This window comes from Sphaerotilus sulfidivorans (genome assembly GCF_013426975.1).
GTDB lineage: Bacteria > Pseudomonadota > Gammaproteobacteria > Burkholderiales > Burkholderiaceae_C > Sphaerotilus > Sphaerotilus sulfidivorans.
This window is the reverse complement of the sequence record NZ_JACCPY010000030.1, coordinates 1-45,337: the sequence shown is the minus strand read 5'-3', so window position 1 is coordinate 45,337 and position 45,337 is coordinate 1. Positions and strand designations below refer to the sequence as shown.

At 64.4% G+C, this 45,337-nt stretch carries 40 protein-coding genes and 2 pseudogenes; 25 read left to right on the top strand and 17 right to left on the bottom strand.

Annotated features, from left to right (window positions below):
• A pseudogene (locus HZU84_RS21150) lies at positions 1-125 on the bottom strand (Tn3 family transposase); the annotation flags it as partial.
• A gap of 60 nt (positions 126-185) precedes the next feature.
• Here HZU84_RS21150 and HZU84_RS15715 point away from each other — a divergent pair.
• The 5 genes and pseudogenes from HZU84_RS15715 to HZU84_RS15695 all read left to right on the top strand — a co-directional run bounded on the left by HZU84_RS15715 (position 186) and on the right by HZU84_RS15695 (position 6,129).
• A protein-coding gene (locus HZU84_RS15715) for an IS3 family transposase (protein WP_149505441.1) occupies positions 186-1,363 on the top strand; the annotation gives its coding sequence in 2 pieces (ribosomal slippage) (positions 186-453 and positions 453-1,363; 1,179 coding nt in all).
• A gap of 32 nt (positions 1,364-1,395) precedes the next feature.
• Positions 1,396-1,587: pseudogene (locus tag HZU84_RS15710) on the top strand (transposase domain-containing protein); the annotation flags it as partial.
• 347 nt (positions 1,588-1,934) lie between these two features.
• Entirely contained in the window at positions 1,935-3,518 is a 1,584-nt protein-coding gene (locus HZU84_RS15705) for an ATP-binding protein (protein WP_149505440.1), read from the top strand.
• Positions 3,515-5,830, top strand: a complete 2,316-nt coding sequence (locus tag HZU84_RS15700; RefSeq protein ID WP_149505439.1) for a phage integrase family protein — start codon at positions 3,515-3,517, stop codon at positions 5,828-5,830. Before HZU84_RS15705 ends, HZU84_RS15700 begins: the two co-directional genes overlap by 4 nt.
• 14 nt (positions 5,831-5,844) lie before the next feature.
• Positions 5,845-6,129, top strand: a complete 285-nt coding sequence (locus HZU84_RS15695) for a helix-turn-helix domain-containing protein (protein WP_149505438.1) — start codon at positions 5,845-5,847, stop codon at positions 6,127-6,129.
• Positions 6,130-6,355: 226 nt separating this feature from the next.
• On the opposite strand, the gene HZU84_RS15690 is transcribed toward HZU84_RS15695, so the two are convergent.
• Positions 6,356-6,523: a hypothetical protein gene (locus HZU84_RS15690; RefSeq protein ID WP_180692997.1), complete on the bottom strand. Its 168-nt coding sequence runs from the start codon at positions 6,521-6,523 to the stop codon at positions 6,356-6,358.
• Positions 6,524-6,749: 226 nt separating this feature from the next.
• Between HZU84_RS15690 and HZU84_RS15685 the strand changes: the two genes are divergently transcribed.
• From HZU84_RS15685 to tnpC, 3 genes are all read left to right on the top strand, one after another.
• Positions 6,750-7,163, top strand: a complete 414-nt coding sequence (locus HZU84_RS15685) for a transposase (RefSeq protein WP_149505486.1) — start codon at positions 6,750-6,752, stop codon at positions 7,161-7,163.
• A complete protein-coding gene (gene tnpB, locus HZU84_RS15680) occupies positions 7,160-7,498 on the top strand; it encodes an IS66 family insertion sequence element accessory protein TnpB (RefSeq protein WP_180692996.1) in 339 nt (112 codons plus the stop codon). Before HZU84_RS15685 ends, tnpB begins: the two co-directional genes overlap by 4 nt.
• A 70-nt stretch (positions 7,499-7,568) precedes the next feature.
• Positions 7,569-9,221 (top strand): IS66 family transposase, encoded by a 1,653-nt coding sequence (tnpC, locus tag HZU84_RS15675; protein WP_149505436.1) that lies wholly within the window; start codon positions 7,569-7,571, stop codon positions 9,219-9,221.
• Between the two features lie 92 nt (positions 9,222-9,313).
• Here the strand turns inward: tnpC and HZU84_RS15670 are convergent, their stop codons facing one another.
• The 3 genes from HZU84_RS15670 to HZU84_RS15660 are packed head-to-tail and all read right to left on the bottom strand — an operon-like array spanning position 9,314 to position 13,802.
• The gene (locus HZU84_RS15670; protein ID WP_149505435.1) at positions 9,314-10,387 is read right to left on the bottom strand and encodes a patatin-like phospholipase family protein; all 1,074 of its coding nucleotides are present in this window, start codon (positions 10,385-10,387) and stop codon (positions 9,314-9,316) included.
• Complete coding sequence (locus tag HZU84_RS15665; protein WP_244954564.1) at positions 10,384-12,651, bottom strand: ThiF family adenylyltransferase; 2,268 nt, start codon at positions 12,649-12,651, stop codon at positions 10,384-10,386. Before HZU84_RS15665 ends, HZU84_RS15670 begins: the two co-directional genes overlap by 4 nt.
• The gene (locus HZU84_RS15660; protein ID WP_149505434.1) at positions 12,648-13,802 is read right to left on the bottom strand and encodes a ComEC/Rec2 family competence protein; all 1,155 of its coding nucleotides are present in this window, start codon (positions 13,800-13,802) and stop codon (positions 12,648-12,650) included. The genes HZU84_RS15665 and HZU84_RS15660 overlap by 4 nt, the downstream gene beginning before the upstream one ends.
• A 102-nt stretch (positions 13,803-13,904) precedes the next feature.
• Here HZU84_RS15660 and HZU84_RS15655 point away from each other — a divergent pair, with 102 nt between their 5' ends.
• The 7 genes from HZU84_RS15655 to HZU84_RS15625 all read left to right on the top strand — a co-directional run bounded on the left by HZU84_RS15655 (position 13,905) and on the right by HZU84_RS15625 (position 22,790).
• A complete protein-coding gene (locus HZU84_RS15655) occupies positions 13,905-14,513 on the top strand; it encodes a restriction endonuclease subunit S (RefSeq protein ID WP_149505433.1) in 609 nt (202 codons plus the stop codon).
• Complete coding sequence (locus HZU84_RS15650) at positions 14,510-16,036, top strand: type I restriction-modification system subunit M (protein WP_149505432.1); 1,527 nt, start codon at positions 14,510-14,512, stop codon at positions 16,034-16,036. Before HZU84_RS15655 ends, HZU84_RS15650 begins: the two co-directional genes overlap by 4 nt.
• Positions 16,037-16,103: 67 nt before the next feature.
• Positions 16,104-16,337, top strand: a complete 234-nt coding sequence (locus tag HZU84_RS20315) for a hypothetical protein (protein WP_219340970.1) — start codon at positions 16,104-16,106, stop codon at positions 16,335-16,337.
• Positions 16,327-17,619: a restriction endonuclease subunit S gene (locus tag HZU84_RS15640; RefSeq protein WP_149505431.1), complete on the top strand. Its 1,293-nt coding sequence runs from the start codon at positions 16,327-16,329 to the stop codon at positions 17,617-17,619. Before HZU84_RS20315 ends, HZU84_RS15640 begins: the two co-directional genes overlap by 11 nt.
• Positions 17,616-18,707, top strand: coding sequence for a PDDEXK nuclease domain-containing protein (locus tag HZU84_RS15635; protein ID WP_149505430.1), 1,092 nt, complete (start codon positions 17,616-17,618; stop codon positions 18,705-18,707). Before HZU84_RS15640 ends, HZU84_RS15635 begins: the two co-directional genes overlap by 4 nt.
• 4 nt (positions 18,708-18,711) lie before the next feature.
• On the top strand, positions 18,712-22,017 hold the full coding sequence (locus tag HZU84_RS15630; RefSeq protein ID WP_149505429.1) for a type I restriction endonuclease subunit R: 3,306 nt from the start codon (positions 18,712-18,714) through the stop codon (positions 22,015-22,017).
• Positions 22,014-22,790 (top strand): M48 family metallopeptidase, encoded by a 777-nt coding sequence (locus HZU84_RS15625; protein WP_149505428.1) that lies wholly within the window; start codon positions 22,014-22,016, stop codon positions 22,788-22,790. Before HZU84_RS15630 ends, HZU84_RS15625 begins: the two co-directional genes overlap by 4 nt.
• Before the next feature lie 193 nt (positions 22,791-22,983).
• Here HZU84_RS15625 and HZU84_RS21215 read toward each other — a convergent pair whose 3' ends face one another.
• The 5 genes from HZU84_RS21215 to HZU84_RS15605 all read right to left on the bottom strand — a co-directional run bounded on the left by HZU84_RS21215 (position 22,984) and on the right by HZU84_RS15605 (position 27,050).
• On the bottom strand, positions 22,984-23,484 hold the full coding sequence (locus tag HZU84_RS21215) for a PDDEXK nuclease domain-containing protein (RefSeq protein WP_219340969.1): 501 nt from the start codon (positions 23,482-23,484) through the stop codon (positions 22,984-22,986).
• A gap of 234 nt (positions 23,485-23,718) precedes the next feature.
• Positions 23,719-24,081, bottom strand: coding sequence for a DUF1016 N-terminal domain-containing protein (locus HZU84_RS20305; RefSeq protein WP_219340968.1), 363 nt, complete (start codon positions 24,079-24,081; stop codon positions 23,719-23,721).
• Positions 24,082-24,111: 30 nt separating this feature from the next.
• Positions 24,112-24,321: a hypothetical protein gene (locus HZU84_RS15615; protein WP_149505427.1), complete on the bottom strand. Its 210-nt coding sequence runs from the start codon at positions 24,319-24,321 to the stop codon at positions 24,112-24,114.
• Between the two features lie 305 nt (positions 24,322-24,626).
• Positions 24,627-25,706 (bottom strand): ParB/RepB/Spo0J family partition protein, encoded by a 1,080-nt coding sequence (locus HZU84_RS15610; protein ID WP_257644623.1) that lies wholly within the window; start codon positions 25,704-25,706, stop codon positions 24,627-24,629.
• 87 nt (positions 25,707-25,793) lie between these two features.
• On the bottom strand, positions 25,794-27,050 hold the full coding sequence (locus tag HZU84_RS15605) for an AAA family ATPase (protein ID WP_219340967.1): 1,257 nt from the start codon (positions 27,048-27,050) through the stop codon (positions 25,794-25,796).
• A gap of 622 nt (positions 27,051-27,672) precedes the next feature.
• Here HZU84_RS15605 and HZU84_RS15600 point away from each other — a divergent pair.
• Positions 27,673-29,052: a replication initiation protein gene (locus tag HZU84_RS15600; protein WP_244954561.1), complete on the top strand. Its 1,380-nt coding sequence runs from the start codon at positions 27,673-27,675 to the stop codon at positions 29,050-29,052.
• Positions 29,053-29,259: 207 nt separating this feature from the next.
• Here HZU84_RS15600 and HZU84_RS15595 read toward each other — a convergent pair whose 3' ends face one another.
• The 4 genes from HZU84_RS15595 to HZU84_RS20695 all read right to left on the bottom strand — a co-directional run bounded on the left by HZU84_RS15595 (position 29,260) and on the right by HZU84_RS20695 (position 33,337).
• A complete protein-coding gene (locus HZU84_RS15595; protein ID WP_180692995.1) occupies positions 29,260-30,075 on the bottom strand; it encodes a metallophosphoesterase family protein in 816 nt (271 codons plus the stop codon).
• A 10-nt stretch (positions 30,076-30,085) separates the two neighbouring features.
• Positions 30,086-30,973, bottom strand: coding sequence for a metallophosphoesterase (locus HZU84_RS15590; protein WP_149505482.1), 888 nt, complete (start codon positions 30,971-30,973; stop codon positions 30,086-30,088).
• 18 nt (positions 30,974-30,991) lie between these two features.
• Positions 30,992-32,893 carry an AAA family ATPase gene (locus HZU84_RS15585; protein WP_149505481.1) on the bottom strand — a complete coding sequence of 634 codons (1,902 nt, stop codon included), beginning with the start codon at positions 32,891-32,893 and terminating at the stop codon, positions 30,992-30,994.
• Between the two features lie 156 nt (positions 32,894-33,049).
• Entirely contained in the window at positions 33,050-33,337 is a 288-nt protein-coding gene (locus HZU84_RS20695) for a helix-turn-helix domain-containing protein (protein ID WP_310734047.1), read from the bottom strand.
• Positions 33,338-33,820: 483 nt separating this feature from the next.
• On the opposite strand from HZU84_RS20695, the gene HZU84_RS15575 reads away from it, so the two are divergent.
• The 8 genes from HZU84_RS15575 to HZU84_RS15540 all read left to right on the top strand — a co-directional run bounded on the left by HZU84_RS15575 (position 33,821) and on the right by HZU84_RS15540 (position 40,251).
• Positions 33,821-34,126, top strand: a complete 306-nt coding sequence (locus tag HZU84_RS15575) for a hypothetical protein (RefSeq protein WP_180692994.1) — start codon at positions 33,821-33,823, stop codon at positions 34,124-34,126.
• Positions 34,127-34,287: 161 nt separating this feature from the next.
• The gene (locus HZU84_RS15570; protein WP_149505478.1) at positions 34,288-34,980 is read left to right on the top strand and encodes a hypothetical protein; all 693 of its coding nucleotides are present in this window, start codon (positions 34,288-34,290) and stop codon (positions 34,978-34,980) included.
• 17 nt (positions 34,981-34,997) lie between these two features.
• Positions 34,998-35,681 carry a hypothetical protein gene (locus HZU84_RS15565; protein WP_180692993.1) on the top strand — a complete coding sequence of 228 codons (684 nt, stop codon included), beginning with the start codon at positions 34,998-35,000 and terminating at the stop codon, positions 35,679-35,681.
• Between the two features lie 271 nt (positions 35,682-35,952).
• A complete protein-coding gene (locus HZU84_RS15560; RefSeq protein WP_149505476.1) occupies positions 35,953-36,318 on the top strand; it encodes a hypothetical protein in 366 nt (121 codons plus the stop codon).
• Positions 36,315-38,183: a hypothetical protein gene (locus tag HZU84_RS15555; RefSeq protein WP_149505475.1), complete on the top strand. Its 1,869-nt coding sequence runs from the start codon at positions 36,315-36,317 to the stop codon at positions 38,181-38,183. The genes HZU84_RS15560 and HZU84_RS15555 overlap by 4 nt, the downstream gene beginning before the upstream one ends.
• A gap of 100 nt (positions 38,184-38,283) precedes the next feature.
• Positions 38,284-38,751, top strand: a complete 468-nt coding sequence (locus HZU84_RS15550) for a hypothetical protein (protein WP_149505474.1) — start codon at positions 38,284-38,286, stop codon at positions 38,749-38,751.
• Between the two features lie 722 nt (positions 38,752-39,473).
• Positions 39,474-39,824 carry an H-NS histone family protein gene (locus HZU84_RS15545; protein WP_149505473.1) on the top strand — a complete coding sequence of 117 codons (351 nt, stop codon included), beginning with the start codon at positions 39,474-39,476 and terminating at the stop codon, positions 39,822-39,824.
• A 28-nt stretch (positions 39,825-39,852) separates the two neighbouring features.
• Positions 39,853-40,251, top strand: coding sequence for a hypothetical protein (locus HZU84_RS15540; RefSeq protein ID WP_244954560.1), 399 nt, complete (start codon positions 39,853-39,855; stop codon positions 40,249-40,251).
• Here HZU84_RS15540 and HZU84_RS15535 read toward each other — a convergent pair.
• The 3 genes from HZU84_RS15535 to HZU84_RS15525 form a co-directional block, all read right to left on the bottom strand.
• Complete coding sequence (locus tag HZU84_RS15535; protein WP_149505472.1) at positions 40,209-41,573, bottom strand: Y-family DNA polymerase; 1,365 nt, start codon at positions 41,571-41,573, stop codon at positions 40,209-40,211. The genes HZU84_RS15540 and HZU84_RS15535 overlap by 43 nt on opposite strands.
• A 13-nt stretch (positions 41,574-41,586) precedes the next feature.
• Positions 41,587-42,036, bottom strand: a complete 450-nt coding sequence (locus HZU84_RS15530; protein WP_149505471.1) for a LexA family protein — start codon at positions 42,034-42,036, stop codon at positions 41,587-41,589.
• A 438-nt stretch (positions 42,037-42,474) separates the two neighbouring features.
• Positions 42,475-43,044 (bottom strand): recombinase family protein, encoded by a 570-nt coding sequence (locus HZU84_RS15525; RefSeq protein ID WP_149505470.1) that lies wholly within the window; start codon positions 43,042-43,044, stop codon positions 42,475-42,477.
• Positions 43,045-43,196: 152 nt separating this feature from the next.
• Here HZU84_RS15525 and HZU84_RS15520 point away from each other — a divergent pair.
• Positions 43,197-45,337, top strand: a 2,141-nt coding sequence (locus HZU84_RS15520) for a Tn3 family transposase (RefSeq protein WP_257644624.1), incomplete at its 3' end; no start/stop codon positions are given.

Genomic DNA, 45,337 nt, shown 5'->3' with positions numbered 1-45,337 from the left:
TCGGAGAGGTGGGTGTAGAACATCCGACCCGGCTCGGTGCCGTACTTCAGGTTGACGTGGCCGGTGCGCTCGGCCTGGCCGCCGGCGCGGAAGCGCTGCCCGTCCGATGACGAAGTCGAGCCGTCGCTGAGGTAGCCTGACTTCCGTGGACACTCACTTGACCCAGTGACACGACGGAAAAGAAGATGAAGAAGAACCAAAGCTACACAGCAGAGTTCAAGGCGGAAGCGGTAAAGCTGGTGCTGGAACAGAAGCTGTCACACCAGGAAGCGGCTCAGAGAGTGGGCGTACCGAAGGGCTCGCTGAGCAACTGGGTGGCGAGCAGCCAGCGTCGAGGTCAGCAGGCGCTGAAGGCGGCCGAGCCGTCGGTGGCGGAGCTGAAGGCCGAGGTCAGCCGGCTGCGCAGGGAACTGGCGCGGGTGGAGATGGAGCGCGAAATCGTAAAAAAAGCGGCCGCGTACTTTGCGAAGGAGTCGCTGCAAGGTACGCGGTCATGAAGGAGCTGCAGGCTCGACACGACTATCCGGTGGCGGTGCTGTGCTCGGCGCTGGGGGTCTCGCGCAGTGGGTACTACGCCTGGTGCGAGCGGCCGGCCTCGGCCCGTCGGCGCGACGACGAGCGGCTGAAGGTGGCCATCCGAGGGGTGCATGCGGCCAGTCGCCAGACCTATGGCACGCGCCGGGTGCTGGTGGAGCTGCGGGCGCAGGGCTTCGAGGCCGGGCGCGACCGGGTGGATCGATTACGCCGCACGATGGCGCTGCGTTGCCGGCAAAAGCGCTGCTTTCGCGTCACCACGGACTCCGAGCACACGCTGCCCGTGGCCGACAACCTCCTGCAGCAGCACTTCGCCGCCAGCGCACCCGACCAAGTCTGGCTCACCGATCTCACCTATATCCGCACCGACGAGGGCTGGCTCTATCTGGCCGGGCTCAAGGACATGTGTACCCGCGAGATCGTCGGCTACGCGATGGACGAGCGCATGACTCAGCAACTCTGCTTGCGCGCGCTCGGCCACGCCCATGCCCGGCGCAGACCCCCGCCCGGGCTGATCCACCACTCCGACCGGGGCAGCCAGTATTGCGCTCGCGACTACCGTCACGCGCTCGATGCACTGGGCATGCGGGCGTCAATGTCACGTCGCGGCAACTGCTACGACAACGCCCCGATGGAGAGCTTCTGGGGCAGTCTGAAGAACGAACTCGTCCACCATCGGCGCTTCGCCACCCGCGCTCAGGCCATTACCGAGATCACCGAGTGGATCGAGGTCTTCTACAACCGCCAGCGTCGCCACAGCGCCATCGGCTACCTCCCTCCTGCCGTCTTCGCTCGGCAGTTCTATCAACCACGGCGCTCTGCGCATTAACTTCGACTGTCCACTGTTGACAGGACACCTCATTGTTCTGTGGCAGCGAACTCGCCGGCCAGCGTGCAGCCGTGGTCATGAGCCTGGTGCAGTCGGCCAAGCTCAACGGGCTCGAACCCTGGGCCTACCTGCGCGATGTGCTCGCTCGGCTGCCCACCCACCTCAACAGCCGCATCGACGACTTGTTACCCCATCGCTGGCAGCCTCTGCAAATCCCGGACTGATCAGGGGCGCCTGACGGGGGACCGCTGGCCGCTCACGGTGGTTCGGTCGGTACCCGAACGCATAGGACACAACTTCGCTTGAAACTTAAACACAACTTCTCTTGTGTGAGCGATCGGCCGGCACAGCCGCATTTTTCTTGACCAAATAACGCCCTGATAATCCCCCTTCTCAGGGTGTCAGAAAAATGGGTTCATCGCGCACCTGCCGGATTGACAGAGGTGCTTTTAGAGCCTCACAGAGGCGGCACGGCCCCAACAGGCAGACGTGGCCGGCCGTAAGTACGCTTGGCGCGACTTCCCGGCTTGGGCGGTGTCTCGCCAGCGGCCTGCCCTACTACACTTGCCCCATGCCCCCCGCCGCCCCCGCACTGCCCCGCAAGAAGCTGCCCGTCGGCATACAGACCCTGGCCAAGTTGCGCGACCAGGACTGCTACTACGTGGACAAGTCGGGCTTGGCCATCGACCTGATCGAGTCGGGTTCGTACTTCTTCCTGAGCCGTCCCCGCCGCTTCGGCAAGAGCCTGCTGGTGGACACGTTCAAGGAACTGTTCGAGGGCAACGGCGCGCTGTTCGAGGGGCTGGCCGCCGAGACCCGCTGGGACTGGTCCCGGCGCCATCCGGTCATCCGCATCAGCTTCGCCGATGGCATGCTCAAGAGCCGGGCTGAGCTGGACCGGCGCATCCAGAGCAACCTGCGCCGCAATCGCGCCGCCCTGGGCCTGCCCCGACCGACCGATATCGACCCTGACGACACGGCCGATGACCTGGCTGACCTGATCGAGCAGGCCCACCTGACGCAGGGTGCGCCGGCGGTGGTGCTGGTCGACGAGTACGACAAGCCCATTCTGGACAACCTCACCGATCCGGCCAGGGCGGCTGAGATGCGCGACGGGCTGCGCAACCTGTACTCGGTGCTCAAGGGGGCCGATCCGCACCTGAAGTTCGTCTTCCTGACGGGGGTGTCCAAGTTCAGCAAGGTCAGCCTCTTCTCGGGTCTGAACCAACTGGTCGACATCACGCTGGACCCGCGCTGGAGCGCGCTGTGCGGCTACACCGATGAGGACATCGACACCGTCTTCGCGCCAGAACTGCCAGGGCTGGACCGCGAGGAGATCCGGCGCTGGTACAACGGCTACAACTGGCGCGGCACCAGTGTCTACAACCCCTTCGATGTGCTGCGGCTGTTCGACCGGCGTGAGTTCCACCCCTACTGGTTCGAGACGGGCACGCCCACCTTCCTGGTCAACCTGCTGGCCGAGCGCCGGATCTTCACCCCGGACCTGGGTCGCATCGTGGCCAGCGAGGCCTTGCTGTCCACCTTCGACGTGGACACGATGCAGCCCGAGGCGCTGCTGTTCCAGGCCGGCTACCTGACCATCGGCCAGGTGCGTGCCATTCCGGGGCGCATGGAGTTCACGCTCAAGTACCCGAACCTGGAGGTGGAGGCCAGCCTCAACGACAGCCTGCTCAAGCGCTACATGGGCGACGCCGCCGCCTCCGAGGCGCAGATCAGCCGATTGTGGCGCGTGCTGCAGGCCGGTGACGTGGCGGCCTTGCGCGAGCTGTTCCACGCCTTCTTCGCCAGCATCCCGAGCGACTGGTACCGCAACAGTCCGATTGCCCAGTTCGAAGGCTACTGGGCCAGCGTGTTCTACAGCCACTTCGCCGCGCTCGGGCTCGATATCCGGGTCGAGGACTCGACGAACAAGGGCCGCATCGACATGACGGTGCTGGCGGCCGGGGCGGTGTGGGTGTTCGAGTTCAAGGTGGTGGAACTCGTGCCCCAGGGCAAGGCCCTCGCGCAGATCCGCGACCGGGGCTATGCGGACAAGTACCGCGGCCGGGGTGAGCCCGTTCACCTGATCGGCGTGGAGTTCAGCCGAGTCGACCGCAACATCGTGGGTTTCGAGGTCGAGACCCTCGCCGGGTGACCGTGACGCCAGACCGCCCACGCGGCCGTCCACGCGGCACGCAGACCCGGCTGCTGCACGAACACGCGGGCCACCTCGGGCGCCACCACTTCGCGTTCCTGCGCGCGCTGCTCGACGGCGTCGAACTGGAGCAGGCCTGGACGCGCTACCTGGCGTTCTCGGGAGGCCAGAGCGACCGGCGGCACTTTGTCAGCCGCCTGCGCCAGGTGGTCGAGGCGATCGAACACGCGGGGGCACGGCAGGCGTGCGCGGCCGAGCTGGCGGTGGCGCTGCCGGCGCTGCGCGCGCTGCCGGACTTCGTGCCGGCCCGGGGTGCACGGCGGTACACCTTGCCGCCAACAGCCACTGCCTCCACTGCCGCCGCGCCCTCCCTGGACGACTGGCGGTTCGCGCATTGCGGCGCCTCGGGCATCGAGGAAGACTTTTATACGCAGGCCGAGTGGATCGACCTCTATAAGGAGGCGTTCGGCCACGCACCGCCAGCGTCGACGTCGGGATCAATGCCCGCCATCTCCTCTGAGCCCGCCCCCGTCCTCTCGGCCACGGTACATGCCAGCTTGGCCGAGACCGCTCACTCCGAGGTGAATCCGCGCCTGAACCCGGCACAGCGCCGCGCCGTGATCGACGCGCTGGCCACCCTGGAGCGTGTGCTGGCCCGCGAAGCGCGGCTGGACGACGAGACCGGGTTCTGGCTGGGCGCGGGCCTGCCGCGCGAACTGGCCAGGGTGGGGGTGCAGTCGCTGGGCGACCTGGTGCGCTACATCAACCTGCAGGGGTTTCGCTGGCACCGCACGGTGTCAAGGCTGGGCGCGGTGCGCGCCGCGCGGCTCGTGGCGTGGCTCGTGCCGATCGCGCAGCAGGGGGACCAGGCAATTCGGGACTCGGCGCTGCGGCCCGAGAGCGACCTCGCACGGCTGCGCCAGCGTGACCTGGCAGGTGCGCCGGTGACAGACCCGGTCGGCGGCACGGATCCGCTGATGCCGGTCGCGGTCCCGGCCATGGACGTGGCCCTCCCGGATGCGCTCTCCGGACGCGAGGGCCTGTTCCGCTCGCCTGACACCAACGTCTGGGGCGCCCAGACCGACGTGCAGGCCATCCAGCAGTGGCTGAGCCGCTACCAGGGCCAGACCCGGCGCGACTACGCCCGCATCGCCGAGCGGTTCTACCGCTGGTGCCTGCAGGTGCGGCGCAAGGCGCTGTCGTCGCTGCAGGAGCCGGACCTGCAGGCCTACCAGGCGTTTGTCACGGCACCGCCGCCGGACTGGGTGCAGCCGCGCAAGGTGCGCCGAGAAGACGCCGCATGGCGACCGTTCCGGGGGCCGCTGGGGCGCAACAGCCAGCGCCACGAGTTCGCGGTGCTCGGCGGGCTGTTCGCGGCGATGCACGACAAGGGCTACCTGCGCGCCAACGCGATGTCCGGCCTGGGCCGCACGCTGGGGCTGGTGAAACCCAGCATCGACGTGCGCCGGTCGCTGAACGAGGCGCAGTGGTCGTTCGCGATGGCGGTGCTGCGGGAGCGGCCGGACACGCCGGCGCGGCGGCGGCTGCAGTTGCTGCTCGAACTCGCGAGCACGACGGGGCTGCGGCTGTCGGAGCTGGCGACGACCCGGATGAAGGGTTTGCGGCAGGAACTGGTGGACGGGGAGTCCGCGTGGCTGCTGGACGTGATCGGCAAGGGCGGCAAGCTGCGCACGGTGATGGTGTTCGATGACATCAAGATGCTGATGGAGCGACACCACGCGGACATGGACGCCGCGGGGGTGGGGTTCGAGGATGCCGTCAAGCGGGTGCAGGTGCCCAACAGCCTGCCGACCACGGCTGCGGGCGAGCGCATGGCAGCGGTTGGCCCGGGGGCAGACGCATTGGAACCCACGAGCAACGCGCTCCAGGATGCCCTGCGCACAGAACACCTGCAGGCCTGGCGGCCCCTGATCGGGATCCTGAGGCGGCCGCCGCCGAGGCGGGACTTGGACGCGCGCGGCGTGCCGTTCGTGGACCGGGAGCGCCCCGCGCAGGCCGATCGGTACGGCGCGCTGGAGCGCTCGGCGATCTACGGGCTGCTGCGGCGTTTCTTCAGGTACGTCGCGAACGAAGCGGCCACGCGAGAAGGGGCGCCACCGGCGGCCGAGTTCACGCGGGCCTCGACGCACTGGCTGCGCCACACCTTCGCCAACGAGGCGATCAAGCAGATGCCGCCGCAAGTCCTGCAGAGCCTGCTGGGGCACTCGGACCTGCGGGTGACCTCCGTGTACGTGAAGGCGCAGGCGGCTGACCTCGTGCGGGGCATGCGGGCGCTGCCTCGCAAGCGCTGAGGGATAGTCTCCTCATGGGAAAAGCATTCGAGAGCATCCGCCAAGAGCTGAAGGAAGCGGCGGCCCACGCCCAAGGCGAGACCGCAGGCGTCAAGGTCTATGAGCCGACCACCGTAGACGTGGCCGCCGTGCGGGCGCGGCTGGGATTGACCCAGAACCAGTTCGCGGCCCGGTTCGGGTTTTCAGTGGCGACCCTACGTCATTGGGAGCGCGGCGATCGCCGGCCACAGGGTGCGGCGCTGGTGCTGCTGAACCTGATCGAGCGGGAACCCCAGGCCGTCATGCGGGCATTGTCTTGATCAGGTGACTTGCTGCACAGCCATGCCAACGCGGCCCGCTTGGCAAGTCGACCTGCATCCATCGTTGACAGCAACGGCTCAAATACTCATGTACGCCATGAGCTCACCGATACGCACGGTGGTGTGTACCAGAGGCGCACCACAGGCCGATCGATCTGAACTCACGCCATCGACTATGGGCGAAGTGACCGGCTTGTATCCCGACAAGTCAAGTCGCACATGCTCATCAGCCATGCCAGCGGTCATGGCTGCTCAGCAGGTCGCGAAGCCGAAAGCGGCTGACCCAGCCGCCCAGCAGAGCAGCCGCATGGTCGAGACTTGCCCCCAGGAAATGGGCTGCGCCATCTAGATCAAATGCCAGGGCCTTGATGTGCTGTTGAAGAGCAATCAGCACGGTCCATCAACCGGCTGAAGTACCTCAGGCACCAAATGTACGGGCGTGCGGGCTTGGATCTCCTGCGCATTCGCGTGCTCTGCCGGGGGTGACGCAACACAAAATGCGGAAGACCCAGATTTGGTCTGGAGCCAACAGTCCATCCGTGAGCGACCAGCCATTCCCCCTTGAATGAGCCTGTTTGGTCCGAGACGATGGTGTCCACCTGAACTGACTGGTGGACACCATGAACGAGCAAAGCCCGATCCGAAGAAAGCACAGCGCCGAGTTGAAGGCGCGGGTGCTGAGCGAGTGCCGGGAACCGGGGGCGTCGATCGCGGCGGTGGCATTGGCCCACGGTCTGAACGCCAATCTGGTGCGCAAGTGGCTGGTGGGGAGAGGGCTGGGTCGCCCGAACCTTGAGTCGCCCGAGTTGGTGCAGCCGGGGTTGGTCATGAGGACGGCAGCGATCGGTGAGCCAGTCGCCGGTCGAGCACCGCAGGGGCCGTTCGTGGGACTGCAAATGCCCAATGCCGGCCCGCAGGGGATCCAGATCGAGCTGAGCCGGGGCGAGCGCCGGCTGAAGGTGAGCTGGCCGGCGGCGCAGGCCGAGTCGTGTGCGGCATGGCTGCGGGAGCTGGCCGCTGGGGTGACGAAGTGATCCGGATCGACGCGCTGTGGGCGTGCACGGCGCCGGTGGACATGCGCGCCGGGGCGGACCGGCTGCTGGCGTGCGTGGTGCAGACGCTGGGGGCGGCGCAGGCCCACCACGGCTACCTGTTCGCGAATGCGCGGGCCACGCGCGTGAAGCTGATCGTCCATGACGGCTGGGGGGTGTGGTGCGCGGCCCGGCGACTCAACGCGGGGCACTTCGTGTGGCCGCGGGGGCTGGAGTCGAGCACCCCGCTGGCCCTGACGCAGGAGCAGTTCGATGCGCTGATCGTGGGGCTGGCGTGGCAGCGGCTGCACGAGCGGCGGGTGATCACGCGGGTGTGAGCGGATGCCGGGGGCGCAATTGCTGAAGTTGCCGATGGCGGGGAACGTCCCCGGCGGGCAGCATGGGCGCATGCATGAGATGGACGCGCTCCAGAGCCAGGACCTGAGGGGCCTGACGCCACAGGCCCTTCAGGCCCTGGCGCAGCGCCTGCTGGTGCATGTCCAGCAGCAGGCGCGCGAGATTGCCCGGCGCGATGGCGAGATCGTGTGGCGGGACGCGAAGATCGAGAAGATCACGTTCGAGCTGGCGCGGCTCAAGCGCTGGAAGTTCGGCGCGCGCACCGAGGCGATGGATGCGCAGCAGCGGCAGCTGTTCCTGGAGACGCTGGTCGAGGACGAGGCGGACCTGCAGGCACAGCTCGCCGAGTTGCAGGCGCGACTGCCCCAGCCGCCGCGCCGCCAGGCGCTGCCCGAGCACCTGCGCCGGGTGGAGCATCACCACGAGCCGGCCGACACCCACTGCCCGGCGGCGGGCTGCGGCGAGCCGATGACCCGGGTGGGCGAGGACGTCAGCGAGCGGCTGGACGTCGTGCCGGCGGAGTTCTTCGTGCATCGGCACATCCGCGGCAAGTGGGTCTGCCGGTGCTGCCAGCGCCAGGGCGTGGAGCGCCTGGTGCAGGAGCCGGCCGAGGTGCAGATCATCGTGCGGGGCATCCCGGCGAGCGGGCTGGTGGCCTACACGCTCATCAGCCGGTTCGCCGACCACGTGCCGTACTACCGGCAGGAGGCGATCAATGCCCGCTCGGGCGTGCACACCCCGCGCTCGACGCTGGCCGCGTGGGCCGGTCAGGCGGGCTCGGCACTGCACCCGCTGTACGAGGCGCTCCAGCGCTTCGTGCTGGGCAGCGCGGTCGTGCAGGCCGACGAGACGACGGTGGCCATGCTGGACCCAGGTGCAGGCAAGACCAGGAAAGCGTATGTCTGGGCCTATGCCCGCGGGGAGTTCGACCCCCACCCCGGCGTGGTCTACGACTTCTGCCTGGGCCGGGGCAGCAAGTACCCGCTGGCCTTCCTGGGCGGGCTGCCCAATCCACCCGGCAGCCAGACCGACCCGCCCGCCGAGAACCGGGACCCGCCCTGGAGCGGCACGCTCGTGTGCGATCTCTATGGCGGCTATGACGCGGTGCTCGACCCCAGGATCTTCCCGCAGCGCGTCTCGGCGGCCTGTGCCGCACACGCCCGACGCAAGTTCGACGAACTCGCCAAGTCCGGCAAGAGCACCCTGGCCACCCAGGCGATCGTGCGCTTCGCGGCGATCTACCATGCCGAGAAATCGTTCGCCGGCATGGACGACCAGACCCGCACGCAGGCCCGCCAACGCATCGCCGCGCCACTGTGGCAGGAGCTGCACACCTGGCTCAAGCTCGAACGCGGTCGTGTCGCCGATGGCGGCGCCACGGCCAACGCCATCGACTACAGCCTCAACCACTGGCCAGCGCTGACGCGCCACCTGCTCGACGGGGCCGTGCCCGTGGACAACAACTATCTGGAGCGCCAGATCAAGCCCTGGGCCATGGGCAGGAAGGCCTGGTTGTTCTGTGGCAGCGAACTCGCCGGCCAGCGTGCAGCCATCGTCATGAGCCTGGTGCAGTCGGCCAGGCTCAACGGGCTCGAACCCTGGGCCTATCTGCGCGACGTGCTCGATCGGCTACCCACCCACCTCAACAGCCGCATCGACGACTTGCTGCCTCATCGCTGGCAGCCTCTGCAAATCCCGGACTGATCAGGCTCGCCTGACGGGGGACCGCTGGCCGCTCACGTCCATCCAGTCCATGGCACCGCATAACATCAACCTGCGCATAACTGGAGATGTCCTCACACGAGTTCGAACTCTCCTAGGCCCCGTTCGGCAACCGCAGCTCCGTGCGAGGCAAGTCGATCAAACTCTTCGGAGCGTAGGCGACGCAAGGTCGTCGGAAAAGACGCGGCGAACTGTGCTGACGGACAACTCTCCGATGACGAGACCGCCGTGTTGATGCACAGGTACGCACCAGCTGAAGGTGATTGTTGGAGAAAGTGCGAAAAAGTACGAACGCGCAGGGATCGGGACTGGTCCGACATGACGTCGGCCACGCGCGTCAGTCGAAAAACATTCAGTGGACCCTTCTCAAAGCCAGGCGCCAACAATGCTCCGGCGTCGGAGCAGATGATGTGGAAGCCCTCCTGCTTCGGTCGTTGCTTGCCAGCATCAAAGAACGGCTCGATTCCCATGTTGTCGTACACCCCGCCGTCATAGAGATGAAGGCGCGGGAAGACGGCTTGGACAGTCTGGGCGGCATCTGGTGGCGCGTCCCAAGGGCGCTTGCGCCATTCAAAACGACGAGCATCCAATGTCAGTGGGCCAAATCCACCTGGAAAGGCCGCCGACACCGCCAACGCGCTGGCCAGTGGAAAACGGTCGGCCTGTGCGTAACCTAGTGTGTAGTCGCCGATGTCCCTGCGTTTGAAGCGAAAGCGCTTTCCGCTCTCGGCGGTGGTCCCATTAATCGACCATTCTGGTGTCTCCGGAAGCTCCGACAGAGCCTCTCGGACGTTCCACTCGTGCCGCAGTGCCAGCGCAAGGAGGTTGGCTCGCGACAGGAAGAAGCGCCAGTTCAGCGGATTCAGCAACTGCCGCGCTGCGCCCCATTGCAGGCTTCGCGCACAGAGTGATTCACGCAACGCCGGGAGCGAATTCGACAGGAATTGCTCGGAGGTAGGCCAGCGCATCTCATTTTGCTGAAGCAGCAACCCGACAAGCAGGCTGCCTCCGGAAACCGTGGAGATCTTCTCTACTGATTCCAGGTGACCGCGCTCTGCCAGATGCCTCATCACGCCAAGGTGAAACACCATGGCTCGGATGCCACCGCCGGACAGCGCAAGTGCAATGGGCTTGCGAGGTGCCGTCATGGCAGCACTTTGCCTTGCAGGACTTGAATGTCGCTCTCGCCCACGATGAGTTGGAGCGCAGGAAGTCCATCGTCGTGCATACCCAAGCTGATCTCTGCCAGTTGGACCAGATCGTCAGGGCTCGGTCTGGCCGAGTGCCCGCGAGGGTGGCTGTGCCACTCACCAACATAGCCAACAATACCTGCGGTCCGTGCCGATGCATCCTGGACGGCTTTTGTGAGACCAGATGTGCCGCGCTCGAACGAACCTAGACTTGCGCAGCTGTCCGAAGGTGCCGGCAACGCATCGACCAGCACGATGGCTCCGACGTTGAAGTCGTGATAGCCAAGCAAGATCCCCCCAGTTTCGTTCGGCAAGGCAGCGAGTCGGAGCGCTCTCAGATGTGTAGCCAGACCATCGTCGTAAAAGGCGGTCAAGTCACCCAGGTCAAGACGCCGCTCTGTGGTCGGAACGACGTTATGGACAGAAACGCCGCCGGTGTCGGGATCGCGCTCCCAAACCCGGATGCAGGCCTCATCGGACTGCGCCCGGAACATGACCTGTTCCGCCAGGGTGCTGGCGTGCGCAACAATCCGCGAATACGGCATAGCCACGGAGATATCCCGGCAACTCGCGCCGCTCCAGTAGGTGCCCAGATTGCCTTCAAGATGTAGCTCGCCCCACGCTTGGCGGATCACGGCGCGGTAGTACTGAGCTTCCAGAGTGCGCAGGCGCATGGACCGCGCCTTGTCCTCGAACATCAGGACGGACCCGTTGCCGGTGGGGGAGACGAAGACCGTGACATGGCGTGGCAGCTCATCCTGAAAGCTGGCCTGACGTGGGTACTCCAGCGCAGCAGACGCGTCCACGACCAATGTGCCCGTCGTGAGCGCATCCTTCACCGCCGAGACACTAGCGTCACAAGCGTCACCGCGGACCGCTGCAACCACAGCCGCACCCTCGGTGGCCGCCCCGCACAGCTCGGACACAACGTCGCACTTCAGCTCGCCAACATGCTGCGAGAAGGCTACGTGCCTGACTAGGTTGTGAGGCTTCACATGGTCCTTGTCAATGACCGACCACTGGCCCCAGCCGGCTCGGGTCCACAAGTTCAGCATTGCGCTGCCGAGCGAGCCGGCCCCCACCAACGTACCACGCGGCCCTTCGACGAGGACACTGGACTGCTTGCGCGCCACCGCGCTGTCCGGGAACTGCAGCACGCTCATCGGGAAGATAGGTTCACTCTTCCACTCGGTCGCCGGGTCACGCGCCAGGACAGATCCCTGAATCTCTGCATAGTACCGCTTGTCGTGCAAATACAGCGCCCCTGTCTTGACGCCCAGCTGGCGCGCATCGCCAAGAACCAGGAAGGCCCGGCGAGAGATTTGCTGCACCGCGCCGCCAGCTTCCCGAACAATTGGGATGTGAACGACGATGACTACGAAAGATTCAGCCGTACCTGCAGGCACGCCGGCACTTCCGACACCATCGCTCAGTGCCGCGATCAGCGGCGGCAACAGATCCACCCCTCTGCGCGACAGCATGTCGGCGAGACCACCCAGAGTCACAGGATCACGCTCGACGAACCCCTGGAGCACGGAAGGAAGCGTCAAGTCGATGTGCGATGCCAAACCTGCTGGCTCGTTGCTACCATCGCCAAGAGGCCGCAGGAAGAAGGTCCCGCCCCCATCTGGCCTGGGTTTGCTGCGTGTGACCGCCATCTTCATGCCAGGTGTGGCGCGGAGGGCATCCAGGTTCCAAGGGAGCACAAGCTCGTACTTCGAGGCGAAGAAGAGATGCTCCACAGGCTGGTCGGCAGGATGCAACTCGCCCCTGGCGCTCTGCTCCAGCCACCACTGAATGCGGCGCAGGAAGCGTTGCGGCGTCCAGGTGCGCATCACGGTCCGCGTCGGCTCAAAGTAGAGGCACAGGCTAGCCACCCCATCATGTGTGCCGTGGTTCTGGTGCATCAGAACTGGGAACGACTTACGGAGCGCGAGCACCTCGACCAGCGCCCCCGGATCCTCGGGTACGCATAAGGCCAGCCGCTCACAGTATTGAATGCCTGCAGGGTTTCTGGAAGGCACCCCGTCGCACTCGACATCGACAACCAAGACTTCGATGGGTGGCACGCTCGGCACCCTATGGGACAGAAGTTGCACGAGCGTGAAGTCGCCTGCATCGCCTACCGCCGCCATCAGAGCTCGTGCGCGGGGCAAGCTCAGCAGTTCAGCGTCAGCCAGCTTGCAGAAGCCGGCGAGGTCATGGAATTCCCTAGCCATCATCCAGCCCGCGACGGACGGCTGGCCACGATGGCGGGGGCACCGATCAGTGCCATCTTGGTCCACGACACGCCACCTGCGGTCACATCGAAAACCAAGGGTTCGGGCTTCGTGGCGTTGGGCTCCTCCATGGTCACCAGGAATTTACGGCCCTTCACCTCCTTTCGGTAGCGATCGTAGGCCTTGCGTGCCTGGATGTGAGGCGGCTGGATCTGGTCGTAGGACTCCTTCACGTCCACGACCGGCTTGCTGCAGCTGACGATGTAGGAGTCCTGCTTGCCCGCGAGCAGCAGTTCCTTCACCAAAGGCTTGGGCTGGGTTTCCTCCTTGCCCTTTTCGTCGCTGAGCGATTTGTAACTGCAGTGGTGGGGAATGTTGATCAGGTCCCAGGCCAGACGGTCATCGTTCTTGTGGAACTTCGTGATGCGCACGATGTCCTCCAGGTCTTCCCAGCAAGCGTCGCCAATCTCCAGATAGTCGAACTTGTTGTTACCTGCGAGCAGCCTGACGTTGAACACCAGGGCGGCGGTGTTCCGGATCACGTCGCCGCCCTCGCAGTGCTTGATGAAAGGTGAGTGACAGAAGAACTCAGCGCCGTCCGCCGTCAACGTGAATCCCGGCACCAACGTACCCGCATCGACGAACAGATGGTCGCGAGCGGTTGCCGGCTCGCCACGCTCCTTGAGCTTCGGCACGAGCCATTCCATCAGTTCAGGAGGCTTCGAGAAGACCAGGATGTCCTTACTCTCCAGCAAGCGGTGACGGGCCTCCTGCCGCAAGATGACGAATTCAGCGCTCTGCTGATCGTTGGTTGCGCTCTCCAGCACCATCGCGGCCGGAACCCAGAGTTGGCGGATCTTGATGCGGTCCTTGCCCTGGTACTTCGCGGCGTGTTGCAGTTCGAAGAACTGGGTGCTGCCCATGATGTGGTCGGCGTCGGCGTGCGTGAAGGCCACGACGTCGAAGTAGTCGCGCCCGGCTGCCTCCAACTCATCCTTGAGCCGCTTCTTGAGATCGATCTCGGGTGTGTCCGCGCTCTCGGCGTTTGGGCGATGGCAGAAGTCGAACAGGACGCGGCGCCCTTGGCTGAGCACGAGCTGCGACGTGTCGCCGTTGCCCACCGGGTAAAAGACGATTTGATGCTTCTCTGGCATATGAACCCCTGGTTAAAATTTAAGTGCATCATTTGACTTGATGCGAACTTTCAGCGATTTTGCTTGTGTGAAATCGCGTCGTCAAGCAGAATTCATTGCATCATGTCAATTGATGCTATTTCACTTGAGCTAGGTCTGACGACCGACGTCCGGTCGGGCTACCCCTTTCGCGGGGCCATCGAAGAAGTCGAGGCAGGTGGCGTGCTCGTCGCCCAGATGAAGGACGTCGACGCCAGCGACGGTGTGTGCTGGTCGGGCTTGACGCGAACCGAGCTGCGCGGGCGCAAGGCGCCTGACTGGTTGCAGGGCGGCGACCTGCTGTTCGTGGCGCGGGGTGACCGCTTCTTTGCAACCTGCATCACGACGCCACCCGAACCTGCCGTGTGTGGTCCGCACTTGCTGCACCTGCGCGTGCGGCCAGGAAGTGGCCTGGATCCGGCCTTCCTGGCTTGGCAGCTCAATCAGCCTCCCCTGCAGAAGCGCCTGCATGCCGCCGCCGAAGGCAGCAGCCAGCTGAGCATCCGCGTCGCAGAGATCACCGCCCTTCAAATCGCCGTGCCTGGGCTGGCACAGCAGGCGCGCATCGTCGGACTGTCCGACGCCGCGCAGCGCGAACGCCGCTGCCTAGCGCAACTGGTCCGTAACCGCGAACAACAACTCGCAGCACTGGCTGCCCAGCTGGCCGAGTCGGCCGGCCTCGATACCCCATGAGCATCCCATCAAAGAGCGCCACACCCATCAGCCAGGACAGCATCAACGCCGCGGTCTGGTCGGCCTGCGACACCTTCCGCGGCACGGTGGACCCCAGCATCTACAAGGACTACGTCCTGACCATGCTGTTCCTGAAATACGTTTCTGACGTCTGGCAGGACCACTACGACCACTACAAGCAGCAATACGGCGACTACCCCGAGCTGATCGTCGAGATGCTGAAGAACGAGCGCTTCGTTTTACCGCCGAGCGCCAGCTTCTACGCGCTGCACGGCCTGCGTCACACGCCCGGCAACGGCGAACGCATCGACAAGGCGCTGCATGCGATCGAAGAGGCCAACCTCGGCAAGCTGAAGGACGTGTTCCAGGACATCAGCTTCAACAGCAACAAGCTGGGCGACGAGCAGCAGAAGAACGACATCCTGCGGCACCTGCTGGAAGACTTCGCCAAGCCCGAGCTGAACCTGCGCGAAAGCCGCGTGGGCACGCTGGACGTCATCGGCAACGCCTACGAGTTCCTGATCAAGAACTTCGCCTCCACCAGCGGCAAGAAGGCCGGCGAGTTCTACACGCCGCCCGAGGTGTCCAGCCTGATGGCGCGCCTGGTCGACCCGAAGGAAGGCGACGAGATCTGCGACCCCACCTGTGGGTCCGGCTCGTTGCTGCTGAAGTGCGGGCGCCTGGTGCGCGAGCGTGCGAGCAGCCGCAAGTACGCGCTGTACGGGCAGGAGGCGATCGGCAGCACCTGGGCGCTGGCCAAGATGAACATGTTCCTGCACGGCGAGGACAACCACCGCATCGAGTGGGGCGACACCATCCGCAACCCCAAGCTGCTGGAGGGCGCCGCCAGCCTCAAGCACTTCGACATCGTGGTGGCCAACCCGCCCTTCAGCCTAGAAAAATGGGGCTTCGAGGGCGCAGAGGCCGACAGGTTCAGCCGCTTCCGCCGTGGCCTGCCGCCCCGCACCAAGGGTGACTACGCCTTCATCCTGCACATGGTCGAGACCATGAAGCCTGGCAGCGGCCGCATGGCCGTGGTGGTGCCGCACGGCGTGTTGTTCCGCGGCGCAGCCGAGGGGCGCATCCGCCAGAAGCTGATTGAGGAGAACCTGCTCGACGTGGTGATCGGCCTGCCCGAGAAGCTGTTCTACGGTACCGGCATTCCCGCTGCGGTGCTGGTGCTGCGCAAGCGCAAGGCCGACGACCGGGTACTGTTCATCGATGCCAGCCGCGATTTCGAGGCCGGCAAGAACCAGAACGTGCTGCGCGAGGCTGACCTGCAGCGCATCCTCGACATCGCTGCCGCCCGCCAGAGCGTGGCCCGCTACGCCCACCTGGCCACCCCGGCGGAGATCGCCGAGAACGACTTCAACCTCAACATCCCTCGCTACGTCGACACCTTCGAGGAAGAGGCCGAGATCGACCTGATGGCCGTGCGCCGCGAGCGCGAGCAGCTCAAGGCCGAGTTGGCGCGGCTGGAGGTGCAGATGGATGCGTACCTGAAGGAGCTGGGGTATGAGTGAGCGAGCCCAGCCAGCCACACTCTCACCGAGCCGGATCCAGCCTGAGGTACCCATTCGGAAATTCCGAATGGTTCGCCAGGAGGGTGAGCGTCAGGTCAGCCGGCAGATCGGCCACTACACCCTGGCTGCCGTCCTGTTCGAGAGCTACGCCATGCAGCGGCGGGCCACGGTGGATGCCGATGGCAAGGCCTACGCAGCGCGGATGCAGCAGGCGCCCTCGGGCGACGAGCAGGGCGTGACGGTGCTTGGGCAGGTGGCCAAGAAGCTCGCGAAAAAGAAGGGGCGGAGCGATGCAACCTAGTGATTGGGAAGTCCGAGCCGTCGAGGAACTCGGTCTCGTTCAGGCAGGCCGCCAGCGAAGCCCAGACTTTGTTGATGGTTCCCTGCGCCCGTATCTGCGTGTAGCCAACGTGTTTGATGGACGCATTGACACGTCTGATGTGAACAAGATGCGGTTCACCGATAAGGAGTTTGAGAGATACCAGCTGAAATCCGGCGACATCCTTCTGAATGAAGGTCAAAGCTTTGAACTGGTTGGGCGTCCTGCGCTTTACGAGGGTGAACCGAGAGAATGTTGCTTTCAGAATACGCTTATCCGATTTAGACCATCGAGCCGCGTTGATCCATCCTTCGCTTTGAAGCTATTTCAGCAATGCCTCTATGACGGTACGTTTCAATCAATTGCGAAGAAGACGACCTCAATAGCGCACTTGGGCGTATCGAGATTTGCAAGCCTCCGCCTTTTATGGCCGCCCCTTGATGAGCAAAAGCGGATCTCGCGGACGCTTGACGTTTGGAACGAATCGATTCGATGCACTGAAGCACTGTTTGGCAATAGACAAGCTCAACTGAAGGCATTGCTGGCGATTGTGCTTCATCTGCCGCCAGCCATCCCAGGACTCAAGAGCGAGGCCGACAACGGGGGTTATCCGGCATCCGTCCAACCAGGCATTCCGAATCTCCCAAGAGCACCTGAGGGCTGGCGGCGCATCACCCTAGGAGAGCACCTGACGGAAGTGCGCCGACCCGCATCACTGCGCGCGGACGACGAGTACCGATTGGTCACCGTCAAGCGCTCACGCGGCGGCGTTGAGCTGCGCGAAACCTTGACCGGACGCGAGATTAAGACGCCATCGCAGTTCTACGTCCGCACCGGCGACTTCCTGATCTCCAAGCGCCAGATCGTCCACGGTGCATGCGGCATCGTGCCGGCTGAACTGGACGGCGCCGTGGTGTCCAACGAGTACGCGGTGCTCAACAGCGACGGACAGATCGACCTGCGTTTCTTGCGCTACCTTTCCGAGTCGCGCTACTTCCAGCAGACCTGCTTCCATTCGAGCATCGGCGTACATGTCGAGAAGATGATCTTCAAGACCGAGCGCTGGCTGAAGTGGCCGTTCAACATTCCGCCGTTGCCTGTCCAGCAGCGCATCGTCGAGGTACTGGACACGGCACGGCGTGAGGTCGAACTCATCGCCGCGCAGATCGAGCGACTGAAGCAGGAGAAGGCGGCACTGATGGCCGACCTGCTCACCGGCAAGCGCCGCGTCAAGCTGAACGCCGAAGCGGTATCGACGCCATGAAGAAGAATACTGCGCCCGTCAAAATCGTGGCATCGCCACCCCAATCGCCGGTAGTCGCCGAAGCGGCACCGCCCGCCGGTTTACTGGATACCCTGCGCACCCTCATCCACCAAGGACGTCAGCGCGCGTTGCGCGCGGTGGACATGGTGCAGGTGCAGACCTGCTGGGAGATCGGCCGCCACATCGTGGAGTTCGAGCAGGGCGGCGAGGCCCGTGCAGCCTACGGCAAACGGCTGGTGCCCAGGCTGGCGGAAACGCTGGCACGGGAGTTTGGCAAGGGCTTCGACGAACGCAACCTGCGCCACATGCGCGCGTTCTTCCAGGCCTTCCCGATCTGGAACGCAGTGCGTACCGAATTGAGCTGGACCCACTACCGCAGCCTGCTACGGGTCACCAGCGAGCCCGCGCGCCAGTGGTACGTGCGCGAGGCCGCCACCCAGAACTGGAGTGCCCGCGCGCTGGACCGCCAGATCAGCACCTTGTACTACGAACGGCTGCTGCTCAGCGCCGACAAACCAGCCGTGGCGGCCGAGGCCGCCGCCAATATCGCAGCGCTGCCTGCCGCGCCACGTGACTTCGTGCGTGACCCCGTGATGCTGGAATTCCTGGGCCTGCCCGGCGCTGGCCGCCTGCTGGAGTCCAACCTCGAACAGGCGCTGATGGACAAGCTGCAGGCCTTCCTGCTGGAACTGGGCAAGGGCTTCGCCTTCGTCGCCCGACAACAGCGCATCAGCACCGAGTCGCAGGATTTCTACATCGACCTGGTCTTCTACAACTACCTGCTGCGCTGCTTCGTGCTGATCGACCTGAAGACCGGCCGGCTCAGCCACCAGGACATTGGCCAGATGGACATGTACGTGCGCATGTACGACGACCTCAGGCGCAACGAGGGTGACAACCCCACGGTCGGCATCCTGCTGTGCGAAGAGAAGGACCATTCGGTGGTGCGCTATTCGGTGCTGAACGGCAGCGAACAACTGTTTGCCAGCAAGTACCGGCTGATCCTGCCCAGTGAGGACGAACTGCGGGCCGAAATCGAGCGCGAACGCGTGGCCCTGGACGACGCTGCCCGTCTGCAGCGGAGCTGACACGATGCAGGCAGCCCCCGATACGCGCGAACAGTACAGCGCCCACCTGCCCGCACTGCACCTGCTGTGCAATCTCGGCTGGAACTTCCTGAGCACGGCACAGGCGCTGGCACTGCGTGGCGGCACACGCGATGTCCTGCTGCGCCCGCGGCTGGTCGAGGTGCTGCAGACCCGGCGCTACGAGTACAAGGGCCAGTGGTACCCGCTGTCGAGCAGTGGCATTGAGCAGGTGCTGCGCGAGTTGTCGGGACTCAACCTGGCCGAGGGGCTGATGCCTGCCAACGAGCGGCTGTACGGCAAGCTGGCACTGGGCATCACCGTCACCGAATTCATGCCCGACGGCAAGAAGCATCAGCCCACCATCGCGGTGATCGACTGGGCCGACCCTGCCGCCAACCTGTGGGACGTGACCGAGGAACTGGAGGTGCTGTCCGCTCAGGGAACGCACCACCGCACGCCCGACGTGGTGTGCTTCGTCAACGGCCTGCCGCTGGTCGTGATCGAGGCCAAGCGGCCCGAGGGCGGCCACACGCGCGAGCCCATGGTTGCCGAGGGCATCAGCCAGCAACTGCGCAACCAGCGGGCCGACGAGGTGCCCCACCTGTTCGCCGTGGCGCAACTGCTGCTGGCCGTGAGCCAGACTGAAGCACGCTACGGCACCACCGGCACGCCCAAGAAGTTCTGGGCCAAGTGGCGCGAGGAGGAGTGGGGCGACGCGCACCTGGCGGCGGTCAAGAATCAGCCTTTGCCCGCCAACGTGCAGGCCGCTCTGTTCGCCGGCAAGCCGCAGCACCTGGTCGACTACTTCGCGGCGCTCTGGTCGCAGCCCATGCAACTCACCGAGCAGGACCGCCTGATGGCGGGCCTGCTGACACCACAACGTCTGCTGGAATTCCTGCGGAGCTTCGTGCTCTTCGATCGCAAGGTGGGCAAGCTGGTGGCGCGCTACCAGCAGTTCTTTGGCATCCGTGCCCTGATGGCGCGGCTGGTGACCTTCCGCCCCGACGGTGCGCGCCAGGGGGGCGTGGTGTGGCACACCACCGGCTCGGGCAAAAGTTTCACCATGGTCTTTCTCACCAAGGCCTTGGTGCTGGACGCGTGCCTGGCCGAGTGCCGTGTGGTGGTGGTGACCGACCGGGTCGACCTGGAAAGCCAGCTCTCGCGCAACTTCGTCAGTGGTGGCGCGTTCGGTTCAGCCATCGCGTCGCAGAAGGACGGCGAGAAGAGCAAGGCCGCCACGGGCCGCGACCTGGCGCGCCGCATCGGTAGCGGCACGGAGCGCATCACCTTCAGCCTGGTGCAGAAGTTCAACACCGCGTCCAAGCTGCCCGAGTGCCGCAACGACTCACCCGACCTGCTGGTGTTGGTGGACGAGGGTCACCGCAGCCATGGCGGCGAAATCCATGAACGGATGAAGAAGGCACTGCCCCGGGCGGCCTACATCGCCTTCACCGGCACGCCACTGTTGAAGGACGAGAAGACCACCAACAAGTTCGGTCCCATCGTCCACGCCTACACGATGCAGCGCGCGGTGGAAGACGAGACGGTGGCCCCGCTGCTCTACGAGGAGCGCGTGCCCGAGCTGACGATCAACGAGCAGGCGGTGAACCGTTGGTTCGACAAGATCACCGCCGGCCTGAGCGATGCCCAACGGGCAGACCTGAAGCGCAAGTTCGCCAAGAAGGGCGCCATCCATGGCGCTGCGGGTCGGCTGGAATTGATCGCCTGGGACATCGCCACCCACTTCAGCAACAACATCAAGAGTCTGAACCAGGGGCTCAAGGGCCAGGTGGCCACCAACAGCAAGCTCGACGCGATCCGCTACAAGCAGGCCCTGGACCAGACGGGCCTGGTGTCCAGTGCCATCGTCATGTCGCCGCCCGATACCCGCGAGGGCAACGCCGACGTCGACGAAGACTCGCTGCCGGAGGTGCAGAAGTGGTGGAAGCAGACCGTGCTCGCAACTCTGCAAAGGGAGGGCCTGGACGCGGAAGCCTACGAGAAACAGGTGGTGGCGGAGTTCGGCACCGACGACGGTCCGGACCTCCTGATCGTGGTCGACAAGCTGCTCACCGGTTTCGATGAGCCCCGCAACACCGTGCTCTACATCGACAAGCCGCTGAAGGGCCACAGCCTGATTCAGGCGGTGGCGCGCGTGAACCGCCTGCACGACGCCAAGCGCTATGGCGTGCTGGTGGACTACCGCGGCGTCCTGGAAGAACTCGACACCTCGATTCGGGCCTACCAGGACCTGGAATCGCGCACCCAGGGCGGCTTCGATGTGGCCGACATCGACGGGCTCTATCAGCAGCTCAGCACCGAGTACAAGCGCCTGCCGGCACTGCACGACGGGCTGTGGTCGTTCTTCAAGGACGTGGTGAACAAGCTCGACCCCGAACAGTATCGGCACGTGCTGGCGCCGCGGTTTGTCACGGACACGGATGGCCAAGAATACGACGAGCGGCAGAAGCTGCGCGACGACTTCTCCGAAGCCTTGACCGAGTTCGGTCTGTGCCTGCAGACGGCCTTGTCCTCACGCAGCTTCTTCGAGGACAAGAGCTTCAGCGAAGCCTCGATCGCCCAGTACAAGCGCGACCTGAAGTTCTTCGCCGACTTGCGACAGACCGCGCGGCGCGATGCGATGGAGACGGTGGACTACAGCGCCTACGAGGAGCAGATCCGGCGCCTGGTCGACAAGCAGGTCATCGGTGAAGAGGTACGTGAGCCCCAGGGCGTCTACCTGGTGCACCAGCTGGGCCGGCCCGAGGACGCATCGCAGTGGTCGGACGACAAGACCCGCAACGAGACGGACATGATCCGCACGCGGCTGCGCAAGACCATTGAGCAGGAACTGGCCGACGACCCCTATGCCCAGAAGGTGTTCGGCGAGTTGCTGCGCAAGGCCATCGAAGAAGCCGAGGCGATGTTCGACCACCCCTTGAAGCAGTACGCGCTGTTCAGGGCGTTCGAGGACGAAGTGGCAGCGCGTGAAACGCCGGGCGTGCCGAACGAACTCGCCGAGCAGCCACACGCGCAGGCCTACTTTGGCGCCATGCGCCTGGTGCTGGGTGAGGAGGTTTTCGGCTCGCTGGACGAAGCTGCACGCACGAGCCTAGTGGCAAAGGCTCGCCAGATGGACACAATCGTTCGCGACGCGGTGGCAGAGAACTCCTTGAATCCACAGAACATTGAGGCAGCGATACGCAAGGGGCTGTTACCGCTGCTGTTCGCTGCATTCGGGCTGGACCGAGCGAAGCAGGTGGTCGAGCAGGTGGTGCAAATCACCCGCGTCGGGCTGGGGCGCCCATGAGTACCGGACTCGACGCATCTGAACCACAGGTTCTACGCATCCGGTATGGGGACGAGGTGATCTCGGTAGAGGTTCGCCAACAGCCCGGTCGCAGCCAAGAACGGCTGTCGATTCACGTCGAACCGGACGGCCGCGTGCTGGTGGATGCCCCACTTGGGGTCGAAGTGGGGCGACTGCTGGACAGCGTGAAGCGGCGCGCACGCTGGATCAGTCAGCAGCTCGAAGGCTTCCGCATCCAACGTGCCCACGCTTCACCCCATGAATACGTCAGCGGTGAGTCGATGCTGTATCTCGGACGCCGCTACCGACTGAAGGTGCAGATCGACCCGACAGCCAAGCCGGTGGCACGCATGCATGGTGCGTTCATCGAAGTGACGCTTCCCGAGCGCGATCCGGCGATGGTGGCCGCGGCCCTGATGTCCTGGTATCGCCAGCGAGCACGCGAAGTCTTTTCGCAGCGCCTCCCTGTGGTCGCCGAACCCTTGCGCTGGGTTCGTGAGTTGCCGTCGATCCGGCTGCAATTCATGAAACTTCAGTGGGGGAGCTGTTCACCGTCCGGGCGCATCACGCTGAACCCGTGGTTGGTCAGAGCGCCACGGGAAGCCATCGACTATGTGCTGCTGCACGAGATGTGTCATCTACGGCACCACAACCACAGCCGAGCCTTTTACGCGTCACTCAGCCGCCACATGCCGGACTGGAAGCAAATCAAGACCCGGCTCGACAGTCGTGCAGAAGAGTTCCTGAGGATAGAAGTGGATCGAGTCGGATGACGCGACAGGACGGATCGACCTTCTTGCCCTTGCCTGCTTGATGCTGGACAACCGGTACTGTGCCATAGCGGTTGAGAAGACCGGATCCCCAGCCGAACGACAAACATCCCCTGAAGGGAAAAGACACTAACATTTGCGAGGGAGTGATTCGGCAGCTCGCGGATCGAAAATATTGACAGACTAGCTTTCAACGTTAGTATCTTTCGTGGGAATCCAGATCAACTCCGGAATCCTTGTCATGCGCAGATCGCGGAAAACTCACGCCTGCCTCGCCTCCGGCATCGCTCAGATTGAGCTGATAGAACTCATGCAGTTTCTGCTGCTGCAACAGCCGCTTGTCGGGCCGTTGCATCTGGTACTCGGCGATCAGCGCGGTGACAGGCTGCGGCTGAGCGCATACTCCCCCACCTCGTCGTCCTTGCTCGCGCACAGCAGCACGCTGATGGTCGGGTTCTTGTGCGGCTCGCGCACGTCCTGGTCCAGCGTCTCCAGGTAGAACGACAGCTTGCCCAGGTGCTCCGGCTCGAAGCCGCCCCACCTTCAGTTCGATCGCCACCGGACAGTCCGGCCCACGGTGGAAGAACAGCAGGTCGACCGCGAAATCCCGCTCGCCCACTTGCAGCGGGAACTCCGAGCCGGCGAAGCAGAAGTCCCACCCCAACTCGGTGAGGAACTTGCGCAACTGGCCCAGCAATCAGCGGTGCAGATCGGCTTCACTGTGATCACCCGGAAGACCGAGAAACTCGACCATGTACGCATCACGGAAAACGTCCAGCGCCGCAGGATGCGGTTGGAACACCACGGACGACACCCTGGCTGGGTTCATCACGACACGCTCGAACAAGGCCGCCTTGAACTGCCGCTACAGTGTCCGGCTGCTCCTTCGTTCCTGAATCGCCATGCGCAGGTAGAACTCGCGCTCTTCCGGCTACTTGTTCTGGCTAAGGATGATCAGATTGTGGGTCCACGGCAATTGTCTCGGCAGTGCCGAGACTTTTTGGTCATGGGCATACGCTTCGTAGAACTGCCGCATGCGGAATGGATTAGCCCGCGTGAATCCACGCAGAACCCGCTGCGTACGGGCGATGTACGCGGCGAGTTGTGTCATCACGCCATCGCCCCATTCAGCGGCAGCGACCCTGCGGCTGATGATCGCCCCAAGCTGAAAGTAGTGCTTGACCAGGGCGCTGTTGACCCCCAGTACGGTTTGCAGTCGGGTCAATTCGATGATCTGGACGATTTCGGCGAAGCGGTCCTCGTCGGCAGTGCTGGTTGTGTTGAGTTGAGTCATCAGCGCGCCCCTGTGATGCGTGCGTGCGGCTCAGCCCGACATGCGTTCAATCATTGCCCTGATGCGATCGGCCGAGCGATTCAGGTCCGCATCAGCGGTCACGAGGTAGAGCAGCCGCGCCTTCTGCAGCCGCTCGACGGCCGCCGCTAAGTCGAAGCGCTCGAAGGTGGCACGCACATCGACCGAGAAGCCCTGCGCGTAGCTGTCGAGGCTACCGCGCAGGTGGTCCTGATCGTCCATGAACTGCGAAAGTCGAGCGCGGAAGTGTTGTGGCCCAGGCCCGTCTTTCGGTTCAGGGAAGGGCCATAGGGCACCTCCTCGGCCACCTTCAGACGGTACTCGTTCAGCACCGCCGCCTTGGTCGGCGACCGATCAGATGAGGACGCAGAGGTTCTGTGGGGTCATGCAGCGCTGTGGGCTGCCGCCGCGTTGAACAACGACAATTTTCTTGCGCTCAACGGCCGAACCAGGCCATCCGAGCTTTCTGCACAAAGGCCAGTGGCAACCAGGTTGCCACTGGCCTTGCGCGCAGGGGTTCAGGTGAATCAGGCTTGCAATGCCTTGGCGATCGCCTGCGCGACAAGGTCTCCGGACTGGTCGTCGCGGAGCATGCCGGATTCGATCAGGATGCTCAGACGCCCAGCCTTGTCCTTGCTCCACTTCCCGACGATCTTTCCATCCACGGTGATCGACTGCGGAGGGGACGCGAGCCCCTCGCTGTCAGCAGCCGCCAGCAGAGCATCGATCACCGCGGCCGGTGATGGCTTGCGGACTTGTTGGCGCAGCTTCTCGGCTCGGCGCAGTACACCCTTGCGGTCCTGCTCCAGGGCAGCATGCAGAACCTTGGCGTGGCGGTGCTGCACCACGAGCGGCGAGCTGAAGCACTCCAGGACGACCAGCGGAAGATCAGCCACCATCAGCACGTTGGCCACCCAGGTATGCGATACCCCCAGGGCCTCTGCGAGGCGCCTGTTAGAGACATACAAACCCTGGTCAAGGGCGCGGCGGTACATCGATCCCTGTTCATAGGGAGACAGGTCGGCACGCTCCCGATTCTCTCTGTCCATCACCGAGAACAGTTCCTGGTCAGAGATCGAGGTCGTGTCGATCATGGCCAGGACGGGAAGCCCCAGCTCCGAACAGGCGCGGTGCCGTCGATGTCCAAAGACGATTTCATACCGCTCTGGCTGATCCGTTCTCGGGCGCACCAGGATCGGCTGGACATTGCCACCAGCTTGCTCGATGTCCTGCTTCAGTCGCAGGAAAGCGATGTTGCTGAACGAATCGGGATGCCGGTTCGCCCATCGGCTGGGTTCGATGACATGGGGATCCAGTTTCCTTGTGGGGGCTGCCCCCTCGAACGACTTCACCTGCTCCTTCAGCTTGCCCAGTTCGTTTTCCGTCGCAAGCATCTGCCCGCGAAACTGCAGCATCTGCCCGGGTCCGGTACGCGGAGCCGTCCTGGTTCCATTGACAACGACAGGCGGAAATTGCGGTGACTCTGCGGGTCCATGGGCCGTTGCGCCTGCAGCGGCTGCGACCGCGGTGGGTGCTGGTGCAGTAGCAGCCTCGTCCGGAAAGTGGAGATTTTCCGTCATGGCCAGCAGCTTCGATTTGGTACTCATTTCAAATGTTCCTGCGATGCTGGCAACCAGGTTGCCAGACGATCTGTCCTACGACTGGCAACCTGGTTGCCACACCATGTCGGGGCATCAAGCTCCGGCAGCGCGTCCACGCCATGCCTCCACCACGGACTCCTCAACAAGATCAACAAACCGATCGTAGGCATCTGCGGCGCGCTTGTAGGTCTTGGCTGATCCGTCGTACTTCTGGATGTCGTAGACCGTTGCGAACTCGGCGGCCTTGTTGCTGGTGACTGATGTCTTGGGGATTTCGACCGGCAGCACGAACTCGCCATAAGTCGCTTGAATCCACTGCCGAACGGCCGGGGAGGCAGCATCGGTGTGGTCAACCCGGCTGAGCAGGATGTGCAGGAAATCGAAGGTCTTTTGTGCCCCTTCCGGATCCTGCTGGTCCAGATTGGCACCCAGGTCCGCGAGCAAGGACCAGAACTGTGCAGAGCTCGCAAAATCAAGCCCGGACGGCGGTACGGGCACCACCACCCCATCCGCAGCCCAGAGGCCATTGATCGTGACGTAAGACAGGGAGGGCGGCGTGTCGATGATGATCAGGTCGTACAGATCGCGCACGGGCTCCAGTCCTTGGTTCAGCACATCCCAGAACCGGACACTGGAATCACTCATCTGCCGCGCCGGCAAAGCGAACTCGGCAGAGAACAGAAAGGGGGCAGCGGCCACCAGGTCGATGCCATCCCAGTACGTGGAACGAATGGCAGGCGTGATGTCGTTGCTGGTCCCGTGACACAGCGAAGAAATCGTCATCTCCTCGGTGACTTCAGTCTCAGGCAGGACCCCGTGGAGCGTGGTCAGCGACCCTTGCGGATCAATGTCGATGGCCAGCACCCGGTGCCCGCGCAGGCTCAAGCCCTGGGCCAGCACCATGGCACTCGTCGTCTTGGAGACCCCCCCCTTGAAGTTGGCAATTGCCATGCAGATGGCTCGCTGGCCGTTGGGCCGCATCTTGTCCTGGCGGTAGGCCTGAGCCCAGACGCGCGCCTCCGCCAGCGTGAACTCTCGCTTGCCGCCAGAAGGTGTCAACTTGCCGGAAGGCAAGTCCCCCTTGGTGACTCGGTAGTTCACGTGCGCTTTGTCGACCCCACACAGCACAGCAAGTTGCGCAGTCGAGTAGGTCGGCGCGATCTTGCGCGACTCTGGTGCCAGTAGCCGGCCTCTGATCTGCTCGACCATGCTCGCAGCACGTGTGGCCAGCGCCTGGATGCGCTGCATGTTGATCGCACTGCGCGGGGCAAATGCCTGGGAGTACGCGTTGTTGGCAACCTGGTTGCCAGTCCCGACAACAGGCGTGCGCGGGTCTGAGGAAGTGCTCATAATTTCCTATCTAGATGATTTTTGGTAAGTCTATCAAAAATCATCTAATGACAGCAATTCAGTTTTGCGGCGCCTTGCTGAGAGTGAGAAGTTTTGTGGAACTGGCGAAACATCGTTAATTATTGACGGTGAGATTTTTTGGGGAACACCCTTCTAACCAATCCATGGAAGCCCTCTTGGTGACCCGTCAACGATCCATCGTGCCCCTCTCGTGCATCCTCCTCGCGAACGCGAGGGCCGGCCCTGGCCACCACCGTGTCCTGCGGGCATGACAGGAAGGGAACAGGACCGATCGCCTGTCATGGAGGCCACTCCAGACCCCTAGATCCCCATATCCACTCCACAACCTCCCCAAAAGTTCTCTGCTTTGGGTGCGAAGATCCCCATATCCACTCCACAACTTCCCCAAAAGTTCTCCGGAAGAATCCCATATCCACTCCGCGAAACGAACCTAAGTCTTTGTTGTAAAAGACTTTTTTCTAGAACCAACTCTTCAAGTATTCAAGTATTGTTTTTCAATAGTTCAAGGCGCTGCAAAATTGCAGTGCGGAGATCTTCTGTGAATTGATACACTCACAATTCGTTCAGAAAGCGGAATGCGACCTCGCAAACTACCTCGGCCATGCGTCAAGACACCTCGCACACACCCAAAGCGCTGGAAGCGACCACTCTGCAGCCACAGAAATCGTCACGTGGACAGATGCCAAGCAGTGAGCAGGCTGTTTCAAAAGCCAATGAGGCCATTGCGATTCGACCGAAGAGAGGCAAGCTGACCTTGCTGTCCCGTCGGATCTACAACGTGTTCCTGTACCACGCACAACGGCAAGGCGTTGACCAACCGACGTACGCATTGCCACTGGCCGAACTCATCAGTGACGCTCGATTCACGTCGAACAACACCGAGCTGTTGAAGTCCCACATCCGTGACATGCAGGCGACCACCATCGAGTGGCATACCAGCAGTGGCGGAGGCAAGAGGTGGACATCCACCCAGTTGCTGGGGACGGTCATGATCGACGAACCAGGACGAGGCAAGGCGTGCACCATCACCTGGAGCTATCCAGACGCCGTACGGGAGCACTTGGTTCGTCCTGCGCACTACACGCGGATCTTGCTGGAAATCAGTTCCCAGATGCGCAGCTATGCCGCATCCGTGCTTTACGAACTGGGGGCCCGTTATCTGACTTCCCCAGCACAGCTGACGATGCGCGAGGATGTGCTCTGGTGGGCCTCGGTGCTCACAGGGCGGAGCGATCTTGTGAAGGTGGACTACCGCATCTTTCATCGAGACACGATCAAGAAGGCCCTCGCAGAGCTGGACACGCTCAGCGAGGACTTTCGCATGGAGGTTGTCGAGCACAAGCGTGGGCGCAAGGTCGAGGAGTTGCAGTTCCGTGTCATTACCAAGCCGAAATTGGCTCAAGACGGTGCGGCATCCCAGGCTGCCGCCGCTGTCTTTGACCTTGAGCTGGTCGATCGAATCGTCGGTGTCGGCATCAAGCGGCAGGATGCGGAGGAGTTCTACGTATCAACGGAGGAACTGGTATTGCGAGCGGCTGTTGAACACGTCGAGCAACGCAACAGGAACGACACCCTGCCGCCATTGAAGTCTCCCAAAGCCTATCTGCGTGATGCCCTGAAGAAGCAGTACGCGGGTGTCGCCGAGGGCGATGCCAAGCCGGCCGGGCCCCTGTCCCAGCCAGTCCCCAGCCTTCAAGAGAAGTTGCAGCGCTTGCGCGAAGAATGGGCCCACCACAAGGCCATGCAGGCGCGTGCGCAATTCATGGCCATGGACCAGACGGAGCGCAACGCCTGCCTCGCCAGGTTCGAGACGGAGCGCCTGCCAGAGGTGGCTAGCCCTATCGCGAAGGCGTGGCGTCGTGACGGCATTGATAGCCGCATTGCGGGTAGCACCTTCAATCGCTGGTTGGCAGGGGTGCTGTGGCCTGGAGAGGTGACGGACTCCGACCTGCTCAATTTTGCGATGTTGCGTCAGACCTGAACACCAGCAAACGATCAGCAGTCCCGTCGATGTCTCTGAGTGCCCATTGCCAAGGTGCCTCCAGCGCTTCACCGATGCCCTCGGACCGTCGGTGACGGCGATCAGGATGTCGCCCACGCCGCACGTGCTGTTGAGCAGCACCGCCAGCGCCAGGTAGATCGCCTGCGAGACCGGTCGGCGATCACCACTGAGGTGATCGTCGTCACCTCAGCCTGGGTTGTGTGAGCTGTCTGTCGTCCAAGGCCTGTCCAGATCCCCCGCCCGGATCACCCGCCCATCGAGCGCCGTGATGCCGCGCAGTCCCACCCCGTGCGCCTCGAACCCCAGCCGCGGCCACTCGGCCCGGTAGTCCCGCCGATCGTGCTGGTGCCCATGGAACGCCCGCCGCACCCCCAGGTCCCGGGCCAACTCGTCGATCACCGCAAATCCGTGTGGATGCACACTTGGCGCCTCGTGCGTGACGAGCACCTCGGCCCGCTGCCGACCCAGCGTCTGCACCTCCGCCGGGAAGATCGTGCTGCGGTGCCGCCGGGGCAAGCCCCCGCGCCAGCGGTTGCCCCGCCCTGCCCATGCCGTGTATGCCCTGGCGGTCTCGAACTGCCAAGGACTTGGCGGGCTCCAGACCTGACCCCTGAATACCCCGCCCAGCCCGGCGATGCGTACCCCGGCGACCTCGACCACCCGCCCATGCAGGTTGCGCCCCGCCAGTGCCGAGCCGAACAGGTGGTCGTGGTCCGCGTCTGAGTCGGTGTCGTGATTGCCGTGGATGAACCACACCTCGGTATGCAGGAGGATGGCGGCGAGTTCAAGCTCCAGCGGCCGAGACGCCTGCACATCCCCCAGCAGCACGATCGCCGCCGGCCGTTGTCCTGGGGGTGGCTGCAGCACCGCATCGATCAGGTGCTCGAAGCGACCATGCACATCCCCGCACAGCCAGATCGCCCCCGGCGCTGCAGCCAGACCAGCCGTGCCGGCGCCGGCTGGTTCTCCCGATGGCCCTTCCGCCTCGCGTGGTGCCTTCATGCCCGCTCCTTCACACCGTCACCACCCACCCGGGCTTGAACGCCCGGTTCTCCAGTGTCCCGTCCCAGCGCACGTAACCGCGCGGATTGCACACCACCCTGCACGTCCCGCCGTCCGGCCGGTCTACTGCATAGTCGAAGCTGTCATGCGTGTGCCCATGCACCCACAGGTCGACGCCCTGGAAACACGCCGCGGGCAGATCGTTCACGAACGCCGGGCTCAACCCGCTGCGCTCGAAACACCCCGCCAGCGAACCTGGATGCGGCGCATGGTGCGTGACCACCACGGTCCGCCCGGCCCACGGCTCGGCCAGCCGGGCGAGCAGCCACTGCCGCGCGGCGTGGTGCCACTGCACCGTGTCCAGTGGCCGCAGCCGCCGCACGCCCGACTCCGGCGCCGAACGCTGCACCCGGATGACGCTGAAATCATTCAACCCCACCCCGGCCTCGGCCGCCGCCAGCCGCGCGTCCCGCCGCCACTGACCGTCCGCACCCAGCACCTTCAGCCTGAAATCCGTCCACAGCGTCGTCCCGAGCACCCGCACCGGCTCCTGCCCTGCGTCTGACTCCACGCCAGACACGAGCGTCACCACGTCCCGGTCCAGCACCTGCACGTTCGTGCCCTGGGCCGCGGCGCGCATCGCCGCCAGCTCCTTGGCCCAGACCTGTCCGTAATACTCGTGGTTGCCCGGCACATAGAACACCGGCTTGCCTGCGAACGCAGGCTCCGCCACCGCCCAGGCCACGCCCCGGTGACCCGGCGCCTGGATGTCACCGGCCAGCACCACCGCATCGAAACCATCCGCGACATGGGCCGCGACGTTGACTGCGACATTGCCAGGTGACGACGCCCTCGCCTGGAACTCCAGGTGCAGGTCCGACAGGATCAGCAGTTTCATCGCGGCCCCTTCGCCTGTTCAATGCGGCGCGCCCGACACCGACACCTCGCGCACGATCTCCCGCCGGACCAGCCGCACGAGTTCCCGCACCGAGCCCGCCGCCCGCGCCAGGCCCGACACATCCAGCGCCGGCATCACCTCGACCGGCAACCCCCAGTCGCTCGCCACGTCCCGCACCACCTGCTGCACGATCACCGGGTAGTGCTGCCGCTCGGGTGTCGGCACCAGCACCGGCTGCAGCCGTGACAGCAGCGCCGCCTCGATCGTGCCCAGCCGGTTGGCGGTCGCGACGAACAGCAGCTTGCTCAGGTCACACGGCACCTGCAGGTAGCCGTCGATCCAGTTCCGGCTCGACTCCGGCTCCAGCAGCCCGAGCAGGGCGGCCTGCATCGGCGCCGCATTCACGGTGCGGGTGCTGCCGTGCGTGCTGCACTTGTCCACCTCGTCCAGCAGCACCAGGATCTGCGCCAGACGCCGGTCACGCAGCGCGCGCACGATCGGGGAGGGTTCGCCACTGGCCCAGCCCCGGCTCGTGCCCGTCAGCAGCCGGCTGTCGCTGCTGCCTCCCACCCCGAGCGGCAGGAACACCAGCCCCATGACCTCGGCCAGTCGCCGCGCCAGCCGGGTCTTGCCCGTGCCGGGCGGACCCACCAGCAGGATCGGCGCCCACGCAAAACTCACAGCCCCCAGCCGACGCCGTGCCAGCATCTCGCCGGCCGCGACCTCGATCGCCCGGGTCGCCCACGGAAACTCTCCGTGCAGCTGCGTGATGCGCGCCTGCAGCTCGGCCACCTCCGGCAGCAACACCAGCGGCAGCGGTACCCGCAGCCCCTCGTACGACGCCAGCGTCAGCCGGTCGTCCTTGTCGCGCATCTCCGGGATCGGCTCGCGGATCACCTGCCACCGGCTGTGCGGGCGCAGCGCCTCCAGCGCCGCCGGTGTAAACCGCTCGGCCAGCACGGCCTCGTGTGCGGCCAGGGCGCTCTTCGACGCGGCGACCGACGCCTCCCGCGCCGCCGTGAGCGCGACTTCCCCCGCCAGTGACCTCGGCACCGCCGGGAACGAGCCCGGAGAGGAAGGCGTCGACGCAGGCTGTACCGCGGCGATGATGTCGGTGTGACCGGCCACCTGGCGGGTGGCCTGCTGACGCGCTTGCCGGCTGTCCTGCAGCAGGGCCTGGTGCGCTGTGTCTGGATCCTGGGGTTGCGCCGCGCCAGATGCCTCGTCCTGGTTGGTGTCCCCGTGCACCGCGTACAGCCCCACTGGATGTCCCGTCGATCTCCCAGGGCGGGTTGGCAACTGTGGCAGCCGCTGCTCGACCTCGGCCCACAAACCCAGCGCCCGCGCACACGCATTGAGCATTGGCTGTGCCGAGCGACCCAGCGACGTGTCCAGGTTCAGCAGCACGTACAGGCGCAGCAGCCGGATCAGTGCCGCCGCTTCCTCGGTGTCGTGCAACTGCTCGTCGAGCGGCTCGCGCCAGCACAGGTGCATGACCGACGCCATCTCGTTGCGAAGCCAGTCGGCCTGCTGGACACCCAGCCGCTCGGTCAGCCCGGCGGGGTGGCCGGTATCCCAGGCTCCGGTGCGCAAGTGGCTCCACGCGATACCGATCTGAACAGCAGACGACCTGAGCTGCAATTCGCGGTGTCGGGGCCCTTGCAGTGCGGGCGCGACCGCACGCAGGAGTTCGTGGCTCAGATGCTCCAGCGCCCGGGGCTCGGGCATCACCACTGGCAGCCAGTCCAGGCAGCGGTCCAGCGCGTCCAGCCGGTCGAGGCGAGCGAGTCGCTCGTCGAGCGCCGGGCGCAGCGCCTCGGCGGCGGACAGCGCTGCGCCAGTCAGGCCATCGGCGCTGGCCAGCATGATCAATACCGGGGACTGGAGGAGGCAGGCAGGTTCAGCGGGCAGGGGGTGCATGGGGCGTCAACAATGCAGCAGGGTACCCATCGGGGACGACAGGCTTGGCAATATTGTGACGTAAAAGCATCAAGCAAGGCGTCCAACGAATCCACGCAAAACGCCTGCGCATCCCACCCAGGCCACCCGCCCGCCAGCCGGCGCGTGAACGCTCCCTCAGCCCGCAGGTGGATCCGGCGGCGGCTGGAACATCACCGCCACCGACACGCCCAGCGCATTGGCCAGGCGCTCGACGTTGTCGATGGAGGCGTTGCGCACCTGGCGCTCGACGTGGGCGATGAAGGTGCGGTGCAGCCCGGACTCGTGTGCCAGGGCTTCCTGCGACCAGCCGCGCTGGGCGCGCAGGCGCACGAGGTTGAGGGCCAGCAGGCGCCGGGCGACGCCGGGGGCCGTGGCAGAAGCCGTGGCGTGGGCGGAAGGGGAGGGGGATTCGGTGGCAGACACCGGAGCAGTCTTGAGGAACCCTGCTTTTAAGTCAGCCTTCTTTAAGTCACAAACTGGGCGCAATTGCCAACAGCCGCCTGCCATGTTCGCGCTGGGTGGCGCGGCGTGAAGTCGTTACGCCGCGCCGCCGCCGCGGCGGATTGAGGCAGAATTTCGAGTTGACACGCAAGCGTAGATCGGCACCATGTGCTCATCGCTGCACAACACAGCGATCCGAGATTGGCGTCTCGGACTGTGGAAACTCTCGGACACTTCGAGAGACGGGTACTCTTTTGACAAAAGGGTACACCGGTGTATGGCCTCATCCATGGTGGGCCATGCAGGGGAGCCGCAAGGCTCACCGGTTCCAAGTCCGGCACGCCAACCTTGCATGGTCTGCCGCCCTCATTTGGCGTGAAGGGCGGCAGGTTGGATGACCGTAAAACTTGGAGCCATCACATGGCTGAGACTTTCGCTTCTTCCCCTTCGTCCGAGGCAGCTCTGGTGCCGTCGACGAACATCTCCAACGACTGCAATGCGCACCCGTCCGGCGCGGCGCTGCTGTCTGGCCTGTCCATGCTGTTCGGCCAGATCGGACTTGACCTGCGCAACCTGCGGGACCTGATCCGCCACTGCGAGGGCCCGGAAGACGGCATGCGGACCCTGCTCGACGGGGCCCTGGCGACCAGTGCCTGGCGCTGCGAACTCGGGGCCCGTGTGGCCGATCCACTCGCGCCGCCTCGCATCACCGAGATCGAGCAATTCCTCGATGCCGACCTGATCGAACACCTCAGCCTGCACGGGCGCTGATCCGTGTCGCGCCGGCTCCGCTCAGGAGCCCGATCCCTGCTGAACATGCCGATCTGACCGGTCGCACCGATTGATCAGATTTTCCCGAAGAAACCCTGGCTGCCGCAGAACCAGCCGTGCCTGACATCGCCCCTGCGGCGCCTGACTGAAGGAATTCAAACATGTCGATGAATGAAATGATGCCTGCCCAAGGCAGGAATGAAGCCGTCCGTGCCATTGACGGGACCATGCACAAAAACACGGAGGTACCAAGGGTGGACATTACCGTCCAATCCGATCAGCGTCCGTTGTGCGGGTATGACGTTGACCACCTGCAGGCCATGACACGGCTGGATTGCCGGGAAATGTCGGTGGCGATGGCCGTGCTGCCCTCCAGGTATGGAGCCCTGATCCGGTCCTCTGCCATGCTGTCCGTCGAGCAGGAAATTCTGTTGCGGCTCTACATGAGGAATAAAATGCCGGTTTCTTGGCACAAGCACTCGGCGGCCGAAGTTTTCGATTACCTGTATGGCCGCATGCTGAAACAGTTTCCTGCGGGACAGCAGCAGAACGGTGCGCGTGTGATGCTGTTCCGTCGATTTGGATGCCTGATGGGCAAGAGCCGATCCAGGGCCTATATCTGGATCACGTCGAACCAGGGTGTAGGAAAAACCACAGAAATGATCTTCGGCAAGATCCACGACATGCAGCTGACGCGTGAAGAAATCGAATCGGTGGTGGAGGGCATCTATCGTCTGCGTGAGCAGTCTCTGGACAGTGAAGCTCCGCTGCCGACGCCGGAGGTGGTGGGCGTCAACCGGCCGGGGCGACGGGCAAAGACCTGCCGGTCGTTTGCAAATGGGCTGAGCTTCTGATCGCAAGGAGTTGCATCATGTTTTCTTCAGCACGACACCTGTGTCTGTCTTCCATCCCCGAATGCACCGAACTGTGTACCTATGCATTGCAAGGGGCTGCGCCGAACGCCTTGTCCAGGGTGGATCATCCAAGAATGATTCGTTATGTCGACCATCTGTTGCCGGTCGATGCCCTGAAACCCCGCCAGGGTGTCTTCTGGGGGACCTGGGGGCACCGGGCGCACCGTGACGGAAAAACCTGGTTCCATCGATTGGCACACCGCCAATCCGGTATCTGCCTGACCTTGCGGCTTCACTACGCCATTCCCGGGGCCGCCACCTTGAGGAACGTTCAAAACTGGGACGATGTGTGTCGCAGTGGCTTGCTGCATCTGGAGCGCCTGAAAACAGGCTTGCAGCAGGATGTCAAGGCATTCTTGCTGGACCGGATCGAGGCCCGGCATGGTCGGCAGGTGCGGCAGCAGCAGGAGTGCGCCCGACTGTCGGAGTTGGCGCTGCAATGGCCAGATCTGGTGCAGGATCTGTTGTCCGGTCCACTGGACTTGGGCGCATCGGTCGATGCCCATCTGCAAATGGTGATCCATCCGGTTCGATTGCCAGGCATCGAGACGCCAGTGCTGATCGCATCTGCTCGCATGGAGGCTTCCCGCATCGTGTCCGTTCTGGCCGATTCGGACGATTTCCGGGCCGTGATGTCCTGATCTCCCGTTCGTCAGTCCGTCAGCCCGCCACGGGCTGCGCGCGGTGTGTTCTCCACGGTGACGCAGCCCGGCTTGGGCTGCGTTTACATCGTGCTGGAAAGCTGTTTACATGATCCCTAAGGCCGCATCTGATACTACGCTGAGATGGCGTTTTGAACGAAGAATAAAGTCTACATAATAAATCGATGTCGCCCGGATCTTGCTCTATCGTCGTTGCTTGAAGTGACATACAAGCCAGCCTTGCTGACACGACGAAAGGAGCCGTTTCGCGATGACCAGATCCACGACCAACAAGACCAAGACCAAGCGCGCCTGCACGATCAGTTGCCGGGTCGATGACGAGTTGCACGCCGCACTGCAACACTACTGCCAGGTGAACCAATTGGTACCGTCCGAAGGGTTCCGGACATTGCTGCACAAACAACTGATGCCGTCCAGGGCTCGGGACAGTTCCAAGGCCCAGCAGGTGCGGTCTCTGCTCCCACCATTGCATGCGGTGGTGCAAGCCTGCGAATCCATGGCACGTACCGTGACGCACGCTGCCCGGCAGGGAAAACTGGATGACGAGATGGTCCAGCGCTTGATCGATCAACTCGGTCACCTGGAAAAAATGGCGATGAAGGGCGGCATATCATGATCATCCGGCTGATGGACGATTCGGACAGCCTGCCCAGGTATCTGAGGTTGGGCAGTCGTCTGGACAACGACGGGATACGCGACGAGAAGGACCGACGCATGATCTTGCGTGGCCATCTCACCTTGCTGGAACGTGCGCTGTGCCATGCCCCCGTGGTGCAGCACATCGTGCTGTCGTTTGCGGAGGACCATGTTCCACCGCAAACACTGGACGCGATTGTTCAGAGTCTGGAGGAATTCTTGTTCCGCGCGTATGAACCGGACGAGTATCTCTGGTACGTTGAAGCCCACCTGCCACGACTCAAGTCCAGGGTCGATGATGAGACGGGCGTCATGCACACGAGACATCCGCATCTGCATGTGGCGATCTGGCTGAAAAACCTGCAGACGGGGCAATCGCTGCGACCTCTTGGCTATGTCTGGAGCCAGATTCCATACCTGGACGCCTTTCAGGAAAGTATCAACATCCGCCACGGACTCATCAGTCCGAAACAAAGGCGAGGGAATGGGCATGATCGAAAGCGGCATCCCGATTCAGTCGCCCCATCGCCCGTCGAACCCAGGCCAGCGCCCGTGTCGATTCCCGACATGGAAGCCTCGCTGGCGCACTGGCAACAGCATCGCGCCTGGGAGGTGCGTTTGCTCAACAGTGGTGATCGGCGGACCTATGCGGACTACCGCGCCAGCTCGCGACAAGAGCAGGTGCGCTGGTTGGTCAGTGCGTGGGAACGGGCCAGACAATTCGTCATGCAGTACCGCCAGCGCCGCCAGACGGCCTGTGCTCTACCGCTGAAACGCTGGCCTTGGCCGATCCGCGATCCGCATCCGGCAATCGACCAACTGGCCGACAACTGGCTCGCGCAACAGCGGATGGACAGGGATGCGCGGCATTGGCTGAGCACCCTGGTGCATCGCCCTGCCGTCAGTGCCTGGCTGAACCAGATTTCATCGTGGCAGGTATTGGCCGACCTGTCCTGGATGGTCGGACTGGATCCGCGGCTTGTGCGACCACAGGCTGCTCCGGACGGCACGCCCGGCGTGCAGTGCGGGGACGACTGGCTGAATCTGGTGGATTTCCTGCGCGACCGGATGCATTTGGCTGCACCGGCCCTCTGGGGTTGGCTGCAGCAGTGGCGAATGCGGCAGCATCCATGCCTGCCGCTGCCCCGCCTGCCTCAGCAGCCACATGTTCAATGGTGGCGGGACTTTGTTCGGCAAGACCGATCCGATTGGCCACCACCGGACGACGAGTATCTGGAAGGTGCCCCTGTGGACGGCTGGCGGCGAGCGCGTTATCGGCATTACCTGTTCGATCGCTGGCATGTCCATGGGGGTGTCGCGGTGCTGCAGGAGTTGCGTCGTCTGGCGGTCCATCCACGGCGGATGCCGGAAGACGGTGCCACGCTGGTGCAGATCGTCTCGGCTGAGGCGGATGGGCTCAGCACGATCGGGGAAGGTGGTGTGGAGCCGGTCGAGGGACTGCAGGCGTGTCTGCAGCGAACTGGATGCGTGACCTACCACCACCGGGGGGAACTGGTCCTGATCGACACCGGTCGCTCGATTGAACTGGTGGACTGCGATCGGTCGGTGTACTGGTTGTCCTGCGCCCTGGACCTGGCGCGGCGGCGTTTCGGGCCTGGGTTGGCGGTACAGAGTGGGCCGCAACTCTGCCACGAGGTCATCCAGTGCGCGGATGCGATCGGCTGCACGATCAGCCTGGGCTTGCCGGCCTGGCCGGCACCGGCACCTTCTGGCAACGACGTCTCCCCTGATGAAAGCGATGCGGATGCGGATCTCGAAGCCGAAGCCGAAGCCGAAGCCGAAGCCGAAGCCGAGACAGGGTGGCCGTCTCCAACGATGCGGTGATGTGCGTTGCCCGCATGGCATGCTGCATGAAAAAGCTGCTTTTAAGTCAGCATTGTTTGAGTCACAATTTGAACATGCACTCAACCGTGGAGACTGTCTGATGTTCGAAACCCATGCCTCGTGGCAATACGATTTTCCGAGTCCGTTCAAGGATCCCGGCATGCAGCACTGGGTCGCGGTGACGATGGCCGTCCAGATGCCGTGTTACCTGCTGGTGAGCCGCACGGCGGCGGCTGGTGCTGGAGCGGAAGAACTCAGCGGGTCGCCGCGCACGACGCTGGTGGCCGATGAGCAGATGCTGCGGCACCTGCTGCAGTCGATCCGACCGGCCTTGCTGCTGACACTGCACGTGCTGCTGCCTGGTCGGGGGGAAGGGCGGTGGGGGGTGTGGCGCACTGAGCGTGTACGCGAGGTCTGGCAGCCGGCCGATGCGGAACGGCGGCAAGGCACGAAGCTGGTGCTCAAGCTATGGGATGGCCTCACCTGGTATGACCCGAACCGGGAGGCGGTGGTGGAGGGGCACGTGGCCGACCGGCAGCGACTGGCGCGGTTCGTGGCGGTCGATTGAGTGGGGGGACGCCCACCACGGCTACTGGTTCGCGAGCGCGCAGGCCAGGCGCGTGAAGCTGCTGGTCCGTGACGGCTCGGACGTGCAAACCCAGCGCTGGATCTGGTCCAGTTCGGCCCGGATTGGCAGGGCACGCAGTTGTGCACCTAGGTGTAGGCGTCCGAGGCCCAGTGGAACAGCAACCCGGGTTAAGCGGTCAAGTGAAGTAACCAAATAGAGCCGGCTTGCATTCACTACCCGGAACGACCTACTCCGGTGTGCGCTCGGTGACCATTAAAGAAACGCCGCGTCCGTGAGGCCGAAGTCGAGCGTCTGGGAGTGAAAAAATTCTCACTCCTTCCACCGGTCTGGTCATTTTTCATACCCCCGGGTGCCCCGCGTCGGTAGAGTGATCTGCAGAACACAGTGGTGCCCGAATTCGACACTTTGCTGTCCTCCGACCCAGCCCAACCCCATAAGAATCAAGGACTTGGCATGGTTTGCTGTGGGACGAGGAAATCTGGTTCGAGCCGAACCGGCAGGTCGAGGCCGGGCCGGTGGGGGAGGGTCGGCGCTTGCTCGCGCGGTTCGAGGTGCAGTGATTAGCCAACCCTGAATGGCCAACCCCTGGACGACCGAGTCTGCGTCGCACCTCAACCTGGTGAGCGCCTCGTGGCCGCCGGTGCTCCGCGATATCCTTGCAGATCAGGGCTCGCTGGTTGAGCCGTCAAAGGATCCTCTCCATGGCATTGTCGAATCTGATCGCACAGCGCGAGGCGCTGGAGCGGCAACAGGCCGAACTGACCAAGGCCATTGCCGAGGCGCAGATGCATGCGCGTCGCGAGGTGATCGCCCAGATCAAGCAACTGATGGCCGAGCACGGCCTGGTGGCGGCAGATCTGGCCGAGTCGGGCCGCGGCAAGCGGGGCCCCAAACCCTCGCTGGCGGACGCACCCGCTCCGGGCCGATCCAAGGTCGCAGCGAAGTACCGTGACCCGAATACAGGGGAGACCTGGAGCGGCCGGGGGCTGATGCCCAAGTGGCTGCGCGCGGCGGTCGATGCCGGCCACAGCCGCGACGAGTTCGCGGTGTGAGGTCGCACTCGGTCAGGAGCACTTGCCCATGATGGACGCCTCAGAGCGAGAACAGGCGCTGCGCGCCATGCGGTCCAGCGCCGATGCGTTCTACCGCTCGGCGGTGCAGATCGGCGTGCATCCGTTCATCGAGTTTTCGGGGTTGATGAACGAGTACCTGCTGGCCTGCGCGCAGGCCCATGCGCAGGGCATCGACTTCTCCGAGTGCAACCGCCACAGCGGGCAGGCCTTGCCGCTGCACCCGGTGATGAGCGACTACATCAACGAGAAGCTCGAATGCATCTTCTCGGGCGCCAAGGTGCTGGACGTGTCGGCAACAGTACCGGTGTCAATGCCGGTGTCAATGCCGGTGCCCGTACCGGCGCCGGAGTCAGGTGAGCCGCCTCAGGTCCGCACAACCGGCATCTCGGACCAGCACGTCGTGTAAGCCGGGGTCCGGCGCTCCTGCTTGCCGGTCCACTGGGTGGCCACTTCATCGTGCCGAGGCACCCGAGCCTGCGCGCTCGCAATCTTCAGGGTGCCGCGCCCCCAGCGCGCGTTGACCGCGTCAATGGCTTTCATCAGGTGGCCGGCGTCCCGTGGGCTGCCCAGGGCCTCGAAATCGAACTCGCCTTGCCGCACCGATGTTGCCACTGACCCCGCAGGGGTGCCGGCCTGCGCGTCATGGGGCAGGTAGGTCTGCAACTGCACCAGCATCACGCCGGCCTTGGCCAGCGCATACCCGCTCTGGTAGATCGAGCGCAGACCATGCAGGGCCGCGCCCACCAGCTTGGCCGTGTCCTGGGTCGGGTGCGCTAGCGGCACCACCACCGAGCGCGAATACTGCGGCGACTTCCGGAACGGACTCGTGCGGATGAACACCAGCACCGCCCCGGCCGCGCTGTCCTGTGCCCGCAGCCGCACCGCCGCCCGGCTGGTGAACTCGCTCACGGCCTCGATCAGCGGGGCCAGCGTCGTGACTGGCTGACCGAACGACCGGGTACACGCGATCTGCTGGCGTGGCTGCGGTGCATGGTCGAGGTCGATGCACGACAGCCCCTGCAGTTCGCGGGCGGTCCGCTCCAGCGTCACCGACCAGCCGCCGCGCAGCGTGGCGGTGTCGAGCCGCGCCAGGTCGAGCGCCGTGCGCACGCCGGCCTCGCGCAGTTGCGCGCCGATGCGCGGGCCGACGCCCCACACCTCGCCCACATCGGTCGCAGCCAGCAGCGCGTCACGTGCGTCCTCGCCCAGGCGCGCCAGGTCGCAGACCTGGGCCAGCTCGGCCGGGTAGCTGCCGGGCTTGCGCTCGGCGCTCTTGGCCATGTGGTTGGCCAGCTTGGCCAGCGTCTTGGTCGTCCCCAGGCCGATGCAGCACGGCAGGCCCAGCCAGTTCAGGATGCGGCTGCGCACCGCGTGGGCCCGCACGGTCAGGTCGCCCCGCACCCCGTCGAGCCCGATGAAGCACTCGTCGATCGAATAGACCTCCTGGGTCGGCCCCAGCCCGGCGGCCAGGCTCATCATGCGGTCGCTCATGTCGCCGTAGAGCGCGAAGTTGGCCGACAGCGCGACCAGGCCATCGGAGGCTTCGAGGTGGCGGATCTGGAACCAGGGATGGCCCATGCGCACACCCAGCGCCTTGGCCTCGTTGGATCGGGCGATGGCACAGCCGTCGTTGTTGCTCAGCACCACGACCGGCACCCCCTGCAGGCTGGGGCGGAACACCCGCTCGCAACTCACATAGAAGTTGTTGCCGTCCAGCAGCGCGAACATGGCGGCGCTCCCGTCAGCGCGGCATCTGCTTGATGGCCGCGGTCACGACCCCCCAGATCTCCACGGTCTGACCCTCGCGCGGCACGATGTCGGGGAAGCCGGGGTTGGCCGCCTTGAGCTTCATGCGGCCGGCGCGCAGCAGCAGCGTCTTGCAGACGAACTCGCCTTCGATGACGGCAATGACCACGTGACCGGAGTGCGGCTCCACCGCCCGGTCGACGATCAGCACGTCGCCGTCGAAGATGCCCGCGTCGCGCATAGAGTCACCGCGGGCGCGCATCAGGAATGTCGCCTGGGGATGCCGGACCAGCTCGGCCGTCAGGTCAATGCGCTTGGCGCCGAGGTCTTGGGCGGGCGAAGGAAAGCCGGCCTGCACGCTCGCCCCGAGGTCGAACAGCCACGCCGGCGGAGCGTGCCGGTCGAGGGCGCCGATCAAATCAGCGGGGGCCTGAATACTGTTCATCTATCCAGTATAGTGTTACCTGTATCCACGGACATCTCAGGTGACGGACGAGTGGCGTACGAAGTCAAATGAGAAAATCACGTTCCGAGAGTTCACAGCCATCTGCCTCGCGCGGCACCCACCAGGAGCCGACGCACACTGGATCCGCGCCATCCCTATCCGAGGAACAGGAGTCCTCATGAAGCCTCCGGCCAGAACCTCGCAACCGTTCCCCAGCCAGTCTTCACCTGTGTTGCGGGACGATCGTTCACTCGCGTCGATCGATTCGGCCAGACCACGCGGCCTGTTCAGTTGGTTCACCCGTCTGCGTTCGCGCAGAACAGCCTGCTCGGTCTGCGGACGCTCTGTGGCACGCTGTGCCTACGATGGCCGACATCCGGAGATCGGGCGCTGATGGCGTGCGTACGGGCCGCCGCAGAAAACGGAAAAAATCGTACGCTAAGCCTGCGAACCCAGCCTGGCCTTGGCCAGCAGCCGGGCAATAGTGGAAGGGTGAACATTGAACAGCCGGGCGGCGTCGGCTGCCGTTTGTTCGCCGGAGCCCACCAGGCGAACGACCTCCTGCTGCTGTCGAGCCGTCAGCTTGGGCCGACGTCCACCGATGCGCCCTTCCTGACGCGCAGCGATCAGCCCACTGCGCGTGCGCTCGCGCAGCATGGCGCGCTCGAACTCGGCGAAGGCGCCCACCATCTGCATCATCATCCGGCCCGCTGCCGTGGTGGTGTCGACGACCTCGGTCAGGCTGAGGAACCCAGCACCGGCCAATTGAACCTTCTCCAGCAGACTCAGCATCTCCTTGAGCGAGCGCGACAGCCGGTCGAGCTTCCAGACCACCAGCACGTCGCCTTCGCGTAGCTGATCGAGCAGGCGACGCAGTTCCGGACGGTGCCATCGCCCGGCCGAGACCTTCTCTTCGAAGATGCGGCCGCAGCCTGCGGCACGCAGCGCTGCGATTTGTGCGGCGTTGTCTTGTTCCTGGGTAGAGACGCGGGCGTAGCCGATGCGCATGGAGTTCTCCTGGTCTTGTGCATCAGCACAAACCTGTTGCCGATCGATTTGGTTTCGCAATACATTTTTGCAGCAGGCGCCGCAGGGATTCCTGCCCGTGATGCGCAAACGTTCGTTTGTGCGCAGCTCCTCTTGCACTGCTGGAGCCGAGGATGCCTCGCCGTTCTGTCCTGTCTGCGGCCGAGCGGGTCGCCTTGCTGAGCATCCCCGACAACGACGGCGAATGGGTGCGGCAGTACACGTTCAGCGAGGTCGATCAATCGCTGATCGATCAACGACGAGGCGAGGCCAACCGGCTGGGGATCGCTGTCCAGTTGTGCCTGCTGCGCTGGCCCGGCCAAGGGCTGCCCGCCGATGCTGGCGTGCCGGATCCGCTGTTGCAATGGCTGGCACACCAGCTCGGCGTTGACCCTGGCTGCTGGCCGCTGTATGCCGAGCGCGAGGCCACCCGGCGCGAGCACCTGCTGGAATTGCGCGCCTACCTGGGCCTGGAATCCTTCGGTCTGCAGCACTACCGACCGGCGGTGCAGGTGGCCACCGAACTCGCCCTGCAGACCGACAAGGGCATCGTGCTGGCCAACCGGGTGGTGGAGGTCTTGCGACAGCGGCGGATCATCCTGCCCAGCGTGGAGGTCATCGAGCGCCTCTGTGCCGAGGCAATCACCCGGGCCAACCGGCAGATCTACGCGAGCCTGACCGATCCGCTGACCGCCCTTCACCGGCAGCGCCTGGACGAGCTGCTCAAACGCCAGGAGGGCACCTCGCTGAGCCGACTGGCCTGGTTGCGCCAGTCTCCGCTGCGACCGAACTCGCGCCGCATGCTTGAACACATCGAACGGCTCAAGGCCTGGAAGGCACTCGATCTGCCCGCTGGACTCGACAGACTGGTTCACCAGAACCGCCTGCTCAAGATCGCCCGGGAGGGCGCGCAGATGACACCAGCCAACCTGAACAAGTTCGAACCTCAGCGACGCTACGCCACGCTGGTGGCCCTGAGCATCGAAGGGATGGCCACCGCCACGGACGAGGTCATCGACCTGCACGACCGCATCCTGGGCAAGCTGTTCAGCATCGCCCGGCTCAAGCACCAGCAGCAGTTCCAGGAGGCCGGCAAGGCGATCAATGACAAGGTCCGCCTGTACGGCCGTGTCGGTCAGGCCTTGCTCGACGCCAAGGCGTGCGGCAGCGATGCCTTCACCGCGATCGAGGCCGTCATGTCCTGGGACGATTTCACCGCCAGCGTCGCCGAAGCGCAGCAGCTCGCCCGACCGGGCGACTTCGACTACCTGCACCTCATCGGCGAGGGCTACACCGCAGTGCGGCGCTACGCCCCAGCCTTCCTGGAGGCGCTGGCCTTGCGGGCAGCGCCGGCCGGTCAGGGTGTTCTCGACGCAGTCGAGGTGCTGCGCCACATGAACGCCACCAGCAGCCGCAAGCTGCCGGCCGACGCGCCGACCGGGTTTGTCAAGAAGCGCTGGGCGAGGCTGGTCCAGACCGAGACCGGCCTCGACCGGCGTCAATACGAACTGTGTGTGCTATCGGAGCTGAAGAACGCCCTGCGCTCGGGCGATGTCTGGGTACAGGGCTCGCGCCAGTTCAAGGACTTCGACACCTACCTGGTGCCCGCCGCGACGTTCTCGACCCTGAAGCAGACCGATGCGTTGCGGCTGGGGGTGGCCACCGAGGGCGACGCCTACCTGCGCGATCGGCTGTCGCTGCTGGAGGCACAACTCACCACGGTCAACCAGCTCGCCGCAGCCAATGACCTGCCACAGGCGCTCATCACGGCCACGGGCCTGAAGATCTCGCCACCAGAGACGGCGGTCCCCCCGGCGGCGCAGGCGCTCATCAACCAGGTGGCGGCCATGATGCCGCGCGTCAAGGTCACCGACCTGCTGCTGGAGGTGGATGGCTGGACCGACTTCACCGCCCACTTCACCCACCTCAAGACGGGCGAGAAGAGCGCAGACCGGACGCTGCTGCTGACGACGATCCTGGCCGATGCGCTCAACCTGGGGCTGACGAAGATGGCCGAGTCGTGTCCGGGCACGGCCTACACCCGGCTGGCGTGGCAGCAGGCCTGGCATGTGCGCGACGACACCTATTCGGCTGCGCTGGCCAGCCTGGTCAACGCCCAGGGTCAGCAGCCCTTGGCTGCTTGGTGGGGCGACGGCTCGACTTCGTCATCGGACGGGCAGCGCTTCCGCGCCGGCGGCCAGGCCGAGCGCACCGGCCACGTCAACCTGAAGTACGGCACCGAGCCGGGTCGGATGTTCTACACCCACCTCTCCGA

Excerpts from the sequence above, each read along its gene's own strand:
- HZU84_RS15625 (WP_149505428.1), top strand. The coding sequence starts at position 22,014 with ATGAGTACCGGACTCGACGCATCTGAACCACAGGTTCTACGCATCCGG.
- HZU84_RS15535 (WP_149505472.1), bottom strand. The coding sequence starts at position 41,573 with ATGTTCGCGCTGCTGGACGGCAACAACTTCTATGTGAGTTGCGAGCGG.
- HZU84_RS15610 (WP_257644623.1), bottom strand. The coding sequence starts at position 25,706 with ATGAGTACCAAATCGAAGCTGCTGGCCATGACGGAAAATCTCCACTTT.
- HZU84_RS20315 (WP_219340970.1), top strand. The coding sequence starts at position 16,104 with ATGGTTCGCCAGGAGGGTGAGCGTCAGGTCAGCCGGCAGATCGGCCAC.
- HZU84_RS15670 (WP_149505435.1), bottom strand. The coding sequence starts at position 10,387 with ATGACGGCACCTCGCAAGCCCATTGCACTTGCGCTGTCCGGCGGTGGC.
- HZU84_RS15565 (WP_180692993.1), top strand. The coding sequence starts at position 34,998 with ATGTTTTCTTCAGCACGACACCTGTGTCTGTCTTCCATCCCCGAATGC.
- HZU84_RS15590 (WP_149505482.1), bottom strand. The coding sequence starts at position 30,973 with ATGAAACTGCTGATCCTGTCGGACCTGCACCTGGAGTTCCAGGCGAGG.
- HZU84_RS15695 (WP_149505438.1), top strand. The coding sequence starts at position 5,845 with ATGGGAAAAGCATTCGAGAGCATCCGCCAAGAGCTGAAGGAAGCGGCG.
- HZU84_RS15615 (WP_149505427.1), bottom strand. The coding sequence starts at position 24,321 with ATGGACGATCAGGACCACCTGCGCGGTAGCCTCGACAGCTACGCGCAG.
- HZU84_RS15600 (WP_244954561.1), top strand. The coding sequence starts at position 27,673 with ATGCGTCAAGACACCTCGCACACACCCAAAGCGCTGGAAGCGACCACT.
- HZU84_RS15665 (WP_244954564.1), bottom strand. The coding sequence starts at position 12,651 with ATGATGGCTAGGGAATTCCATGACCTCGCCGGCTTCTGCAAGCTGGCT.
- HZU84_RS15525 (WP_149505470.1), bottom strand. The coding sequence starts at position 43,044 with ATGCGCATCGGCTACGCCCGCGTCTCTACCCAGGAACAAGACAACGCC.
- HZU84_RS15650 (WP_149505432.1), top strand. The coding sequence starts at position 14,510 with ATGAGCATCCCATCAAAGAGCGCCACACCCATCAGCCAGGACAGCATC.
- HZU84_RS15555 (WP_149505475.1), top strand. The coding sequence starts at position 36,315 with ATGATCATCCGGCTGATGGACGATTCGGACAGCCTGCCCAGGTATCTG.
- HZU84_RS15640 (WP_149505431.1), top strand. The coding sequence starts at position 16,327 with ATGCAACCTAGTGATTGGGAAGTCCGAGCCGTCGAGGAACTCGGTCTC.
- HZU84_RS15605 (WP_219340967.1), bottom strand. The coding sequence starts at position 27,050 with ATGAGCACTTCCTCAGACCCGCGCACGCCTGTTGTCGGGACTGGCAAC.
- HZU84_RS15655 (WP_149505433.1), top strand. The coding sequence starts at position 13,905 with ATGTCAATTGATGCTATTTCACTTGAGCTAGGTCTGACGACCGACGTC.
- HZU84_RS20305 (WP_219340968.1), bottom strand. The coding sequence starts at position 24,081 with ATGACTCAACTCAACACAACCAGCACTGCCGACGAGGACCGCTTCGCC.
- HZU84_RS15595 (WP_180692995.1), bottom strand. The coding sequence starts at position 30,075 with ATGAAGGCACCACGCGAGGCGGAAGGGCCATCGGGAGAACCAGCCGGC.
- HZU84_RS15585 (WP_149505481.1), bottom strand. The coding sequence starts at position 32,893 with ATGCACCCCCTGCCCGCTGAACCTGCCTGCCTCCTCCAGTCCCCGGTA.
- HZU84_RS15570 (WP_149505478.1), top strand. The coding sequence starts at position 34,288 with ATGTCGATGAATGAAATGATGCCTGCCCAAGGCAGGAATGAAGCCGTC.
- HZU84_RS15630 (WP_149505429.1), top strand. The coding sequence starts at position 18,712 with ATGCAGGCAGCCCCCGATACGCGCGAACAGTACAGCGCCCACCTGCCC.
- HZU84_RS15545 (WP_149505473.1), top strand. The coding sequence starts at position 39,474 with ATGGCATTGTCGAATCTGATCGCACAGCGCGAGGCGCTGGAGCGGCAA.
- HZU84_RS15685 (WP_149505486.1), top strand. The coding sequence starts at position 6,750 with ATGAACGAGCAAAGCCCGATCCGAAGAAAGCACAGCGCCGAGTTGAAG.
- HZU84_RS15660 (WP_149505434.1), bottom strand. The coding sequence starts at position 13,802 with ATGCCAGAGAAGCATCAAATCGTCTTTTACCCGGTGGGCAACGGCGAC.
- HZU84_RS15530 (WP_149505471.1), bottom strand. The coding sequence starts at position 42,036 with ATGAACAGTATTCAGGCCCCCGCTGATTTGATCGGCGCCCTCGACCGG.
- HZU84_RS15540 (WP_244954560.1), top strand. The coding sequence starts at position 39,853 with ATGATGGACGCCTCAGAGCGAGAACAGGCGCTGCGCGCCATGCGGTCC.
- tnpC (WP_149505436.1), top strand. The coding sequence starts at position 7,569 with ATGCATGAGATGGACGCGCTCCAGAGCCAGGACCTGAGGGGCCTGACG.
- HZU84_RS15550 (WP_149505474.1), top strand. The coding sequence starts at position 38,284 with ATGTTCGAAACCCATGCCTCGTGGCAATACGATTTTCCGAGTCCGTTC.
- HZU84_RS15560 (WP_149505476.1), top strand. The coding sequence starts at position 35,953 with ATGACCAGATCCACGACCAACAAGACCAAGACCAAGCGCGCCTGCACG.
- HZU84_RS15705 (WP_149505440.1), top strand. The coding sequence starts at position 1,935 with ATGCCCCCCGCCGCCCCCGCACTGCCCCGCAAGAAGCTGCCCGTCGGC.
- HZU84_RS15635 (WP_149505430.1), top strand. The coding sequence starts at position 17,616 with ATGAAGAAGAATACTGCGCCCGTCAAAATCGTGGCATCGCCACCCCAA.